Below are 56,363 nucleotides of genomic sequence, written 5' to 3' on the forward strand. Positions count from 1 at the left end.
CGCGGTGCGCTTCGCCCTCGTCGGGGTCGCCCTGATCCTGCTGGTCGCGTTCCGGCCGCAGGGCATCCTCGGCAGCCGGAAGGAGATGCTGCTCAGTGGCCGCTGACCCCGTCGTGCCCGCACCGGGCCGGCTCTCCGCGATCGACCCCCGGCCGGGGGTGCGCAAGCCCGATCCCCTGCTGGTCCTGGACCAGGTGACCCGCAAGTTCGGCGGCCTGGTCGCCGTGCGGGTCGAGCACCTGGAGGTGCAGCGCGGCGTCATCACGGCGCTCATCGGCCCCAACGGTGCGGGCAAGACCACGCTGTTCAACGTGGTGAGCGGCTTCGACCGGGCCGACGGCGGACGGTGGTCGTTCGACGGACAGCCGCTCACCGGCTCCCCGGCGCACCGGGTGGCGCGGCGCGGACTGGTCCGTACGTTCCAGCTCTCCCGGGCGCTCGCCCGGCTCACCGTGCTGGAGAACCTGCTGCTCGCCGCGCCCGGGCAACGCGGCGAGCGGGCGCTGCCCGCGCTGCTGCGGCCGCTGTGGCGCGGTCAGGAGCGGGAGATGGAGCGCAGGGCCGACGAACTGCTGGACCGGTTCCGGCTCGGGCCCCTGCGCGACGACCACGCCGGCACGCTCTCCGGGGGCCAGCGCAAACTGCTGGAACTGGCCCGTGCGCTGATGGCCCGCCCGGTCATGCTCCTGCTCGACGAGCCGATGGCCGGGGTGAACCCCGCGCTGACCCAGTCGCTGCTCGGACACATCACGCGGCTGCGCGACGAGGGGCTGACGGTGTGCTTCGTCGAACACGACATGGACGTGGTGATGGGGATCAGCGACTGGGTGGCCGTGATGGCCGACGGACGCCTGGTGGCCGAGGGCCCACCGCACACGATCGGCCGGAACCCCGCCGTCGTGGACGCCTACCTGGGCAAGCGGCACGACGAGCCCCAGGCCACCGAGGAGACGGGCCAGGGGGAGCAGAACGGGAAGGAGGACTAGCGATGTCCGCCGAGGAACAGGTACCGGTGCTGGCGGCCGACGACATCGTGGCCGGCTACGTCCCCGGTGTCGACGTGCTGCGCGGATGCAGCGTCGAGGTGCGGCCGGGCGAGGTGGTCGGCGTGATCGGCCCCAACGGCGCCGGCAAGTCGACGTTGGTGAAGGCCGTCTTCGGGCTGCTGCGGGTGCGCCGCGGGACCGTGCGGCTGCGCGGCGAGGACGTCACCGGCCGGCCCGCGCACGAACTGGTCCGGCGGGGCGTGGGCTACGTGCCGCAGCTCCAGAACGTGTTCCCCACCCTCACGGTCGAGGAGAACCTGCGGATGGGGATGTACCTGCGGCCCAAGGACCACGCGCGGCGGGTCGCGGCGGTCGAGGAACTCTTCCCCGTACTGGCCCAACGCCGCAGGCAGAAGGCCGGCGCGATGTCCGGCGGCGAGCGCCAGATGCTCGCGATGGCCCGCGCCCTGATGATGGAGCCGCGACTGCTGCTGCTCGACGAGCCGTCGGCCGGCCTGTCACCGCTCCACCAGGACCACGTCTTCGACCGCTGCCGCGTGATCAACAGCGCGGGCGTCGCCGTGCTCATGGTCGAGCAGAACGCCCGCAGGTGCCTGCAGTTCTGCGACCGCGGCTACGTCCTCGACCAGGGCCGCAACGCGTACACCGGCACGGGCACGGCCCTGCTCCACGACGAGAAGGTGATCGAGCTCTACCTCGGCACGCTCGCCCGCGTCCGCTGACTCCCGTCGTCGGCCCTCCGGTCCTCCCCCCGGTCACTCCTCGGCCTTGCTGGTCTCGGTCCGCAGGGTCTCCAGCTGTCCCTCGTCGTTGTAGCCGTACACCTCGATCGAGGCCTGACCGGGTTCGCCCTTGTCGGTGAAGTCGAGCGGACCGCTCACACCGTCGTAGTCGATGTCCCTGCCGTCGGCGAGCAGCTCCTTGCAGGCGGCGAACGAGTTGCACTTCTCGCCGTCCCTGGTGATCCCGTTCATCTCCTTCACGTACTCGCCCGGGTCGTCGGACTCCGCCTTCTCGGCGGCGAGCGCGATCGTCGTCGCGCAGTCGAACACCTGCGGTGCGAACTGCAGCTCCTTCAGGTCCGGCGCGAATTCCTTGAGGTCCTTCACGTACTGCTCGTTCGTCGCCGACGCCGGCGCGGTCCCCTTCATCCCGGAGAGCCTCTCCGGCTGGCCCGGGGCGACCAGCGAGGGCAGTTCCTCGCTGCGCAGTCCGTCGGCGCCGTAGACGCCGATCCGGTCGGGCCCGAGCCCGGACTCGATCATGCCCTGAAGGATCTGGGTGCCCTCCTCGAAGGCGATCACCACGGCGGCGTCCGGCCTGGAGTTCTCCATCTGCTGGACGACCTGGTCGAAGTTGGTCGCCTTCGGGTCGTAGGTCTCCGCGAGCGTCACCGTCGCCCCGCGCTCCTCCAGTGCCTTCTGGGTGGCCTCCATCAGGCCGCGCCCGTAGTCGTCCGCCCGTGCGACCAGGGCCACCCGGTCGTGGCCGTCGTCGCGGACGACGTCCGCCAGAACGGGCCCCTGCAACGCGTCGCTCGGGACGGTACGGAAGTAGAAGCCGTCGTCCTCGTAGTCGGTGAACGTGGGAGCGGTGTTCGACCCCGAACACTGCACGACGCCCGCTCCGGTCACCCGGTCGATGAACGCCAGCGACATGCCGGAAGCCGCGGCGCCGACGATCGCGTCCACGCCTGCCGCGAGGACCCGGTCCGCCGACTGCGCGGCGACGGCCTCCTGGCCCGCCTCGTCACTGGAGACCACGGCCGGCACGGGCTTGCCCAGGACTCCGCCGGCGTCGTTGATCTCCTGGATCGCGAACTTCAAGGACTCGATCTGGGGCGGGCCCAGGTAGGCCAGCTGTCCCGTCTCCGGCAGGACGTAGCCGAACTGGAGCTCGCCGTCGCCCGGCTCGGCCCGGGCCGTGCCCGTCGTACCGCAGACGGCCATCACGAGAGCGGCCGCGCTTGCGAAGATCGCGGACCGCCTTATCGACGCTTTCATCTCCGCCTCCGCTCGTTCACAGGCGGCGGTGGTCGACTGGCCGGCCCTCCGCCCGCCATCCGTACACGAGCCTAGAACTCATCGAGAGCCCGGAAAAGTATGAAACGTACGCTTTCTCGGCTTTTGTGTTTCCCGTTGTGATCACAACGCCCTGCGCTCCCTTCACAGGTCGCGCAGGGTGTCGTGATCACGACGGGAGGCGTTCCCTAGTCGCGTACGGCGACGCGTTCCGCCTCCTCGCGTTCCGCCTCCTTGGGAGCGGACGCGGCGACCACGACGGACGGCCGGTTCCGGCGGGATCGCAGGCCGGTGAGGGTGATCAGCAGGCCGGCGAGGGCGATGAGCGTCACGACCACCAGGCCGGGCCGGTAGCTGTCGAGCACGGCCTGCGGGGAGGGATTGCCGCCCTCGGGGGAATGCGCGGTCACCACCGCCGTCACCACCGCGAGGAAGATCGCGCCGCCCACCTGGACCGAGGTGTTGAGCAGTCCGGAGACCATGCCCTGCTCGTGCTCGTCGACGCCGTTGGTGGCCTGGACGTTGAGGGAGGGGAAGGTCAGCGCGAAGCCCGAGCCGACCAGCAGCATCGTCGGCAGGATCACCGCCGCGTAGACCGGGTCGAGGTCGATGCGCAGGAACAGCACGTAGCCGGCCACCATCAGCGCGAAGCCCAGCACGATCAGCCGGGCCGTGCCGAACCGGTCGATGACGGCACCCACCTTCGTCGCGGACAGCGCCACCAGCGCGCCGGCCGGCAGGAAGGCCAGGGCCGTGTGCAGCGCGGACCAGCCGAGCAGTTGCTGCATGTACAGCGTGACCAGGAACTGGAAGCCGATGTAGCTGCCGACGAACGTCAACGCGCCCAGCTGGGCCCGCACTTGCGGCCCCGAACGCAGCACGCCGAGCCGGACCAGCGGGCTCGGGCTGCGCCGCTCCACGGCCACGAAGGCCGCCAGCAGGACGGCCACGGCCGCGAAGGACAGGATCGTCCGGGCTGAGCCCCAGCCCACCTCGGGCGCCTCGACGACGGTGAAGACGAGCAGCAGCATCGAGGCGGTGCCGAGCACGGCGCCGGGGATGTCGTAACCGCCCTCGGCGCGCTCGCGCTCGCTGCGCGGCAGCAGCTTCAGACCCGCGATCAGGGCGATCAGGGCGATCGGGGCGGGCAGCAGCATGGTCAGGCGCCAACTGGCCTCCGTCAGCAGGCCGGAGAAGACCAGGCCCATCGAGTAGCCGGTGGCGCCGCAGGTGGTGTAGATGGCGAGGGCGCGGTTGCGCAGCGGGCCCTCGGGGAACGTCGTGGTGATGATCGACAGGCCGGCGGGGGCGGTGAAGGCCGCGCTCAGGCCCTTGACGAAGCGGCTGGCGATGAGCAGCGGCCCGGAGTCGACGAGGCCACCGAGCAGCGAGGCCAGCGCGAAGACGCCCAGGGCCACCAGGAAGACCTGGCGCCGGCCCAGCAGGTCGGCGGTGCGTCCGCCGAGGAGGAGCAGGCCGCCGTAGCCCAGGATGTAGCCGCTGACGATCCACTGCAGCGCGGAGGTCGACAGGCCGAGGTCGGCGCCGATGGACGGCAGCGCGACGCCGACCATGGAGACGTCGAGGGCGTCCAGGAACATCGCGGCGCAGAGCACCAGGAGGGTGCCCCAGAGTCGGGGAGTCCAACGCCCTTCGGACGTCGGGGTGGTGAGCGGAGAGGTCATGCCCGAGACACTACATGCGCATGCATGAGATGCAAGCGCATTTAATTCAGATGCAACAATCCCGGTTCTCTGTTACGGCGCGTCCTCATGGCGGCGAAGCAGGCCGAGCAGGCGCTCGTGGAACAGTGGCGGGACATTCTGGCGCTGCACGCGCGCACGCAGTGCGAACTCGACCGGGTCCTGCATGATCACGGCCTGTGCGCCAGCGACTTCGAGGTGCTCGACGTCCTGGCCGGGTGCCGGACCCCGAAGGGCACCCCGGCCTACCGGGTGCAGGAGATCTCCGAGCGGGTCCACCTGAGCCAGAGCGCGCTGTCGCGGCTGATCGCCCGGCTGGAGAAGGAGGGCCTCGTCGAGCGCTGCATGTGCCCCGAGGACCGGCGGGGCGTGCGGGTCTCCCTCACGGCGAAGGGGCGCGCGCTGCACGGCGAGGTACTGCCCGTGCAGCGCGCGGTGCTGGCGCGGATGCTGGCGGACGACTGAGCCCGGGCGGTCAGACTCCCGACGTCTCCCGCCACAGCTCGGCCAGCGCCCGGTCGCCCGTGACCGACGGCATGGGCCCCCGGTTCCACAGCGCCAGGTACACCCGCTCCGCCGGGCCGGAGAGTTCGCACTCGGCCGCCGCGGACGCGTCGCGCGTGGTGACGGGCGGCTCCGGGGACAGCCGTACGGTCCACACCGCGTCGGTGTCGTCCGTGCGGACCCGCAGCACGCGCGGTTCGTCCGTGCGGACCCGGCTCTTGGGGCGGGCGTGGAAGCCGCGCAGCAGTTCGTCGATGCCGTCGGTCGCGAAGTCGGGGGTGACGGCCGTGGTGCCGGCGCCGCGAGCGGACTCCGCGTCGACCCGGTGCACCGCCGTCTCGTGTGCCTGCCGCCGGGTCCAGAAGGCCAGCGGGGACGGCGCCGGCAGGAAGGACCAGCACTCCACGTCGGGCGCGGCGTCGGCCAGCGCGCGGACGAGGCGGCGGTGGCTGTCGCGGTACCAGGCCACGAGCTCCGCGCCGTCGACGTCCGGGGCTTCACCCAGGGGGCGCCGCTCGCTGTACCCCTCGGTCACGTACGAGGCGGCCCAGCGGTGCACCGCGCCCGTGTGCCGCAGCAGGTCGCGCACCTGCCACCCCGGGCACGTCGGCACCTTGGCGTCCGTCCCGGCCTCCTCGGCGGCCGCGGCGAGCAACCGGCCCTCCGTCTCCAGCGCTTGAAGCAACTCGGCGGTCTCCATGGCGCCGAGTCTGCCGTATGGAGGGCGCTCCAAGCGCCGGATTTTCGCGGCACGCTAGGGCAGCGGCGTCCCGCCCGTCGCGTTGACGATCTCGGCGGTGATGTACGACGCCTCCTGCGACGCGAGGAAGACGTACGCCGGGGCCATCTCGGCCGGCTGCGCGGGCCGTCCGATCGGCGCCTGCTTGCCGAACTCCTGCGTGTCCGGCATGGTTGCCGGGATCAGCGGCGTCCACACCGGGCCCGGTGCCACCGCGTTGACGCGGACGCCGCGGTCGATCACCATCTGGGCCAGCCCCTGCGTGAAGGTGACGATCGCGCCCTTCGTCGTCGCGTAGTCCAGCAGGTGCGGACTGGGCTTGTACGCCTGCACCGACGTGGAGTTGATGATGCTGCCGCCCTCCGGGATGTGCGGCAGGGCCATCTTGCACAGCCAGAACATGCCGTACAGGTTGGTGCGCATCACCCGGTCGAACTGCTCGGTGGAGATCGACTCGATGCCGTCGGGCTGCGACATCTGGTACGCCGCGTTGTTCACCAGGACGTCGATCCGGCCGAACTCGTCCACGGCGCGGTCGATGAGCGCCCGGCAGTTCTCCTCCTCCCGCACGTCGCAGGAGACGGGCACGGCACGGCGGCCGGACTCCTCGACCAGCCGGGCGGTCTCGGCGGCGTCGTCCTTCTCGTCGTCCAGATGGGTGAAGAGCACGTCGGCTCCCTCGCGGGCGAACGCCAGGGCCACCGCGCGGCCGATCCCGGAGTCCCCGCCGGTCACCACGGCCTTGCGGCCGTCCAGCCGGCCGCTGCCCCGGTAGGACTCCTCACCGTGGTCCGGGGGCGGGTCCATGGGCCCCGTCCAGCCCGGGTGCGGCTGGTCCTGGGAGGGAAACTCCGGTGTCGGGTGCTGCTCGCCGGGGTGCTGTTGTTCGGTCACGGGTCTGCCTCCTTGTCCATGGCTACGGCCCGGTGATCACAACGGGCGTGGCCCCGGGTACCCAGGAACACGGCAGTGCCGACCCGGCCCGCCGAGGTGGATCGCCGGACCGTGCCGGGCGGGCCCCGCGGCGGGGAGAAGCGAGGCTGTCCGCCGCCGCTCCTTCGGCTTGGGGAGGCGGGCCTGTCGGCCGCCGCCCCTAGGTTCTGTCTCTTTGGTCATCTGCGGGCCCAGATGAGGATGGCGGCGAGGTGGAGTGCCGCCTGGTAGGCGATGGCGAGCTTGTCGGTGCGCATGGCCAGGCCGCGCCACTGCTTCAGGCGGTTGATGCACCGCTCGACCGCGTTGCGCTGCTTGTAGGCATCGGCGTCGAAGGCCGGCGGGCGACCGCCGTATGGGCCCCGTCGTAGCCGGTTGCGGGCTTGGTCCACCGGCTGCGGGATGACCGCACGGATGTGCCGTTCGCGCAGGTGGAGCGGATCGCGCGGGAGGAGTAGGCCCGGTCCGCGATCACCATGTCCGGTCTGGTGCGGGGACGTCCGCGCCCGGTGCGAGGCACTCGCAGCGCGGCCATCACGGCAGTGAACGCCGGTGCATCGCCTGCCTGTCCGGCGGTGACCGTGATGGCCAGAGGCCGGGCGTGGAGGTCGCTGGCCAGGTGGACCTTGGTGCTCAGGCCGCCCCGGGAGCGTCCGAGGGCGTGGTCGGCAGGCTCGCCGGGGATGGACTCATCCTTTGCGGGCTCCGGCGGCGTGCTGGTGAGCCCGGCAGACGGTGGAATCCACCGAGGCGGTCCAGGCGATGTCGTCGTCGGCGTCCGCTGCGGCCAGGACGGCGGCGAAGATCTTCTCCCACGTTCCGTCGACGGCCCACCGCAGCAGGCGCTTGTGCGCGGTCTTGAACGAGCCGAGCTCTTCGGGCAGGTCGCGCCAGGGCGAGCAGGTGCGGTACTTCCACGCGATGGCCTCGATCGTGCGGCGGTGGTCGGCCCACCGGCGCCCACGGATCGGATCGGCCGGCATCAACGGCTCGATCCGGTCCCACATCGCATCACTGATCACCAACCGGACAGACACATCCGATCAACTGCTCAGCCCATCAAAGGGACACGCCTGCCCTCACGGGACTCCGTACCTGAGGGCAGCCGGTCGACCGCATCCGGCAGGGGCAGTGTCTCTGCAGCATGGGCGGGTGAGGAGACGGCGGCGGAAAAGACCACGAAGGCCGCGGCAAGGCCGCGCAGCACAGCTTTGGCCATGCGCCAGTGATAGCGGCACAACAAGGGGCGCTATCAGGGCTTAGCTGAATGCGCCGCCCGTGTGAGTGGAGTGGTCATACCAGCCGCAGCCGTCCTGCCCCGTCAGGTCGCTCGTGACTGGACGTATCGATGCCGAGCACCCTGCGGGCGGGTTGGGTTCCCCGCGTCACGAGCGGGTCGTCGGACGGGACGGCCTGGTCGACGCGGGCTGACAGCTTGGCCAGCACTCGCTTTCCTGCTGCCAAGCGAACATGCCCCTGTCAAGAAAGCGCTTTCAGCCTAACTGCTCGAACGATCTAGCGATTCTCCCTCACTCTCTGGTTGAGTACTCGCGGCAACGACGAAGCAACCCAAAGTGAAGGACTGCAACGTGCGTAAGAGACGCACCAGGAACATCGTCGCAGCGGTTATGGCCGGGGCGCTGATGGCGGCAGCCAGCCCTGCGATCGCTCACGCCCAGTCGTCGCAGCAGAGCGACCCGACGCCCCTGCCGATGTCGATCCTCAAGGCCTCCGCCTCTGCGGGGATTCAGAACTACAAGTCCAAGAAGGTACTGCAGCCGTCGGGAAGCAGTACGGCCAACGGGGCGAAGATCGTCCAGCAGCCCTGGGGTGCCAGCAGCGCCCAGTACTGGACCCCGGTCCCGGACGGCGATTACTACAGCTTCGAGAACTCCGGTTCGGGCAAGAACCTCGGCATCGACGGCGCCAGCACCTCGGCCGGTGCGGTGGCCATCCAGGCGAATGGGTCCGGCGACCTCAACCAGGACTGGTACCTCGCCACGGGCCCCTACCCCCCCGGCACCTTCTCCATGAAAAACCGCAAGAGCGGCCTGTGCCTGGGCATTTCCGGCGCCAGCACCGCCAACGGCGCACAGGCAGCCCAGTTCCCCTGCGACGGCAGCGCCAACCAGGGCTGGACCCTCGTCGGGGCATGACCGAACGGCTCTCGTAGAGATAGATGCACCCACCCGACCGTAGGTGAGGGGCACTGGCCCTCCAGTCGTGACGTAAGCCGTTGGCGGTGAGCAGGCAGCCTGGACATCGCAGGCGCCGTCACCGCCAACGGCGCAGCGGCCACCCAGTTCCCGTGCGACGGCTCGACCAACCAGGGCTGGCTGCTGCCCCACTGCCCCTGCTGGTTTAGCCCCCAGAGTGCTCGCTCCTCACGTCGGCCGGTCTATCGAGGGACAGCCGCCGCACATGGCAGGAGACTTACTCCCTCCCTCAAGTGCTGAAGCTGCTCAGCAAGCTAGATCGATTTGAGTACCTCCCGGTCATCCCAGCAACCCTCTGCCGCTGTCGGCCCTCGCTGAACAGGGAGCGGCCGCCACGACCGTTGGACTCAGGAACGCGAAGTCCGGGAAGTTCTTGCAGCCCACGGGCAACAGCACGGCGAACGTAGCCAGAGTCGTCCAGCAGCCGGGCGACGACCAGAAATTCTCGCAGTACTGGAGCATGATCCCGGACGGTTACTTCTTCAGCTTCGAGAACGGTCGCTCGCGCAAGAACCTGGGTATCGACGGCGCCAGCGCCTCGGCCGGCGCGGCAGCCATCATCGGGAAGTCCTCCGGGGACGTCAACCAGGACTGGCTGATCGTCCCGGTCTCTGGTGCTTCGGACGTGGCTGTACTGCGGAACCGCAAGAGTCATCTGTGCCTGGGGATTTCAGGCGCGAGTACCGCCAACGGCGCGCAGGCCGCCCAGTTCGTCTGTGATGGGTCGGCCAACCAGCGCTGACACCTCTACGTGCTGTGACCGATCGGCTTGCGCACCTGGCCAGGCGTGGTCCGACCCCCTCGGCCTAACGGCCCGACTGCACTGAAACCCAACACGAGGAGATATGTCATGCGCGCAACACGAGTCAGCGCCGCCGTCGCGGCCATGGTGGCGGGAGCGCTTCTGGCTGCTGCAAGCCCCGCGATCGCTGACACGCCGTCACCGCAGAACAGTGACCCGGCGCCGAAACGAGTGACCGCTACCCATAAGATCAAAAACATCAAGTCGGGGAAGTACCTGACGGCGGTGAGCTCCGCCAACGGTGCCAAGGTCGTCCAGAAGTCCAGCACCAGCAGCTATCTGCAGCTGTGGGAAACGGTCCTGACCGAGGGCGGCACCGTCTACGGCTGGGAGAACTGGCAGTCGAAGTTGAACCTCGGCATCGACCGCGCCAGTACCGCAGCCGGCGCGGCGGCCATCACGGCGACTCCGTCCGGCGACCTCAACCAGGACTGGAAGCTCAGTTGGATCTACGCCGACGGTAACGGCTACCAGATAAAGAACCGCAAGAGCGGCCTGTGCCTGGGCGTCTCAGGCGCCAGCACCGCCGACGGCGCGCAGGTAGCCCAGTTCCCCTGCGACGGATCCGCCAACCAGGGCTGGATAGACGACTTCAACTTCTGACGATCACGGTGGAGTATCGCCGCGTCACCTGAGCGCATGCGGTCTGCCCCTGAGTAAGTTGTACGACAGGTAACGTGCAATCAGGCGGTCCCGGGTCCTTTGGATCCGGGACCTCCCAAACTTGGACACCGCTTCCCACGTCATTGAGCTACACATGGCAGATCCGGTTGAACTACTTCCTTCGCAAACCGCAAGAGCGGCGTGTGCCTGGGCAGTCGGACGCCGGCATCCCAACGGCGCGCAGGCCGCCCAGGTCGCCTGCGACAGATCCGGCAACCAGGGCCGGGCAACCGTTTCGTAGCGACCATTCCTTCATGTGAAGAAGTCCCAGACCGTTTCACTCCGCGACCTCCCGTATTCCAGGCGGAACGCCGGGCGTCGGGGGAGCGCCTATCCGAGCACGTCTCGCCCCAGGGAACGGACTCGCGTCACGGCCGCCGAACGCGCCGTGCCACCTTTCGCCCCAACGCCTGCGCCGGCGCTTCGATGTACCGGTAGGTCAGTAAACACAAGGGCAGCAGCACAGCGTAGAAGGCCAACTCAAGCCAGGGCTTGTTCTCCTGCCAGCGGCCGATCGTTCCGTCGGTGACCGCCAGCAGGACCGGATGCACCAAGTAGACTGAGTAACTGATCGTCCCGAGCCACGTCAGCCAGCGCGGTATCTGGCGCCGACGACACGCCAGCCCGACGCCGAACGTGAGCACGGCCAGGAGAAACGACGCGATCCAGGCGCGCCGTGTGAAGTGGGACCCGTCGCCGTAACTGTATGCCGCCCCTACCGCGCAGGCGACCACGAAGATCGCGGTGCAGGCTGCATGCCTCCAAGTGCTCTGACCGCTCTCGGCTCGATACACAGCGGTGCCCAGGAACATGACGGCAAGAATCACCAGCCCCTCCCACATGGGAACCGTGCTGTTGAAGGCGACCAGCACGAGCCCCAGCACCCCACCCAGCACGCCACCCGACACCCGAAGCGCGGCTGATGTGCCGCTCGCACAGCAGATAGCCACCGCCATGGCGGTCGCGGCGACGGCCACCAACGGGCCGGTTCCGACCTCGTCGCTGAGAGCGGACACAGGCAGCGCACTCGCCACGGCCACGCTCACAGCCGCCAGCACCGCCAGGGTCCCGGCGACCGATGCCGACCGCTGATGACGCCTCAGCGAGAAGAGCGCCACCACTAGCAGGTAGAAGGCCATCTCGTACGAGAGCGTCCATAAGACAAGCAGGAGGTTGGGCGTTCCTAGCAACTCCTGGAGCAAGGTGGCATGGGCGGCGGCCACCGTGGCGAAGCTTTGCCCATCGAAGTCACGGATCTCGGCGAACCCCAACACGTTGGCAGCAAGCACCGCTATGACGACAGCAGCCCATAGTGGATAGATACGGAAAATCCGTCCAATCCAGAATGTCCGCACGCAACCCCGCCGCTCAAGCGAGGCGGGAATGATGTAGCCACTCACGAGAAAAAACACCATGATGCCGTACCGGCTGGTGTTGAACTCAGGCATCAACTCGCGCCGGAACTCGGCCATGAAGGCATAGGACGAGTGGTCAAACACCACGACGAGTGCCGCGATGCCGCGCAGCGCGTCCAACCAGCCCAGCCTCGATAAACGGGCAGACGGCACGGGAGAAGGTGATCGCGCCGATACAGAGGGTGAAGGTGCCAGCGCAGGATCGACACGATGGGGGGCTTCCATACCCTCCTTCACGTTCGGTGCATTGCCGGTGTTCAACTGTGATCCCATCACCCGTGACTCTCGATGAGCCCGAAGCACCAACAATGCTGTGGCAAGCCACCGCAGGGAACCTCAGTGGGGCATCCGGCCGTGCACCGCAGCTCACCGGCTCTTCCTAGCAACGCCGTTCGGCGGTCCGAAGCCGCCCAGCCGCCAGCTCAGCATAGCTGCGTCCCGGCTTGGGGCCCGGGTGGCCGAGGCCGGTGCCATAGAGCCGCGCATCAGCTGCTCGTCGTCGCTGTCCGTGTCGTCCAGCCTCGCAGCGACCACCTGCAATATGGGCTTGCCCAGGACTGCCTGGGCAAGCCCATGCGCTGCCAGGGATGGCCTTGACCGAGCGCCCTGGCCTTGCAGTGTCCGATTAGTGATCACCGATGCGATGTGGGACCGGATCGAGCCGCTGATGCCGACCGATCCGGTCCGCGTGCGGCGATGGGCCGACCACCGCCGCACGCTCGAGGCCATCGCGTGGAAGTACCGCACCAACTCACCCTGGCGAGACCTTCCCCACGAGCTCGGCTCGTTCCCGACCGCTCACAAACGGCTGATCAGATGGGCCGTCGACGGCACCTGGGAGATGATCCTCGCCGCCGTCCTGGCGGCAGCGGACGCCGATGACGACCTCGACTGGACGGTGTCGGTGGACTCCACGGTCGTCCGGGCCCACCAGCACGCTGCCTGAGCACGCAAAAAGGGGCGGCCCGCCCGGGAGAGCCAGCCGATCACGCGCTCGGACGCTCCCGCGGCGGGCTGAGCACCAAGGTCCACCTGGCCGCAGACGGCCGCGCACGGCCCCTCGCATTCACCGCCACCGCAGGCCAGGCCGGTGACGCACCCGCTTTCGAGACGGTGTTGTCTCGCATCCGCGTGCCCCGCACCGGCCCGGGCAGGCCCAGGACCCGGCCCCTGACCGTTCTGGCCGACCGCGCGTATTCCTCACGTGCCATCCGCAGCCACCTGCGGCGCCGGGGCATCCGTGCGGTCATCCCACAGCCGTCCGACCAGGTTGGCCACCGCCTGCGGCGAGGGCGACTGGGTGGCCGTCCGCCCGGCTTCGACAGCGAGGCATACAAACAGCGCAACACCGTCGAGCGGTGCATCAACCGCCTAAAGCAGTGGCGCGGCCTGGCCACACGAACCGACAAGCTCGCGATCGCCTACCAGGCCGCACTCCACCTCGCGGGCATCCTCATCTGGACCCGACGCTGACCAAAGAGACAGAACCTAGGCCCGGCAAGGCGGGCTTGTCCGCCGCCGCCCCCCTAGGCCCGGGGAGGCCGGCCTGTCCGCGACGGCACCCTCAGCCCGGGGGCGCCGGCGTGTCCGCGGCGGAGCCCTGGGGCCGCTTCTCCCGGTCCCCGGCCGCCCGCCGGGGCGCCGCCCCGACGAGCGCCCCCACGGCCGCCGCCACCGCCGCGAGGACCGCCACGCTGGTCAGTGCGGCCGGCAGGGTGAACCAGTCCGCCATGAAACCGATCGCGGGCGGGCCGAGGAGCATGCCGCCGTAGCCCAGCGTGGAGGCCGTGGCCACACCCCCGGGGCCGGCGAGCGCGCCCGCGCGTTCCACGGCGACGGGGAAGAGGTTGGCGAGCCCCAGGCCCGTCACCGCGTACCCCAGCAGGGCCGCCCACAGCGAGGGGGCGAGCGAGCCGAGCAGCATCCCGGCCGCCGCGGTGGTGCCGCCGACGACGACGGTCCGGGTCCGCCCGAGGCGCTCCAGGAGCGTCGTGCCGGTCAGCCGCCCCACCGTCATGGCGAGCGCGAAGCAGGAGTAGCCCGCGGCCGCGGCACCCGGCGAGGCGTCCAGGTCCTGTTCGAGGTGCAGGGCGCCCCAGTCGGCCAGCGCCCCCTCCCCGTACGCGGTGCACCCGGCGATCACGCCGAAGACGATCACCAGCCACCGGGTACGGCCGTCGAGCCGGCGAGGGACGCGCCGCTCGGTCCGCTCCCGCTCGGGCGGAGCCGGGGGCTCGTGCCGCAGCAGCGTGGGTCCGGCCGCGGCCGTCACCAGCAGCCCGACGACGGTCAGCAGCATCAGGTGGCGGGTGGGGGACAGGGCCCCCGCGACCAGCCCGCCCAGGCCCGCGCCGATCATGCCGCCCAGGCTGAACGCGGCGTGGAAGCTCGGCATGACCGGCCGCCGGAGTGCGGCCACCAGTTCGACGGCCGCGCTGTTGAAAGCGACGTTGATCCCGCCGTACGCGGCACCGAAGAGCAGCAGGACCAGGCCGAGCGCCAGGACCGAACGGGTGAGCGGAGGGAGGGCGACGCTGAGGGAGAGCAGGACGGCGCAGACGACGGTGATCCGGTGGTTGCCGTAGCGGCGGCACAGGCGTCCCGTGAGGGTCATGGTGATGACGGCTCCGGCGGAGACGCCCAGCAGGGCGAGGCCGAGGGCGCTGGCCGAGGCGTTCGTCTGTTCCTTGATGGCGGGGATCCGGACGACCCAGCCGGCGAAGACGAAACCGTCGAGGGCGAAGAAGACGGTGAGCGCGACACGGAGTCGGGTGAGGGAGTTGCCGTTGCCCGGCACGGCACTGTGCGTTCGGGTTTTGTTTATTCGCGGCACAAAGTCAGGCTAGGTGGGTGCGGGGGTGAGGACAAGGTGCGACGCTGGGACGAGAGCAATCCGCCGAGGGAACGCGGGAGGGCGCATGGGACGGGACGTGCCGGCCCTGGTGTTCACACGGGAGGACCGCCGTCGCTACCGGGAGAAGATGCACACCGACCTCGAGGTGCTGGCCCGGATGCTGCGCGAGTCGAGCTTCGAGAGCGAGCGCCCCCAGGTCGGGCTGGAGATCGAGCTCAACCTCGTGGACGACGAGGGGCTCCCCGCGATGCGCAACACCGACGTGCTCCAGGCGATCGCCGACCCCGCCTGGTCGAGCGAACTCGGCCGCTTCAACCTGGAGATCAACATCCCGCCCCGGCAGCTCACGGCCGGCGGCCCCGGCTCCTGGGAGCAGGCCATCCGCGACGCGCTCAACCACGCCGAGGACCGCGCCGCGGCCGTCGGCGCGCACCTGATCATGGTTGGCATCCTGCCGACCCTGGGGGAACCGGACGTCAGCGAGGCCGCCCTCTCCGGCGACCCGCGCTACCGGCTGCTCAACGAGCAGATCTTCGCGGCCCGCGGCGAGGACCTGCGGATCACGGTCGACGGCGTCGAGCGCCTGTCGACCTACGCCGACACCATCACCCCCGAGGCCGCCTGCACCAGCACCCAGTTCCACCTCCAGGTCGCCCCGAAGGACTTCCCGCACTACTGGAACGCGGCCCAGGCCATCGCGGGCGTGCAGATCGCGCTGGCCGCCAACTCGCCCTTCCTGTTCGGCAAGGAGCTGTGGCGCGAGACCCGCATCCCCCTGTTCGAGCAGGCCACGGACACCCGTCCCGAGGAGATCAAGGCCCAGGGGGTGCGCCCCCGGGTGTGGTTCGGGGAGCGCTGGATCACCAGCGTCTTCGACCTCTTCGAGGAGAACGTCCGCTACTTCCCGGCCCTGCTGCCGCTGTGCGAGGACGAGGACCCGCAGCGGACACTCGACGGCGGCGGAGTGCCGCAGCTGGGCGAACTGACCCTGCACAACGGCACGATCTACCGCTGGAACCGCCCCATCTACGCGGTCACCGACAGCGGCCCGCACCTGCGGATCGAGAACCGGGTCCTGCCCGCCGGCCCCACCGTGGCCGACATCATCGCCAACGGCGCCTTCTACTACGGCCTCACCCGCGCCCTGGTCGACGAGGACCGACCGGTGTGGACCCGGATGTCCTTCTCGGTCGCCGAGGAGAACCTGCACACCGCGGCCCGCGACGGCATCGACGCCCGGCTGTACTGGCCCGGCGTGGGCGAAGTGCCGGTGACGGAACTGGTGTTGCGGCGTCTGCTGCCCCTGGCCCACCGGGGCCTCGAGCTGGCCGGCATGGACGACCCGTGGCGCGAACCGCTGCTGGGCATCATCGAGCAGCGCTGCGTCACCGCCCGCAACGGCGCCGTGTGGCAGGCCGAGACGGTGCACCACCTGGAGAAGGCGGGCGTCTCCGACCGGCGGGAGGCGTTGCGGCAGATGACCAGGTCGTACATGGACTACATGCACATGAACGCCCCCGCGCACACCTGGCCGGTGGACTGACGCGCTCACGCGGGGCCGGCGTGAGCCGCTCACGCGGGGCTGGGCGTGGCCTGGCCCCTCCAGTCCGTCACCGGCGTCAGCGGCACGGGCGCGGGCACCTGTGCCGTTGTCGTCAGCTCGATCCGACGCCCCTCGGCCGAGGAGCGCAGGAGCGCCGTCATCGCGTCCAGCACGTGGAGGGCGACCTCGCCGTTCGCGCGTCGCCCGTCGGCGGCGAGGAAGTCCAGCAGGCCGACGCCGCGGGCGCCGTCCTCGTAGCCCGCCGACGCGGGGAGGGGGCGCCACCGCGTGTCGCCGAGCGCGTGCAGGCGGACCTCGCCGTCGAAGCGGTTCGGATCGGGGACCGCGAGGGTTCCCCGCTCGCCGTGCACCTCGATGGGGGCGGCCGTGGTCGCCACTCCGTCGAAGCTCGTCGTGAGGGTCGTCAACGTCCCGTCGGCGTGCTCCAGCACGCCCGAGACGTGGCTGTCCACCTCCACCGGTATGCGCTCGCCCGCGCGCGGGCCGGACCCGATGACCCGTTCCGTGCGCAGCCGCCCGGCCGCCCCGACCACGGCCCGCACCGGGCCCAACAGATGGATCAGGGACGACAGGTAGTACGGGCCCATGTCGAGCAGCGGGCCACCGCCGGCCGTGTAGTAGAAGTCCGGGTGCGGGTGCCAGCGTTCGTGGCCCGGGGTCACCATCACGGCCGAGGCGAACAGCGGGCGTCCGACGCTCCCCGCCGCCACGGCCGCCCGCGCCGTCTGCACCCCCGTGCCCAGCACGGTGTCCGGCGCGCATCCCACCCGGACACCCGCCCGCGCGGCGGCCGCCATGACCTCCCGGGCCTCCTCCAGGCCCGCCGCCAGCGGCTTCTCCCCGTAGACGTGCTTGCCGTGCCGGATCGCCCCGAGGGCGATCCGGGCGTGCGCCGCCGGGGTGGTGAGGTTCAGGACCGTGTCCACGTCCGGGCTGCGCAGCAACTCCTCGACGGGCAGCGCCTCGACGCCGGGCAGCTCGGCGGCGACCGCCGCCGACCGGGAGGCGTCGAGGTCCGCGACGGCGGTGACGCGCACGGCGGGATGGTCGGCCAGCGTGTCCAGGTACGCGCGGGAGATGACCCCGAGCCCTACGACGCCGATGCGGTGCGCGTCGCCCACAGCATGCCCCTCTCGATGACGGTGCGGACGGTGGGGTGTTCCAGCACGTCGACGCTGTGCCCCGGCGTCGTCACCACGATCCGCCCGGCACCCCAACGGCGGGTCCAGACCGCCGGTGAGGTCACCGGCCGGTGCCAGGGCTGCCAGGGCCGGGTGGGATGCGTGGTGGTGGCCAGGACGTCGATGAGGTCGTCGTGCAGCACCCAGTACTGCTCGGTGTCCAGCTCGAAGTCCTCCAGGCCGGCGGTGACGGGGTGTTCGCGTCCGGCCTCGGTGAAGGTGATGGTGTGTGGCAGGAAGTTGTCCGCCGCCTCGCCCCGCCGCTCGCAGGGATCCTTTCCGGGGTGGGTGGCGAACTGGCCGCCCACCAGGTGGAGATAGTCGGCACTGGCACGGAAGGAGTCGGCGATGCCCCCGTGCCAGCCGGTGAAGCCGGTGCCGGCCACGACCGCGGAGCTCAGGCCCGCCAGTTGCTCGCGGGTGATCTCCGACATCGTGACGCACTGCACGACGAGATCGGTGTCGGCCATCTCGGTGCTGTCGGCGTAGACGTCGGTCGACTCCTCGACCCGGACGACGTATCCGTTGTCCCGGAGGAAGGGCAGGAACAGCTCCGTGGCCTTGACCGGCTCGTGGCCTTCCCACCCTCCCCGGACAACCAGGGCTCTCTTCTGCGTCATCGTGATCTCACTATGCGCAGGGCGCCCGCGTTTCGAAAAGAGGGCCGGGCCTCACGAAAGTTTCGCGGACGCGGCCCGCGCGGAGACCATCCAGCAGGCCGCGGTGAAACGGACGTCGGCGCCCCGCACGAACGGGTCGAAGGCGGGGCGGACCGTCTCCACGATCCGCTTCCGGGTCTCCTCGTCGGCCTCGGGCAGGATCATGCCGACGGGACCCAGCCGGGTGAAGTAGCGCACCAGCTCCCGCTCGGGCAGGGTGCAGACCACGTCGATCGGCCGGATGTCGATCCCGGCCCAGCCGCTCTCCGCCAGGATGCGGCGCACCCGGTCCGGGTCGGCGAACGCGAACTGCCCGGGCTCGTCCGGCCGGCGGGCCGGAAGGTCCGGCAGGAACGGCGCGGCGGCGCGTTCGGCCGTCGTCATGAACGGGTTCTCCGCGGGGCCGCGCCACGCGACGAAGAACAGCCCGCCCTCGTCGCGGACGGCGCTCCGCAGATTCCCGAAGGCTCGCACCGGATCGCTGAAGAACATGACGCCGAACCGCGAGATGACGGCGTCGAAGGCACCGGGCTCGAACGTGTGCTCCTGCGCGTCGGCGCGGACGAAGGACGCCGGTGCCCCCGCCCGCTCGGCGAGCGCCCGGGCCGTGTCGACCATCGGGCCGGACAGGTCGACACCGACGCAGTGACCGACCCTGCGGGCGACGGCCCGGGTGATGCCGCCCGTACCGCAGCCGACATCGAGCACCCGGCCCGCCCGCTCGGCGGACACGGCGTCCACGAGCAGCTCCTCGAAGGGCCGGAACATCTCGTCCAGCACGTCCTGGAGATCCACCCAGGCGTGCCCGGCCGGCCCGTTCCACCGAGCGGCCTGTGCGTCGTCGGTTCCGCGCGAGGCGTCCATGTCGTCTCTCCTTCTGCTTGCCTTCGTCAGGTCGGGATGACAGCGTTCTACTTCAAGTCGACTTGAGGTCAAGGGAATGACAGACCTGGACATCGCGGAAGTGGCGCGGCGCGCCGGGGTGCGCGCCTCGACGCTGCGGTTCTACGAGGAGAAGGGCCTGATCGCCGCCACCGGCCGGAGGGGCCTGCGCCGTCAGTACGACCCCGGTGTGCTGGAGCGGCTGGCGCTGATCGCGCTGGGGCGGACGGCCGGGTTCTCGCTCGACGAGATCGCGCGGATGTTCGCGCCGGACGGACAGCCGCGGATCGACCGGCGGATGCTGTCGGACAAGGCCGACGAACTGGACCGCAGGATTCGGGAACTGGGTGTGCTGCGCGACTCGCTGCGGCACGCCGCCGCCTGCCCGGCGCCGAGCCATCTGGAATGCCCCACCTTCCGCCGCCTGCTGGACGAGGCGACAGCGCCGGGCAGGCGGGCCCCCGGTCGTTAGGGCGTGCCGGGCGGCACGGGGCAGGCGGGACTTTGCGGGCACCCCCCAGGGCCCCGGTCGCACCCTCGGCGATCTTTGGTCCAATCCTGGTCCTGGCTTTGCCCGATTCCCGTGGCCCGGTGCCTAGCCTCGGCTGCGAACTTCGGGAGGCCGCAGTGCTGAACACCGTGAAGGGGCAGGCGGCGGGTCTGACGAGAGACCAGCGCAATGCCTTCGTGGCCGCCTATCTCGGCTGGGCGATGGACGCCTTCGACTATTTCCTGGTCGTGCTCGTCTACAGCGAGATAGCCGACGACTTCCATGTCTCCCTGACCGACATGGCCTTCCTCACCACGGCGACCCTGGTGATGCGGCCCGTCGGCGCCCTGCTCTTCGGGATGTGGGCGGACCGCAAGGGCCGCCGCGTACCGCTCATGGTCGACGTCGTCTTCTACTCGATCGTCGGTTTCGCCTGCGCCTTCGCGCCCAACTACACGGTGCTGCTGGTGCTGCGCCTGCTGTACGGCATCGGCATGGGCGGCGAGTGGGGTTTGGGCGCGGCCCTGGCCATGGAGAAGATCCCCACCGAGAGGCGCGGCTTCTGGTCCGGCCTGCTGCAGAGCGGCTATTCGCTGGGGTACCTGCTGGCCGCCGTGGCGTTCTTCGTCATCGAGCCCGTCTTCGGCTGGCGCGGCCTGTTCGCCTTCAGTCTGCTGCCCGCCCTGGTCGCCCTGTGGGTGCGCAGCCGGGTGGAGGAGAGCGAGGTGTGGGAGCAGAGCGTCCGGCTCAACCGCACGCCCGCGCACCAGGTGTTCAGGAACCCGGCCGTGCTGCGGCGCTTCGTCTACCTGGTCGCGCTGATGACCGCCTTCAACTGGATGTCGCACGGCACCCAGGACATCTACCCGACCTTCGTGAAGAAGGGCCTGGACCTGTCGGCGAACACCTCGATCGCGATCGCCGTGGTCTACAACATCGGCGCCATCATCGGCGGGGTGCTGCTGGGGGCGTACTCCGAGCGGCTGGGGCGTCGCAGGACGATCATGATCGCGGCGGCCGGGGGTCTGGTCGTGGTGCCGTTCTTCGTCCTGTCCACCACGGTCGGCTGGCTGATGCTGTCGTCCTTCCTGATGCAGGTGTGCGTGCAGGGCGCCTGGGGTGTCATCCCGGCGCACCTGACGGAGATGAGCCCGGACGCCGTCCGGGGCTTCTACCCGGGCGTCACCTACCAGCTCGGCAATCTGATCGCCGCGCTCAACCTGCCGATCCAGGAGGCCCTCGCCGAGCGGCACGGCTATCCGTCGGCGATGGCGTGGACCATCGTGCCCACCCTGGCCGTGGTGATCCTGCTGAGCGCGCTGGGCAAGGAGGCCAAGGGGGTCCGCTTCGGGAGCGGCGGGGCCGGGGCGCCGAGCGGGACGGCCACCGCGCGGTCCTGACCGGCCGGGGTACGACCGGTTCCGACCGCAGGGGTGTCCGTACCGTTCGCCGTGGCCGGCCGGCGGACTGATCCTGGGCGCAGTGGCGTTCCGGCCGGCTGCCGTGGCTGGCCGGCGGTCCGGGCTTGGGCGCGGCGGTGTGCCGACTGGTTGCCGTGGTCGGTCGGCGTTCCGGGCTTGGGCGCGGCGGTGTGCCGACTGGTTGCCGTGGCTGGTCGGCGGTCCGGGCCTCGGTGCGGCGGCGTTCCTACCGTTCGCCGTTGCCGGCCGGTGACGGCTCCGGTGTCGTCGTCACGGTCCTCACCCCGCGCGCCCGCAGCTCCGCGAGGACGCTCTCGTCGGCCGCGTCGTCCGTCACCAGCGTCCAGCCCTCGCACAGCGCCGTCCAGGCGTGGAAGGGGCGGCGGCCCAGCTTGGCGGCGTGGGCGAGGACGTAGACGTGGTCGGCGCGGCGGGCCATCAGTTCCTTGAGGCGGGTCTGGCGCAGGTCGGCCTCGCAGATGCCGAGTTCGGGGGAGATGCCGTCCGTGCCGAGGAAGACCCGGTCGAACGTCATGCGTTCCAGGGCGGCTTCGGTGAGCGGGCCGACGAAGCCCTGGCTGAGCGGGCGCAGGGTGCCGCCGAGGCACTCGACGTGGACCGTCTCGACGTCGGACAGCGCCTGCAGGGCGGTGAGTCCGGTGGTCGCCACGGTGAGGTCCTCGGCCGTGCGCAGCTCGTGGGCGAGCGCGCCGACCGTGGAGCCGGCGTCCAGCAGCAGCGTCTCGCCGGGCCGCACCCGGGCCGCCGCCCAGCGGGCGATGGCCTGCTTGGCCTCGAAGGCCTCCCCGATCCGCTGCCGCAGCGAGGCCTCGGGGTGCGCGGCGAGGGCCATGGCCCCGCCGTAGGTGCGGGCCAGGCGGCCGTCGGTGGTGAGCTTCGCGAGATCGCGGCGGATGGTGGAGGCCGTCACGCCGAACAGCTGCGAGAGCTCCTCCACGCTCGCCAGGCCGGTGGTGGTGGCGAGGTGGACGATGCGGTCGCGCCGGGCCTGGGAGCCGATCGCAGACATCGGTCTTGGTGTCCTTAGGTGTCCTGAGCCAGAGGTCCTGGGCTGCAAACGAACCTGCCGTCGGCAGACGGTCAGCGGGCGGCCGGAGCGGTCGACATCTCGGCGGCCTGGCGCAGGGCCTCGACCATGCTACCGGGCTCGGCGCGGCCGGTTCCGGCGATGTCGAAGGCCGTGCCGTGGTCCACCGAGGTGCGGATCACCGGCAGTCCGACGGTGAGGTTGACCCCGGCCTCGATGCCGAGGACCTTGACGGGGCCGTGCCCCTGGTCGTGGTACATCGCCACGATCAGGTCGTAGTCGCCGCGCGAGGCGAGGTAGAACGCCGTGTCGGCGGGCAGCGGGCCGCGCGCGTCGATGCCGTCGGCGCGGACGGCCTCCAGCGCCGGCACGATCTTCGTCTCCTCCTCGCCGTGGCCGAACAGGCCGTTCTCGCCCGCGTGCGGGTTGATGCCGCAGACGCCGATCACCGGGCGGGCGGTCCCGGCGCGCACCATCGCCTCGTGGCCACGGCGCACCGTGCGCTCCACGAGGCCGGGCTCGATGCGGTTCACCGCGTCGATCAGGCCGATGTGGGTGGTGACGTGGATGACCTTCACCCTCGGCGTGGACAGCATCATCGACACCTCCTCGACGCCCGTGAGGTGGGCGAGGAGTTCGGTGTGCCCGGGGTAGAGGTGCCCGGCGGCGTGCAGGGCCTCCTTGTTGAGGGGCGCGGTGCAGATGCCGTCGACCTCGCCGCGCAGGGCGAGTTCCGCGGCGACGCGCACGTAGTGGTAGGCGGCGTCGCCCGCGACGGCGGACAGCTCGCCCCAGGGCAGGTCGGCGGGGAGCAGCCCGAGGTCGATCACGTGCACGTGGCCGGGCGCGGGCTCCGCCTGCCCGGGGTGCTCCACGGGCACGATCTCGCAGGCGGTGCCGAGGATGCCGGCCGCCTGGCGGAGCCGCTCGGCGTCGCCCACGACGACGGGGCGGCAGTGGCGCAGGGTGTCGGGGTGCAGCAGCGCCGGCACGATGACCTCCGGCCCGATGCCTGCGCCGTCGCCCATGGTCACCGCGATGACCGGGAGCGGCCGGCCGGCCTCGGAGGTCTGGTCGGCGGTGGCGGCGGAGGGGACTGCGTTCACGGGGCTACTCCTGTGGGGTCGGTCGGAACGTGACGTACGGGCGCGGGGCGCAGGGCCCGGACGATGCGCCGCAGGGAGTCGGCCTCGCCGTAGCTGCCGGGCCGGGTGACGACACAGCGGCCGTCGGGCGTGCGGGAGAGCACGGCGCCGTGGTGGATCTGGCCCACCGGACGCAGGTCGGTGACGCGCACGGCGTCCAGGACGCGGCGGGCGGTCTCGCCGCCGGTGAGGACCAGGTCGCAGCCCCGCGCCGCGTCGGCGACGGTGTCGGCGAGCGCGGCGACGAGCCGGCGCGCCAGGGCGGGGCTGGCCGCTCCGGTGATGCGGACGACGGTGACGGCGGCGAGCGGGGGTGCGAGTCGCCGCGGGGCGTGCAGGAGCTCGCGGGTGGTGAGGGAGACGTGGCGGGCCCCGTCCGCGAGGAGGTGCGCGACCTGTCCGCGGGCGGCGGGCTCCGCCGTGCCCACGACGATCAGCAGCGGCCGTACGACGTCACCGGGTGCGGGGGAGCGGGTGTCGGGCGGGCCGAGGAGGCGTCCCAGGGCGCCCGCGAGTCCGCCGGTGCCCAACAGGCGTATCCCGGGACCCAGTTCGAGCGCCGCCCGGGCGATCGCGTCGAGGTCGGCCTCGGTCTCCGCGTCGCACACCGGGTGCCGTCCCTGCGCGAAACGCGCATGCAGGGCTTCCCGCAGTGCGCCGGGTGCGCCGCGCACGGCCGTGAGCGGAACCGGCGCGGACGGCAGGTCCCCGAGGGCGGCGGCCACCGAGCGCGGGGCCGGCCGGGTCTCGGCGCGCCACGCGTCCGTCTCGTGCAGCGGGACGCCGCGCAGGCGCACGACACCGTCGCGCACGGTCCGCCCCGCCGGCGGCAGCGCCGTCGCGATCACCACGCCCCGGCAGTCCCGCGCGTACGCGGCCGCCTCGGCGGCGAGGTTCCCGCGCAGCAGCGAGTCGACCTTCTTGAACAGCAGCGCGTCGGGCGGGGCGGAGAGCGTGGCGTCCCGGACGGCGCGGGCCGCCTCGGCGGCGGGCCGTTGCCGCGAGTCGAGGTCGAGGACGAGCGACTCACCGGGCGCGGGCGGCGCCGGTGCCGGGACCGGCCCCAGCAGGATCCGGCCGGGCGAGCGCAGGGCGACCGCGGTCTCGGCGGCACCGGACAGGTCGTCGGCCAGGGCGAGCACGGGCCGGGCGGGGCCGCCGGGGCCGGCTGCGGCGAGGGACACGGGTACCTCCTCGGGCGGCCCGGTCGGGCTGCCTCGGGAACCGATGATGACACGGGCTGCGCGAAATGCGCGATACCCCTTGCGCGCTTCGCGCAAGCGTGCCACCTTTTCCGGCGCGACACCTGTTCGTTTCCCGCCGCCCGGGCCCCCGACCGGGCCGAGGCGAGAGCCGCGCGAACACCACGAGCCGGTCGCCCCCGGAACGCGAGAAGGTCGACGATGACCCCAAGCCCTCACCACGCACCCCCGGACCGCCTTTCCCCGCGAGAGCCCCTCCGCCGCCGCACCCTGCTCCGCCTCGGCGCGCTCGGCGGCACGGGCCTCGCCCTCGGTCCCCTGTCCGCCTGCGCCGGACCCACCGGAGCCCCCGGCCCCGGCACCCTCACCCTCGGCCTGAACCGCTCCCTGGTGAGCCTGGACAACAAGCTCAACCAGTTCGACGCGGCCGTCACCGTGCAGCGCGCGGTCCGCCAGGCCCTCACCCGCATCGGCCCCGGCATGCGGGTCCAGCTCGTCCTCGCCGACCGGTTCGCGATGACCGAGCCGACCGTCTGGAGCGTGCGGCTGCGCGCGGGCGTGCGCTACTCCGACGGCAGCCCCGTCACCGTCGAGGACGTCGCCACCGCCGTGGAGATGTACGGCAAGGTCAACGGCTCCTTCCTGCTCGGCCTCTTCCCGGAGCTGCCCACCGTCGAGAAGACCGGCGAGCGCACTTTCAGGCTCCACACCCGGCGCCCCGTGACCGTCCTCGACCGGCTGATGGCCAACATCCACATCACCCCGGCCACCGACAACCGACCCGAGGAACTCCAGAGCGGCGTCGGCTCCGGCCCGTACAAGGTGATCGAGGCGAACAGCGGCGCCGGCGAGTACACCCTCGCCCGCAACCCCCGCTACTGGGGCCGCCCGGCCCACGTCGACACCGTCCGGGTGCGCTTCGTGCCCGAGGAGGCCGGCCGGGTCATCGCCCTGCGCAGCGGCGAGCTGGACGTCGTCGACACCCTCACCCCCGACTCGGCCGAGCAGCTCACGGGCCTGCCGGGCGTCATCGTCCAGGAGACCTCGGGCGCCCGCATCAACCAGCTCTTCTACAACTTCCGCAAACCGCGCGGGCATCCCCTCGCCGACCCCCGGGTCCGCCGCGCCCTCACCTACGCCGTCGACGGCGACGCGCTGATCCGCGACGTCCTCACCGACTCCGCGGAGGAGGCGCAGGGCGTCGTCCCGCTCGCCCTGGAGGGCGCGATCCCCACCGGCGGCTACACCTACGACCCAGGCAGGGCGAAGGCCCAGCTCAAAGCGCTGGGCGCGGAAGGTCTGCGGATCCGCGTCATCTGGGAGTCGGGCGAGTTCGCCGCCGACAGCTCCGTCATGGAAGCCGTCGCCGACATGTTCCGCGACATCGGCGTACGCACCTCCCTGCTCCAGTTCGAACCGGGCGGCGACATCCTGAAGTGGCGGCAGGGCCGCGCCGGCGACTGGGACGTCATCGGCAACGGCTTCCCCGGCACCACCGGCCAGGCCCTCACCTCCCTCCAGGGCATGTACGGCGGCACCCCCGAACGGGAACGCACCCGCGACACCTACATGGGCTACGTCGTCCCCGACGTCCAGCGCCGCCTGGAGGACGCCGCCACCGAGACCGACGCCACCGCACGCGCCCGCAAGCTGGCCGACGTCCAGCACACCATCTGGAACACCTGGCCCAGCCTGTGGGCGTTCGCCCCCAAGACGATGCTCGCCCGCCGCGACCGCGTGCACGACCTGGGCCTGCTCAAGCTCAACTCCTACGACCTGTCCGCCGTACGGCTGGAGGCCTGAGCCGTGGCCACCTACCTCGCACGCCGCATCGGCCAGAGCCTGCTGGCCGTCTTCCTCACCCTCACCACGGTCTTCCTGCTGCTGCGCCTCGCCCCCGGCGACCCGGCCGCCGCCTACGCCGCCCCCAGCGCCACGGCCGCCGACCTGGCCCGCATCCGCGCCGAGTTCGGCCTCGACGAACCCCTGATCACCCAGTACGGGATCTTCCTGCGCGACCTGTGCACCGGGAACCTCGGCACCAGCTACTCCTTCCACGCCTCCGCGTTCCAGGTCGTCATGGACCGGCTCCCGTACACCATCACCCTCGCGGTCGCCGCCATCGCGGTCACCACCGTCGTCGCCGTGCCGCTCGGCGTGTGGATGGCCCGGCGCGCCGACACCAAGCGGGAGCTGGGCACGAACGTCCTGACGATCACGGGGCAGTCGATGCCCGACTTCTGGACCGGCATGATGCTGCTGACCGTCTTCGCCGTGCTCCTCCCGGTGCTGCCCGCCTCCGGATTCACCTCCTGGAGCGGCCTCGTCCTGCCCACCGTGACCGTGGCGGTCCTGCAACTCGCCCTCGTCTCACGGCTGGTGCGGCGCGAGATGACCACCGCGCTCGCCGCGCCCTACACCACCGTCGCCCGCTCCCGCGGCGTCTCCGAACGCGCCCTGACCTGGCGGTACGGCCTCCGCAACTCCGCCGTGCCCCTCGTCACCGCCCTCGGCACCCGGTTCGCGGCCCTGCTCAACGGTGTCGTGGTCGTCGAGGTCGTCTTCGGCTGGCCGGGCGTCGGCTCGCTCGTCGTGCGTGCCCTGGAGACCCGCGACTACCCGCTCATCCAGGCCACCGTCCTCGTCACGGCCACCCTCGCGATCCTCGTCCAGCTCCTCGTCGACCTCGCCTACCCGCTGTTCGATCCGCGCGTACGACTCGGAAAGGCGGCCTGACCCATGGCCAGTGTCACCTCCACCCCGGCCGCCCCCACCGAGCGGCCCAGCGCCGTCACCGCCCGCGACCTCGCCCGGGCCACCGCGACCCGGCAGCGGCGCGGCGCCCGCTTCAAGATCTGGGCCGGATCCGTGTGCACGGCCCTCGTGGTCCTGCCCGTCGCCCTGGCGGGTCTGCTGCCGCTGCCGGACGCCAACGCCCAGGACCTGTCCGAACGCAGGCTGCCGCCGCTCACCGACGGGCACCTGCTCGGCACCGACCAACTGGGCCGCGACCTGCTGTCCCGGATCCTGCACGGCGGCCAGGTGTCCCTCTCGGTCGGCGTCCTCGCGGTCCTGGTGTCCGGGCTGATCGGCATCGTCGCCGGATCGGCCGCCGGGTTCTTCGGCGGCTGGGTCGACGCGCTCGTCTCCCGCTTCCTGGAGGCCCAGCTCGCCCTGCCCCTGCTGATGATGCTGCTGCTCGTGGTCGCCCTCTTCGGGCCGTCGGTCACCGTCATCACCTGCGTGATCGCCGTCGCGCAGTGGCCGGAGGTGGCACGGCTGACCCGCTCCCTCGTCCTGGTCGAACGCGAGAAACCGTACGTCGCCGCCGCACGCGTCCTCGGTCTGCGCGGCTGGTCGGTCCTCACCCGGCACGTCATCCCCAACGTCGTGCGCCCGGTGAGCCTCGTCGTGCTGCTCCTGCTCGCCCAGGCCGTGCTGCTGGAGAGCGCGCTGAGCTTCCTCGGCGCCGGGCCGCAGCGGCCCTTCGCCACCTGGGGCCGGATCATCTCCGACGGCCAGGCCTACCTCACCACCTCGTGGTGGCTGGTCACCCTGCCCGGCCTGGTCATCGCCCTCCTCGTGGTCGGGGTCAACCTGCTGGGCGACGGGCTGCGCGACCGCACCCGCCGCCGGAAGGGAGCACGCGCATGACACCCCTGCTGGACGTCCGCGACCTCCAGATCGAACTCGTCACCGCGCACGGCGTCGTGCGGGCCGTCGACGGCGTCAGCTTCACCGTCGGCCGCGGCGAGACCGTGACCCTCATCGGCGAGTCCGGCTCCGGCAAGTCCACCACCGCGATGGGCGTGCTGCGCCTGCTGCCGGAGGGACTCGCCGTCCTGTCGGGCAGCGTCCGCATCGGCGGCCGGGACGTCCTCACCGACCCCGGCGCGGCCCGCGCGGTGCGCGGACGGACCGTGTCCCTCATCCCGCAGGACCCGATGACCGCCCTCAGCCCCGTCCACACCATCGGCCGGCAACTCGGCGACGCCATCCGCCTGCGCCACCCCGAACTCTCCCGCGCACAGGCCCGCGAACGGGGCGTCGACCTGCTCGGACAGGTGCGCATCAGCCGACCCGAGACCCGCTGGACCTCCTACCCCCACCAGTTCTCCGGCGGCATGCTGCAACGCATCCTCATCGCCATCGCGCTGGCCGGCGACCCCGAACTCCTCGTCGCCGACGAACCCACCTCCGCCCTGGACGCGACCGTGCAGGCCGACGTCCTCGACCTGCTGATGGAGCTTCAGGAACGCACCGGCATCGGCATGCTGATGATCACCCACGACCTCGGGGTGGCCCGGCTGGTCTCCGACCGCATCCACGTCATGAAGGACGGCCGCTTCGTCGAGTCGGGCCCGGCCGGGCAGATCGTCGAACGGCCGGCCGAGCCGTACACCCGTGACCTGCTCGCCGCCGTCCCCCGCCTGGGCGCCTGGGACGAGGACGGAACCGCCATCGAGGGAGCCATCCCATGACGCTGCTGGCCGTCGAGGACCTCGTCGTCGAATACCCCACCCGGAGCGGCCCCTTCCGCGCCGTCGACCGGGTCGGCTTCCGGCTCCGCAAGGGCGGCTCGCTCGCCGTCGTCGGCGAGTCCGGCTGCGGCAAGTCAACCCTCGCCCGCGCCCTGGTCCGGCTGCTCACCCCCAAGTCCGGCCGGATCGTCCTGGACGGCACGGACATCGCCACCCTGCCCGAGCGGAAACTCCGCCCCCTGCGGCGCCGCGTACAGATGGTCTTCCAGGACCCCTACGGCTCCCTCGACCCCCACCTGACCGCCCAGCAGATCGTCGCCGAACCCCTGCGCCTCGGCGGCGTCTCCGACCGCGCCGAACGAGCCCGCCGCGCCGCCGAACTGCTCGACCAGGTCGGCCTGCCCCCGTCCGCGCTGCAGCGCCGCCCGGCCGACTTCTCCGGCGGCCAGCGGCAGCGCATCGGCATCGCCCGCGCGCTCGCCTCCCGCCCCGACGTGCTGGTCTGCGACGAGGCGACCTCCGCGCTCGACATGTCCGTACAGGCGCAAGTGCTCGCCCTGCTCCGGGAGTTGCAGGAGGAGACCGGCATCGCCTACCTCGTCATCGCGCACAACCTGGGCGTGGTGCGCGAGATGAGCACGGACGTCGTGGTGATGCGGGCCGGCCGGGTGGTCGAGGCCGGGCCGACCGAGACCGTCCTCGCCGCCCCGGCCGACCCCTACACCCGCGCCCTGCGCCGGGCCGCCCTCGACCCGACCGCCATCCACGGCGTGAAACCCCGCCGCGTACCGGAAGGAAGCCCCTCGTGACCACCGGCATCACCCTGCCGAACAGCCCCGTCCCGCTCTCGCGGCTCGTGCTCGGCACCATGACCTTCGGCGACACCGTCGACCGCGCGGGAGCGGCCGCCATGCTGGACGCCGCGCTCGACGCCGGCCTCACCGGCGTCGACACCGCCAACGGCTACGCGGGCGGCGAGAGCGAGCGGCTGCTCGGAGAGCTGCTGCCGGGCCGCCGTGACCGGATCGTGCTGGCCACCAAGGCCGGCATCCCGCACCCCGACCAGGGCGAGCACGCGCCCCTGTCGCCCGCCGGACTGCGCGCCGCCCTGGAGGGCAGCCTCAAACGACTCGGCACCGACCACGTCGACCTCTTCTACCTCCACCAGCCCGACCGCGCGACGCCCCTCGCCGAAACCCTCGCCACCGTCTCCGAGTTCGCCACCGAGGGAAAGATCGGCGCCCTCGGCGTGTCCAACTACGCCGCCTGGCAGATCTCCGAACTCGTCCGCACCGCCGACGAGGTGGGCGCCCCGCGCCCGGTGATCGCCCAGCAGCTGCACAACCTCCTCGCCCGCCGCGTCGAGGAGGAGTACGTCGAATACGCGGCCGTCACCGGACTGCGCACCATGGTCTACAACCCACTCGGCGGCGGCCTCCTGACCGGCCGTCACCACTTCGGGCAGGAGCCCGGCTCCGGACGCTTCGGCGACTCGCGGCTCGCCCCCATGTACCGGCAGCGGTACTGGGACGAACGGCTCTTCACCGCCGTCGAGGAACTGGCCGCCGTGGCCGCGCGGGCGGGCCTCGCGCTCACCGACCTCGCCCTGCGCTGGCTGCTGGACCGCCCCTCCACCGACGCGCTGCTCCTCGGCGGCTCCCGGCCGGAGCACCTGCGCGCCAACATCGCCGCCGCCGCGGCCGGACCGCTCCCCGCCGACGTCACCGCGGCCTGCGACGAGGTCGGCGCCCGGCTGCGCGGCCCGATGCCCGCCTACAACCGCTGACCACGCCCCCACCCCAAGGAGCCCCGCCCCATGCCCGCCGCACCCGGCACCCCCGCCGCCTTCGCCGCCGCCCTGCGCGCCCGCGAACAGCTCGTCGGCTACTGGTCCGTCCTGGACTCCCCGGTCTCCACCGAACGCATCGCCCGCCTCGGCTACGACTATGTTGCCCTCGACGCCCAGCACGGCCTCCTGGAGTACGCGGGCGTCCTGCGCTCCCTCACTGCCATCGACACCAAGGGCTCGACGGCGGTCGGCCTGGTCCGCGTCGAGGCCAACGACCCGTCACCGATCGGCAAGGCACTGGACGCGGGCGCCGCCGGCGTGATCGTCCCGCTGATCGACACCGCGCGGGACGCCGCCGACGCGGTGGCGGCCGTACGCTACCCGCCGCTCGGCCGCCGCAGCTACGGCCCGATGCGCTCCGGGCTGCGCATCGGCCCCCACCCGGCCGACGCGCACGCCCAGACCGTCGTCCTCGCGATGATCGAGACCGCCGAGGGCCTGGCCGACGTCGAGGCCATCTGCGCCACCGACGGCCTCGACGGCGTCTACGTCGGCCCCTCCGACCTGCGCCTGGCGCTCGGCGGAGCCACCTCCACCGACCCGGCGCTCGCCGACGAGTTCGAGGCCGCCCTCGCGACCGTGCGGACGGCTGCCGCCAGGGCCGGGATCGCCGCCGGCATCCACACCGGGGACGGCGCGAGCGCCGCCAAGCGCCTCGCCGAGGGCTTCACCTTCGCCACCGTCGCCTGCGACCTCGTCCACCTGGAACAGGCCGCCGCAGGGCACCTGACCGCGGCGCGGGAGACGGGACAGGCCGGGGGAGGAGGCCGATGACGGCGACACGCGGGGCGGGAGAACCCGGTGACCACCGGGGCCGCCATCCCACCCCCGGGCAGGACGAGCCCCATGACCACCCGCCCGTCGACCGCGGTGTGCGAGGCATGACGAGCCACATGACCGCCAACCGTCCGGCAGGACCAGCCAGTTGACCTCCACCCGCCGAGCAGGAGCTTCCCCGATGACCACCGCCGACGGCGCGCTGCGCCCCCACCCCGGCCAGCCCGGCCGGGCCGAGACCCACCTGGCCGCGCCCGCCGCGCAGAACCACGCCGCCAACCTCACCGTCCTGCCCGGCGGCGACCTGGGCTGCGTCTGGTTCGGCGGCACCCAGGAAGGCGTCGCCGACATCTCCGTGTGGTTCTCCCGGCTCGCCCCAGGCTCCGACACCTGGTCCGAGCCCGTCCGCCTCTCCGCCGACGACACCCGCTCCGAACAGAACCCGCTGCTCTTCCCCGCCCCCTCGGGCGAGCTGTGGCTCCTGCACACCGCCCAGCGCGCCGGACACCAGGACACCGCCGAGGTCCGGCTGCGCGTCAGCCATGACGAGGGCGCCACCTGGGGCCCGTCCCGCGTGCTGTTCCCGGCCGGCGAGCAGGGCGGCGTGTTCGTCCGCCAGCCGATCGTCCAAGTGGCGGGAGGCGAACGCCTGCTGCTGCCCGTCTTCCGGTGCGTCGCCACCCCCGGCACGGCCTGGTCGGGCGACCGGGACACCAGCTCCGTCATGGTCAGCGACGACGGCGGCCACAGCTGGCGCGAACGCCCCGTCCCGGGCAGCACCGGCCTCGTCCACATGAACATCCGCCCCCTGCCCGGCGGTCGTCTCCTGGCCCTCTTCCGCAGCCGCCGCGCCGACGCCGTGCACAGCTGCGTGTCGCACGACGACGGCGAGACGTGGACCGAGCCCCGCCCCCTGGACCTGCCGAACAACAACTCCTCGATCCAGTACACCGTCCTGGCCGACGGCCGGCTCGCCCTGGTCTACAACCACAGCAGCGCGGCGGACGCCGTCGCCCGCAGGGTCTCCCTGTACGACGAGATCGACGACGACGGCGTGGCCGGGACGTCCTCCCCGGCCGCCGCCCCCACGGGCGACGCCTTCTGGGGCGCTCCCCGCGCCCCGCTCTCCCTGGCCCTCTCCCCGGACGACGGCCGCACCTGGCTCCAGAGGCACGACCTGGAGACGGGCGACGGCCACTGCCTCACCAACAACTCCCGCGACGGCCTCAACCGCGAGCTGTCCTACCCCTCCCTCGCCCAGACCCCGGACGGCACCCTCCACGTCGCCTACACCCACCACCGCCGCACCATCAAGCACGTCCGCCTGGACGGCAGTTGGCTGAAGGAGAGGTTCCCCGCCTGATCACCGAACGTCCGGCCCCGGCCACCTCCCGCGTTTTGGACGAGCCCTTCTCCTGCCCTGCACCAGCGCTGTACGGGCGTTAACCGGCCTCCCACGACAGTGGCATCACCCGCTCCACCAGGGTGAGCGGGGAGACCGAAAGGGGAACGGCGCCATGGGTACCGCCGGAACACCGCAGCGCAGGGCCATACTCACCGGTGGACTGGCCGCCGGCGCGGCTCTGCTCACCGCCTGCTCGTCGACGTCGGACAGCACACCCACCGGGCAGGCCGCGGCCGCGCCGAGCACCCCCGCGCCCTCACCCGCGGCGGCCGCGCGCCCGGACTCGCCCTGGGCAGCGTTCGCCCGGCTGATGGACGGCAACAAGCGCTGGGTGGACGGCAGGCTCCAGCACCCCGACCGGGACCCGAAGCGGCGCGAGTTCGTCGCCGAGGAGCAGGACCCGTACGGCGTGATCCTGTCCTGCATCGACTCCCGCGTCCCGCCGGAGCTCGTCTTCGACACGGGCCTCGGCGACCTGTTCGTGATGCGCACCGGCGGGCAGGTGGTGGGCCCGGTGGTCGTCGGCTCCGTGGAGTACGGGCCGATGACGTCCGGCACCCCGCTGATCGTGGTCCTCGGGCACCAGCGCTGCGGGGCGATCAAGGCGGCCTACGAGGCGATGCGGGACGGCACGACCCTGCCCGGCAACCTCCAGTCGATCTCCGACGCCCTGCGGCCCGCCTACCGGGAGACCGTCAGGAAGAAGCACGCCGACCCGGTCGACGCGATGGTCCGGATCCACATCGATCAGACCGCCGCCGGCCTGCGGACCAACAAGGACCTCGCCCCGCTCGTGAAGAAGGGCGACCTCGCCGTCGTCAGCGCCTACTACTCGCTCGACACCGGCCAGGTGGAAGTCCTCACCGGCGCGCCCTCCGCCTGACCGGGAGACCACGGGGACCGGGCGGGAAAAACGTTCCATGCCCGGCCACGTTATACTTGCGGCGCCCATGAAGGCCACGGTCGTGCCTGGTCGCACGGCTGCAACAGCGAGGGGGTGGACGCCGTTCCGGCACGCCCCGCCCGCATCCAGGACGTCGCCGCCGCCGCGGGCGTCTCGGTGTCCACGGTGTCGAACGTGCTCAACCGGCCCGAGCGCGTCAACGCCCGGACCGCCGAACGCGTCCGCGTCGCGGTCGCCGCGCTCGACTACGTCCCCCACCCCGGAGCCGCCGGCCTGCGCACCGGGCGTGCCTCCGCCATCGGGCTGGTGCTGCCCGACGTGACCAACTCCTTCTACGCGCGCATCGCACGGGGCGCGGCGGACGCCGCCTACGACCACGGCTACTCCCTCGTCCTCTGCCACAGCGGGGACGCCCCGGAGCGGGAGCAGGGCTACTTCAGCATGCTCGTCGAGCAACGGGCCGTCGGCGTGGTCGTCGTGCCGCTCAGCGCCGACCCGGGCCGGCTCGCCCGGCTGCGCGAGCGGGGCATCCCGCTCGTCCTCGCCGACCGTGCGATGCCCGACCGTGACGGCTGCTCGGCCTCCGTCGACGACATCGCCGGCGGCCGCATCGCCGTCCAGCACCTCCTCGACAGCGGGGCGCGCGACATCCTCGTCGTCAACGGCGAGCGCGGCATACGCCAGTGCGCCGACCGGTACCAGGGCGCCCGGCAGGCCGTGCGCAGCCGACGCGAGGCCCGGTTGGACCAGGTCGTCGCCGAGGAGATGACCGTCGCGTACGGCGCGGAGATCGCCCGCGGGCTGGAGGACCTGCCCGACGGGGTGTTCTGCACCAACGACTTCCTCGCGGCCGGCCTGTGCCGGGGCCTCACCGAGCGCGGCGTGCGCATCCCCGAGGACGTGCAGGTCGTCGGCTACGGCGACCTCGACATCGCGAGCTTCGGCGCGACCACCCTGACGACCGTCCGGCAGCCGGTCGAGGACCTCGGACGGGCGGCCGTGGAGATGCTGCTCGACGAGATCGAGGCCCGCGCGGACCACCTCCACGAAACCCGCGTCTTCGCCCCCGGCCTCGTCCTGCGCGACTCCACCCGCACGGGAGCTCCCGCGTCTTCGGCCTGATCACAACGACACGCCCTCCGGAATCCGTAGCGTCACGGGCCCCAACAGCCCCGAGATCAGCTGGGATTCGAAGGCCCAGGCGGTCGGCGTGGCCTCCGCGAGATACGGCGCCAGCGTGCCCCGGACCGTCACCTCCAGCCGGACGGCACGCCCGCCGGCCCCGCGCAGCGGGAAGCGGTACGGCGCGCAGAACGCCTCCCCGGCCGGTTCCCCGTCGACCGACACCTCCACGCTGCCCCGCACCCGCCCCAGATCCAGCACGGGATCGGGCCCCGGCGGCACCTGGAGCACCCGCGTGTACGTCACGCCCCCGCTCCAGCTCCCCAGCCCCAGGTCCCGCCAGTCACCCAGGGGCAGCGGCGCCGGCACGGTCCGCACGCGCACCGGCCCCTGCCACGCGGAGCCGCCCCGCAGGACCGCCGTCGGCTCGGTGACCACCTCGACGGACGCCGGCGCCGACAGTGGCTGATCCAGAGTCAGAATCCCGCCCTCCCACGGCGGTTCCGCGCCGTCCCCGACCCGCACGCGCGCGTGCAGCGCCAACGGCAGGTCGAGCGCGACCGTGCCCGCGGGGACGGTGAACCGGAAGCGCTGCCGCGAGGCGTGCACGTCGTCGGTGGAGCGCGACGGCCACACGGCGCCGCCGAGCACCGGCCGACCCGTGAGCCAGGCGGTGTCCGGCAGCGGATGCGGCCGCACCGCGGCGTGGCAGTGCCGCAGCTCGCCCCGCCTGCGGTCGTCCTCGACCGTCCGCCCCCGCCGTCCGCCCGACTCGACCTCCCAGCCGGCGCCGCTGACCAGGGCCGTCACCTCGGATCCCGAACACACCGCGAGGTCGACGAAGACCGCGTCCCGGGCGCCGGCACCGTCGGCGACGACCTCCAGCGTGTGCTCGCCCGCCCCGAGCACCGGTTCGTGGCGGAAGAACATCGGCACGGCGCCCCAGTCCGCCGCGTAGTACTCCACCTGCTCCTGCCGTGCCACGACCGCCCCGTCGATGAGCACGGTGACCGCCGAGGCGGCACCCACGACGAGCACCGCCCGCGCCTCGCCGCCCGGCACCCGGAGCCGGGCGCGATAGGTGACCCGGCCGTCCGGCCGTACGTCCTCGGGCGGGCGCATGAACCGCGGCCGGGGTCCGAGCCCGCCCGGCTCGGACAGGCAGTGGAAGCTGCCCAGGGGCGTGCCGGCGGTCGCCGAGATCGTCGAGGGCCGGTCCTGGGCGCCGGACAGCTCGTACTCCAGGACGTTGCGCCCCCGGCTCACCGTGACCCGGGCCGAGGCCACGTACCCGCTGCTCTCCGGGACCAGCAACTCACCGTTCCACCAGACCCGCTTGACGGCCTCGGCGCCGACGTGCAGCTCGGCGGGCCCGCGGTGGTCGGTCTCCACGAGGGCGCGGACCCGGGCCGCCGTCGCGCCGACCGGCACGGGGACACGGACGAACTCCTCGTTCACCAGCCCCTTGGTGCCCAGCAGTCCGCCCTGGTCCGGGATGCCGCGGCTCGCCGAGTACACCGCGACCTCCCAGCCCGCGTCCGGCGGCACGAGCGGCAGCTCCCCGGCCAGGATCCGTTCCACGCGCGGGCCGTCCAGCGGCTCGGGGGCCTGATCGACGGGCACCGGGGGCAGGACCCGCACGCGGTTGCCGTACGTCACCCGGATCCGCTCCCACGCCTCGCCCTCGGTCCACTCCATGGTCCAGATCTGCGGCTCGTCCACCGACGCCCCCTCGGGCAGCGCCAGATCGCCCCAGGTGTTGTCCAGGGTGGGGACCAGACGGCCCTGCCACCCGGTCGACACGTCGAGCACCCGGACGGCCGCCTCACCCACCGGAGAGGGCGACGGCGCCGGCCGGCCCTCCCGCCAGACGACCAGGACCGCGGGGGCGCCGTCCAGCGGCACCTCGACGATCGAGACCGTGCCGTCGTCGGCGACGGTGACGCGCACGGGACCGCGGGATCCGCTCGCCGGGTTCCACACCTCGGCCTCGGCGACCTCCGCCCGCACGGTGACGGACACGGTGTCGGCGGTGACGGCCGCACCGGGCCGGAGCGGATGCGCGCCGATCTCCGGGAAGGCCGCCGTCACCAGCGCCACCGCCTCGTTCCCCCTGCGCCGGACGAGCAGGGGAACGTCACCCGTCGCGTACCCGGCCGCGTCGGCCACCGCCAGCGCACCGGCCTCCGGGTCGCGCACCCGCTCCAGCCGGGGATGGGCCAGCAGGGCCGCCACCACGGAGTCGTCACCGGCCCGGCCCGCGACCGTCGCGGGTGGCCGCCCCACCACCACGACCCGCCCTCCCGCGTCGAGGAGTTCGGCCAGCCGGCGCGCCGTCTCCTCCTCCAGCACGCTCGTCGACGGCAGCAGCACCGCGGTGTACGCCAGGTCCCGGATCCGCAGGGCGCCGTCCGTGGCCTTGGCCCGCTGGACCGAGTCGTCGTCGACGACGTCGAAGGAGATGCCGTGCCGGTCCAGCGAACCGACGTGCGGGGCGAGCCAGTTGTTCGTGCCGCACAGGTCCAGGTAGTGGCGCTGCGTCTCGTCGGCGTCGGCGTGCTCCTCGCCCAGCCGGCCGTCGCCGAAGTGCCGGACGGGCGCGTCCAGCGGGATCAGCGCCTGCATCGTGGCGGTGGGGTACAGGACCGCCACGTCGGCCGCGTAACCGCCCCAGGACATGATCGAGCAGATCCGTGCCACGGCTCGCGAGAACGCCGGGTACTGCTTCCAGTAGGGCTGGCGCCAGTCGGTGGACGGCGGCGCCCACTCGAACCAGCCGCCCGCGGTGCCGAAGTAACTGGCGTGCGGGTTGTACAGGTTGGCGCCGCTGCGCAGGAACGGCAGCAGCCAGTGGTAGGTGTCCTCCAGGGTGCCGCCCCAGCCGGAGGAGTGGAACGCCTCGATCCAGACGCGCTCGTGGCCGTAGAGGTGGGCCATGGAGGAGTGCACCTTGGCGTCGCCGTGGTGGTCGCTGCCGGCGGCGCTGTACCAGCGGTGGGTCCGGAAGTAGTCGGTGTAGATCTGCGTCGACTGGGACGGGTATCCCGCGCGGGCGGGGTGGCTCTGGTCGCTGCCCAGCAGCAGCCCGCGGCTCCGGTGCCAGTCGGCGAGCGGCCGGAACAGGGCATCCTCGGTCAACTCCGCGCGGACCGCGTAGTAGTCGGCGCGGACCCTCCGCTCCGCCGGGCCGGCGTCCGTGCCGAACAGGGCCGGCAGGTGGTCGAGCAGGTCGTAGCCGCGACGGGCGCGGAACTCGGCGGCGAGGCGGTGGCTCCAGGCGTTGGTGGCGGGCAGTTCGTCCTGGAAGCTGCCCGCGATGACGGTGCCGAGGTACTCGGGCACGCGGCGGTCGTACTCGTGGTGGACGGCGTCCATCAACAGGCCCACAGCGCGCGCATCCAGGTAGTCGAACGCCGTGGGGACGGCGGTGACGAGCCGCACCCGCGTCCCGTCGGCGGCCTCGACGGCCCCGTCCCCGCCGAGCGCGAGCCGCCGCCCCTGGGGGGCGTACGCGGCGATCGGCGTCTCGGCGTCCCCGAGGGCGACCGTGCCCCGGGAGACGCGCGCGTCTCGGCAGCGCAGCGCCAGCCCGGCCGCGTCGGGATGACGCCGTGTCACCGTCCCCTGCACGTTGGCCCCGGAGAACCCGATCTGGTCGTAGAACCACAGGCGTGTGCCGAGCCCCGCGGCGATCTCGCAGGCGTCGGTGAAGCGGTCCCACCACTCCTCACCGAACCACGCGGGATCGTCGGCCCGGGCGCCGAACGTGGGCCCGGCCGGAGCCAGGTTGATCACGACGAGGTTGTGGACGCCGCCCTCCGCGAACGCCCGCAGCTGCCAGGCGAGTCGCTCACGGGTGACCTTCGCACCCGACCACCACCACAGGGGAGTGGGGCCGAAATCGCGGGGCGGATCCTCGAACAGCTGCCGGAGCGCGGGGGAGAGCACGGACACGGTCCTTCCCCTAAAACGTTTTTAGGCCACCTTCACCGTAGGGGAGCTGGACCGGTCACGCCATATCCCCGAACGGGGCGAGGGGAGACGGCGTCTTCCGACGCATGCGTGCGCGACACCTTGTTGCAACGTTTTTCTCGCCCTATATTCGCTGCGACCAGGCCCCCGGAACCGCGATGTCACCAGACGACGGAGTCGCATCATGGCCGGTACCCGCCCCATCCCCACACCGCTCTGGAAGGCCGCCGCCCTGTCGGGCATGGCCTCCTACCTCGACGCCGGGCTGATCGTCGCCATCTCCGTCAACCTGGCCATCTACCGCGACAGTTACGACATGGGCGTATGGATGGCCGGGGCGATCAGCGCGATCGTCACCGGCTGCATCGCCGTCGGGTCCCTCGTCGGCGGCCGGCTCGCCGACCTCTTCGGCCGCCGCCGCGTCTACAACTGGGACATCTTCTGCTTCGCGCTCGGCGCGATCGTCATCACGCTGGCCCCGGACGACATCACGCTGCTCATCGGCGTCCTCGTCGCGGGCCTCGCGGCCGGCGCCGACCTGCCGACGTCCCTGGCCGTGGTCTCGGACGCCGCGCCCTCCTGGGCCCGGGGCAGGCTCGTGGCCTTCACGCAGGTCATGTGGATGCTGGGCATCGCCGTCGCCATCTTCCTCGGCTTCGTGCTCTCCACCACCGGCATGACCGGCGCCCGGCTCATCACCGGGCAACTGGCCGTCGCCGCGCTCGTCACCTGGGCCCTGAGGTCCAGGCTGAAGCTGACCGACGAGTGGGACACGGGCGAGCACGAGCGGAACACGGGAGACGGCGAGCGGGACACCGCACAGCAGGAGGCGGACGCCGCCCCCCACAGCACCCCGCTGAAGAACATCTGGACCCGCGCCGCCCTGCTGCCGATGACCGCGACGTTCGTCTTCTACGTCACCTGGGGACTCGGCGCCAACACCTTCGGCCAGTTCGGCACCTATCTGCTCGTCACCGTCAGCGATGCCTCCCAGAGCCTGGCCACCGGCATCAACCTGGCGTTCATCCCCATCGGCGTGCTGCTCACCCTCGCCTTCGTGCGCGTCGCCGACACCCCGTGGCGCGACCGGCTGTTCCACGTGGCCGCGGTGGTGCAGATCCTCGCCTTCGTCATCGCGTCCCTGACCGCGGGCGCCCTCGTCGGGATGCTCGTCTTCTTCGTGCTCTACCAGCTCTCCAACCCCTTCGCGGGCGAGGCGAACTACAAGGTGTGGTCGCAGCTGACGCTGCCCGCCGACACCCGCGGCACCACCCAGGGCCTCACCTACGCCCTGTCGCGGGGCGTCTTCGCGGTCGCCGCGTTCTTCACCCCCGCCCTCGCCGACCACAGCCCGTCCGTCCTGCTCTGGACCATCACCGCCTGCATGACGGCGGCGGCCTTCGCGGGCGTGTTCATCATCCGCGTCCTGGTCCCCCGCTCCGCCGGCGCCGTGACGGACAGAGCGGACCTGCGCGTTTCCAGCACCTGAGCCGCCGGACCCACCCCGACAAGGAGCACCGACCATGGCAACGACCGCGGACCGCACGGCCGTACGGGCCGCCGCCCTGCACGACCTGCTCCCGCCGGTCACCCGGCGCCGCACCCGGATCGGACTGGTCGCGGGCGGACTCGGCACCTACTGGCCGCAGTTCCCCGGCCTCCTCCCGCAGCTCAAGGAGTCCGCCGCCTATGTCGCCGAGCGCTTCCGGGGGATGGACGCGGAGGTCACCGACGCCGGCTTCGTCTCCGACGCCCAGGAAGGAGCCCGCGCCGCCGAGGAACTGCGCCGCGCCGACTGCGACCTGATCGTGCTGTTCCTGACGACGTACCTCACCTCGTCCATGGTGCTGCCGATCGCCCGGCGCTCGCACACGCCGGTCCTGGTCATCGACCTCCAGCCGACCGAGCGGATGGACCACGCCTCCTTCGACACCGGGGCGTGGCTGGCCTACTGCGGGCAGTGCCCCGTCCCCGAGGTCGGCAACGTCTTCCGGCGCGCCGGCATCCCCTTCCGCTCGGTGTCGGGCTGGCTGCGGCAGGAGTCCGCCTGGCGGCGCATCGAGCAGTGGATCCGGGCCGCGCACATCCGCGCCGCCCTCCGGCACGCCCGGCACGGACTCATGGGACACGTCTACCCCGGCATGCTCGACGTGCAGACCGATCCCACCCTGCTGGCCACGACGTTCGGCTCGCACGTCGAGGTGCTGGAGTTCGACGACCTGCGGCACCGCGTGGAGCGCGTGACCGAGGCGGAGACCCGCGAGCGGATGGCGCTCGCCCGGCAGGTCTTCACCCTCGACGACAGCGTGGTGGAGGAGGACTTCGCCTGGGGCGCGACGGTGTCGGTCGCCCTCGACCGGCTGGTGGAGGACTTCGCGCTGGACAGCCTCGCCTACTACCACCGCGGTCTCGACGGCGAACTCCACGAGCGCCTCGGCGCCGGCATGATCCTCGGCGCCTCCCTGCTCACCGCCCGGGGCGTGCCCGCGGCCGGCGAATACGAACTGCGCACATCAGTCGCGCAGTTGGCCTCGCAGAGCGTCGGCGCGGGAGGCTCCTTCACCGAGATCCAGGCCCTGAACTTCGAGGACGGGGTCGTGGAGATGGGCCACGACGGACCCGCCCACCTCGCGGTCGGCGCACGCGACCCGCTCCTGCGCGGCCTCGGCGTCTACCACGGCAAACGCGGCTGGGGCGTGAGCGTCGAGTTCGACGTCCAGCACGGGCCCGTCACCCTGCTCGGCCTCGGCCAGGACGCCGACGGCAGCCTGTCGTTCGTCACCTCCGAGGGCACCGTCGTCCCCGGACCGCTGCTGGAGATCGGCAACACCACCAGCCGGGTCGACTTCGGCCGCGACCCCGGCGAATGGGTCGACGCGTGGAGCGCCACGGGCGTCGGCCACCACTGGTCCCTCGCGGTGGGCCACCACGCGGCCGACTTCCGGGCGGCGGCGAGCCTGCTGGGCATCGACCACCGGCACGTGTGACGGGGAATCGGGGGTGGGGACAGGTGTCCCGTCCGCACCCCCGGAAATGGGTGCGGGCACCGATGGTGCGGCAGCCGGGCCGCGTGTGAGAGTGACAACGGCCGGAGCTTCGCGTGTCGTGATCACCGCGACTCCGGGCTGACGCCGACAAGAACCACGATGTCCGGTACATCCCCAGAAGGAGGAGCCCATCCACCCTCGCACGCAGAAACGATCCGCCTCCCATGGAGAGCGGAAGGCGGTGACCCGTGGGACACGCTGACAGCCTTCTCGCCATGGGCGGCGCCTTCCTGGCCGCCGCGTTCCTCGCCCGCCTCGGCGGCAGGATCGGACTCCCGACGATCCCGCTGTTCATGCTCGCGGGCATCCTGCTCGGCCCGCACACCCCGGGCCTGGTCATCGTCCAGGACGCCCACGACTTCGAGATGCTCTCCGCGCTCGGGCTCGTGCTGCTGCTGTTCTACCTGGGCCTGGAGTTCCACCTCGACGACCTCAGGAGCGGCGGCCGGCGCCTGCTGACCGCGGGCGGGATCTATCTGCTGCTCAACGTCGGCGCCGGGCTGGCATTCGGCTTCGCCCTGGGGTGGGGCGTCCGGGAGGCGCTGGTGCTCGCCGGTGTCCTCGGCATCTCCTCGTCCGCCATCGTCACCAAGATCCTCATCGACCTCGGACGCATCGGCCGCCCCGAGACGCGCCTCATCCTGGGCGTCATCGTCGTGGAGGACATCTTCCTCGCGCTGTACCTCGCCGCGCTCCAGCCGGTCATCAGCGGCGCCCAGGGCGTCGGGGACACGGCCCTGCAGGCCGCCAAGGCCTTCGGCTTCCTCCTGCTGCTGGCCGCCGCCGCCCGCTACGGCACCAGGCTGGTCGGGCGGCTGATCGCGACCCGCGACAACGAACTGCTCGTCATCAGCTTCCTCGGCGCGGCCGTCCTCGTGGCCGGCGTCGCCGAGGTCCTCGGAGTCGCCGACGCCATCGGCGCGTTCATGGTCGGCCTGATCCTCGCCGGTACCCCCTCCGGGCCTCGCATCCGGGACCTGGTGCATCCGCTGCGCGACGCCTTCGCGGCGATCTTCTTCTTCGCCTTCGGCCTCTCCATCGACCCCGGCGACATCGTCTCCGTCGTCGGACCGGTCGCGGCGGCGGCCGCGCTGACCCTCGTCATGAACGTCGTCGCGGGGCTCCTCGTCGCCCGCGTGTACCGCTACGGCACCGAGCCCGCCGCCGACATCGCCACCACGCTCGTCGCCCGCGGGGAGTTCGCGCTGATCCTGGCCGCCATGGCCGCCACCGCCGGACTCGACGACCGCCTCGCCCCGTTCATCGCCGGGTACGTCCTCGTCCTCGCGGTCCTCGGCCCCATCGCCGCCGGACGCGCACATCTGCTCGCCCGCGCGCTCCGGGCCGGACAGGGACTCCTGCCGGGCCGCACGGCCCCGACGTACGCGGTGGAACCCCCGTCCGACAGCACGACGTCCGCCCCGCGTCCCACCGAGCCGGCCGAGCGCTGACGGGCTTCCGGCCGCCGAACACCGGTGGCAGACCGCCCGAGGCACCACACCTCGGCGCCCTCGCGCGGGCCGGGGCGCGGCCGGGTCCGGGGCACGACCCGGGGCCGGAACCGGCGCCGACGCGCGGCGCACCCACCGCATACCCCGGGCACCGGCTCCCTCCGGCGCGTCACCGATGCCGCGGTCGTCGCCGCGGACGCCCGGCCCCACGCCCGTCACGTCAGTCCGCGGAGCGCCCTCGGCGTGCCGGGCGTGAGCGCGGCCGGTGACAGGACGGCACCGCCCACCGCACCCTCGGCCCCGCCCTCGTCCAGCGTGGGGCGGGGCCCGGCGGCGCCGTCCTCCGTGACGCCACCCACCCTTGGACCGAACACCCGTCTCGCGATCCCGCGTTCGTGGGGTGCGCTGACCGGGAAGGATGAGGGCCGGGCCCGATGGCGGAAGCCGCTGGAGGAGGGAGAAGCTGAAGCCCTGGTGAGACCGGCAGCGCCGCGTCTCGGCGGGCTGTCCACCTCCGCACCCTCACTGGGCCCTCCACCCCACGACTTGCCCTGTCCTCGGCCGTGCCCTGCCCGCGAGCGCCGCAGGGTTCGGGAAGGAGAAGCCGTGCCCCGGTCCGAAGACGAACGCCTGGTCGACCTCGCCGCGCGACTCGAGCGGGAGGACCCCAGATTCGCCCGAGCCCTGCGGACCGGCCGCCCCGCCCGGCCCCGGGAGTACCGGCGTACCGGCGCCTGGTGGGGGCTGGCCCTCGGCGTGACCGTCCTGGGCTGCGGCATCGTCCTGGCCCAGGGGCTGCTCATCGCGGGCGGGCTGGTCCTCGTCGGCATGGCGGCACAGCTCGTGGACCCGGACCCGACCCGCGCGGGGCACCGGGGGCCCGGGCCGCGGTGACGCCCGCGGGCGCCGGGCCGCTACACACCGGCCCACTACCCGCCGGCCCACTTCCGCAGCAGCGCCTCGCGCTCCTCGCGCGGCGGAGTGCCCTCGGCCGCGTGGTCGCGGCCCCACGCCAGGAGGTCCCCGACCTCGGCAGCCCCGTCCGCGAGCCGTTCCAGGAGGGCGGTGGACAGCTCGTACTCGGACGGCTGATAGAACCCTCCGGCCACCGCCGCCTGCACGGTGACCTCGACGGTCTCCTCGGCCGTCACCACCTCCAGGAGGAAGGCGGGCGGCAGCTCGCCGTACCCGGTGACCGCGACGAGCACGGCGTCGAACGCCATCGACGCCATCCGGCGCGCACCCGACCGCACGGGTACGCCGTCGGTCCGGATCCGGACCACCTCGTCCCAGGCCCAGAACCTGCCCCGACCTGCTCCCAGCGTCTCCACACCGGCCTCGGTCAGCCGTACCCCGGAGGCGGCTCCCACCGGCTCGGCCCCCACGTACACCGAGTCCTCGCCGATCCAGAACAGGCCGACCATGGCCATGAGCGCCTCCCCGCGATGGTCCGGGTTGGAGCGGTTCCGACCCGAGTGTCGTCGTAGGAGACGGCACCGACGGGCAGGAGGTTGCGGACCGTGCGGCCCGACAGGGGGAGCGGGGTGCCGCCGTCAGGGTGTGGCCGTAACCCGAGTGAACGTCCTGGATGGTGGGACGGACCGGCATGACTGACGGTGTTCACGTCGAGGCCGGGTCTCGTGAGCTGGCGAGGCGTCAGCTGCCCGGCTCGCGACGGAAGGATTCACCGATGCGCTCTGCCCGCATGCTGCTCGCGACGGCCACGGCCACGGCCGCCCTCGCGATCACCGCACCCGCCGCCTACGCCGAGGCGATGGGTGACCGGGACCACGACACCACTTCCTACAGCAAGGAGCACCACAAGGACGGCAAACACCACAAGCCGCACGGCGGAGTACACACCGGTGGCGGAGCCCTGGCCGCCGTGACCGCGGACCACGACTCGGACGGTTCCAAGCACGACAAGGACGCGTTCGGCGACAAGCACGGCAAGGGTGACGAACACGGCAAGGGTGACGAACACGGCAAGCACGAAGACCACGGCAAGCACGAAGACCACGGCAAGCACGAAGACCACGGCAAGGACTTCGACCACGGCAAGCACCACAAGCCGCACGGCGGAGTACACACCGGTGGCGGAGCCCTGGCCGTGGTGAACGCGGACGACGACTGGGACAACCCGAAGCACGACCAGGACGTCCTCAAGGACGGCGAGCGCGGCGACGACCCCTGGAACGACAAGCACGACGAGGACGGCTTCAGCGACAAGCACGACGAGAACGGCAAGCACGAGGACCACGGCAAGCACGACGAGCACGACAAGGGCTCCTGGCACGGCAAGCACGACAAGCACCACAAGCCGCGCGGCGGGATGCACACCGGCGGTGGCGGGCTGGCCGCGTCGCCGGGCGTGACCGCCGGCGGCCTGGCGATGCTGGCGGTGGCCGGCACCGGCCTGTACGCGCTGCGGCGCCAGAAGGCCTCGCGGGGCACCGCATGACGGGTGCCTGACCTCATGACCGCTGTGGCCGCCGCACGTGTCTCCCGCGTCGCGGCGGTCCGGCTCGTCCGCCCGCGTGCCGTGTCCGCGTCCGTATCCGTGCTCGTGTCCGTTCCCGCTGCCGTGCCCGAGTGAGGTGGTCTTCGATGGCAGTCAGCCCTCCTTCCCCCGACGCACCAGATCCCGCCCCGCCGAGGCGGCGGCTGCGCACCGCCGTGTGGGTGGTGTGGGCCGTGGCCGCCCTGGCCCTGACCGTGGGCCTGTTCACCGGCCGCGGTGGGTCGTCCGACTCCGGCGGCCCGCCGCACGCCCCGCCCGCCGTCGCGCCCGCCGCCTCGGCCGCGCCCGCCGTCCCCGAGGCGCCGCCCACGTCCGCGGCTCCCCAGAGATCCGCCGGGACCGAGGCCGGCGGCCTGCCGCGGTCCCGGCCGGTCCGCCTGCTCATCCCCAAGATCGCGGTCGACGCGCCCTTCACGGATCTCGCCATCGGCCGTTCGGGTCAGCTCGACCCCCCTCCCGACGACGACATCAACCTCGTCGGCTGGTATGCCGAGGGCCACTCGCCCGGCGAGGCCGGAACCGCGATCATCGCCGGACACGTCGACACCAAGACCTCCCCGGCCGTGTTCGCCCGGCTCAGCGAGCTGAGGAAGGGCGACCGGTTCCACGTGGCGCGCGCCGACGGAAGCAGGGCGACCTTCGTGGTCGACGACTCCGAGTCCTTCGACAAGGACCACTTCCCCAGCGAGCGCGTCTACGGCGACACCCCCGACGCCCAGGTCCGCCTCATCACGTGCTCGGGAGCCTACGACCGCCAGGCCCGGGACTACACCGAGAACCTGGTGGTCTTCGCCCACCTCGCCTGATTCCCGGTCTGTGGCCTGACTTGGTGTTTTACAGTGACTGCCACCGTTCAAGTGACGGCCACCAGTTCAGGCGACTGTGGGACCTGTGAGGTATTCGCGAACCATGACGACCGAAACGTTTGAGTTCCAGGTAGAGGCCCGTCAGCTGCTCCAGCTGATGATCCACTCGGTCTACTCGAACAAGGATGTCTTCCTGCGCGAGCTCGTCTCCAACGCCTCCGACGCGCTCGACAAGCTGCGTCTGGAGAAGCTGCGGGATGACTCGCTCGACGCCGACGTCTCGGACCTGCACATCGAGATCGACGTCGACAAGGAGGCCCGTACCCTCACGGTGCGGGACAACGGCATCGGGATGTCGTACGACGAGGTCGGGCAGCTCATCGGCACCATCGCCAAGTCGGGTACGGCCACCCTCCTGAAGGAGCTGAAGGAGGCCCAGGACGCGGCCGGGGCCGAGGGGCTCATCGGCCAGTTCGGCGTCGGCTTCTACTCCGCGTTCATGGTGGCGGACGAGGTCACGCTGGTCACCCGGCGCGCCGGCGAGAGCCAGGGCACCCGCTGGAGCTCCCGCGGCGAGGCCACGTACACCCTGGAGACCGTCGACGACGCCCCGCAGGGCACCTCGGTGACGCTCCACCTCAAGCCCGCCGACCCGGAGAACCAGCTCCACGACTACACCTCGCCGTGGACGATCCGGGAGATCGTCAAGCGGTACTCGGACTTCATCACCTGGCCGATCCGGATGGTCCCGGAGGCCGCCGAGGGCGACAGCGCACCCGAGCCCGAGACGCTGAACTCGATGAAGGCCCTGTGGGCGCGCTCGCGCGAGGAGGTGTCCGACGACGAGTACCACGAGCTGTACAAGCACATCAGCCACGACTGGCGCGAGCCGCTGGAGACGATCCGGCTGCAGGCGGAGGGCACCTTCGAGTACCAGGCGCTGCTCTTCGTCCCCTCGCACGCACCGCACGACCTGTTCACGCGGGACTTCCGGCGCGGCGTGCAGCTGTACGTGAAGCGGGTCTTCATCATGGACGACTGCGAGGCGCTGCTGCCGCCGTACCTCCGCTTCGTCAAGGGCGTCGTCGACGCGCAGGACCTCTCGCTCAACGTCTCCCGCGAGATCCTGCAGCAGGACCGGCACATCCGGATGATGCAGCGCCGCCTGACGAAGAAGGTGCTGTCCACGGTCAAGGAGTTCATGACCAAGGACGCCGACCGCTACACCACGTTCTGGCGGGAGTTCGGCACGGTCCTGAAGGAGGGCCTGGTCACCGACTCGGAGAACCGTGACGCCATCCTCGCCGTCGCCTCGTTCGCGACCACCCGCTCCGACGACGAGCCGACCACGCTCGCGCGGTACGTGGAGCGGATGAAGGACGGCCAGGAGGACATCTACTACCTCACCGGCGAGTCCCGGCAGAGCATCGAGAACTCCCCGCACATGGAGGCGTTCCGCGCCAAGGGCATCGAGGTCCTGCTGCTCACCGACGCGGTCGACGAGGTGTGGGTCGACGCAGTCGGCGAGTACGAGGGCAGGAAGCTGCGGTCCGTCGCCAAGGGCGAGATCGACCTGGACGCCAAGGGGGAGGAGAAGGCCGACGAGGAGCGGGAGAAGCAGGCCGAGGAGTTCGCCGGCCTGCTCGGCTGGATGCGGGAGCGGCTGGACGAGGACATCAAGGAGGTGCGCCTCTCCACGCGCCTCACCGTCTCCCCGGCCTGTGTCGTCTCCGACGCGCACGACCTGACCCCGGCCCTGGAGAACATGTACCGGGCCATGGGCCAGGAGGTGCCGCGCACCAAGCGGATCCTGGAGCTCAATCCCGGCCACCCGCTGGTGAAGGGCCTGAACCAGGCCTTCCAGGAGCGCGAGGACCGCACGGAACTCGAGGAGTCCGCGGAACTGCTCCACACGCTGGCGGTGCTCGCCGAGGGCGGCCAGCCGAAGGACCCGGCGAAGTTCGTCAAGCTGGTGGCGGACCGCCTGGAGCGCACGCTGTAACCGGGGGACGGATCAGCGGGGGTCCGGGGCGTCCGACGCCCGGGCGGCGGGCGGGGTCGTGCCGGAGCCCGGCGGGACGATCTCGCCCTGGACCACCCGCGGCGCGGGGGCCGTACCCGCCTCCTCCTCCCGCGCGGCGCGGGCCTCGGCCTTGAGGATGCGCGCCGACTTGCCGGCCGAGCGGGCCAGCTCGGGCAGCTTCTTGGCCGCGAGGACGGCTATGACGACGATGAGGATGATCGCGAGTTCGCTCAGTCCGAACATGGTGTCCTGTCCTTTCCCGCCCGGGCCGGGCACGGCGCGAGCGTATCGGGCGGGGAGCACGGCGTGAGCGCCGCCTCGGGGCGCGGGGCCAGGTGCCGGCGCAGGTGGGGCAGCACGCCGTGGTCGAGCAGCGCCTGCCGCCAGGCCTGCCGGGCGTGCTCCACCTGGTCGGCGGCCGGTGGGACGGCGGGTCTGCCCAGGGCCGTACGCAGCACCGCGGCGAGGGCGACGAGGCCGGTCACGGCCGCCACGAGCGCCAGGGTCCAGCCGGCCGCGACGAGCGAGCCGGGCAACGGGCCCGGCGCGCCGGCCACCTGGAGCAGGCCGCCGAGCAGGAGAAGCGCCCCGGCGGAGACGGCCGCCACGAGCGGGGTGAGCACCGCGAGGGCCGGCAGCAGGCTGCCCGTGCCGAGCGGAGGCGGCGTCTCCCGCCGGGCCGCCCGCCGTACGGCGAGATAGGTCCGGTACGGCTCGTCGGCCGCCGCCGTGATGGCGTCGGCGTGGGCGAGCGCGTGGGCACGCAGGTGCGCGGCGGCCCGGCCGGTCGGGTCGGGGCGCAGGGCGTCGCGGATCTCCGCGCTGCCCATCGCGAGGTGCAGCACGGCCTCGAAGTCGGCGCGGTCCTCCGGGCGGAGGCGGGACGGTAGGGCCACATGGTCTCCCGGGTCGGTTGCTGATGCCGCCGCCGGGCCCGGCCACGTGCTGGCGGGCCCGGCGGCGCGGTCGGTCCGTGTCAGACGTTCACGCCGAAGTCGGACGCGATCCCGGCCAGCCCGGAGGCGTATCCCTGGCCGACGGCCCGGAACTTCCACTCGGCGCCGTGCCGGTACAGCTCGCCGAAGACCATCGCGGTCTCCGTGGAAGCGTCCTCCGACAGGTCGTAGCGGGCGATCTCCTGGCCGCCCGCCTGGTTGACGACCCGGATGAAGGCGTTGCGGACCTGCCCGAAGCTCTGGCCGCGGTTGTCGGCGTCGTGGATGGAGACCGGGAACACGATCCTGTCGATCCCGGCGGGGACGGCGGCGAGGTCCACCTTGACGCTCTCGTCGTCGCCCTCGCCCTCGCCGGTGAGGTTGTCGCCGGTGTGCTCCACCGAGCCGTCCGGGCTCCTCAGGTTGTTGTAGAAGACGAAGTGCTCGTCCGAGGGGACCTTGCCGGAGGCGTCGAGGAGGAGGGCGGAGGCATCGAGGTCGTAGTCGGTGCCGGTGGTGGTGCGCACGTCCCAGCCCAGGCCGACCAGGACGGCGGTGAGGCCCGGCGCCTCCTTGCTGAGCGAGACGTTGCCGCCCTTGGACAGGGAAACTCCCACGAGGTACTCCTTCTTGACGTGTGCGGTCCCGTAAAATCTACAGCACTGTAGAAGAACGGGGGGTGGTCCCGCGGATCTATACGATGTCCGCACGGGCAACGAAGGGCGGCGGAAGGGAGGCAGGGCGGTGACGGATCCCCGGCAGCGTCCCCGGCGGGGACAGGGCGAGCTGGAGGCGCTGGTGCTGTCGGCACTGCGGGAGGCGGACGGTCCGGCGACGGCCGGCTGGGTGCAGGAACGTCTTGGCGGCGACCTCGCCTACACGACGGTGATCACGATCCTGACCCGGCTGCTGGGCAAGGGCGCGGTCACCCGGGAACGGGTCGGCCGGTCCTTCGCCTGGACGCCCGCCTCGGACCAGGCGGGCCTGGCCGCCCGGAAGATGCGCAAGGTGCTGGACGCCGAGAACGACCGCGGGGCCGTGCTGGCCAGCTTCGTCACCGGCCTCGACCCGGACGACGAGCGGCTGCTGCGTGACCTGCTGGATCAGGCCCACGGCGAGGGGGAAGACTGAAGCCTCATGGGGGTGTTCGTCTTTCTTCCGCTGGTCCTGCCGCTCACGGCGTGGCCGGTCGCGCGCCTGGCCGAGCAGCATCTGCATCCGCGCACCGCGACCCGGCTGCTCACCGCGCTGGCCGCGGTGCTGGCGCTGTGCAGCACCGTGTGCCTGGCGCTGGTGATGGTGGTGGGCACCGCCCAACTGCCCGGCAACCCGCTGCCGGACGGCTGGTCGGACCCCGAGGTACGGGCGGCGGTGCCCTACGACGAGGTCGTCGGCAAGGCCGCGATTCCCGCGCTGTGCGCGGTGGTAGCCGCCTGCGCCCGGACGCTGTGGCGGCACGCCCGGGTACGCCGCCAGGCCCACCGCGCACTGGCCGGCCTGCCGGACACCGAGGTCGCCGTCCTGCCCGACGCCGTCCCCTACGCGTACGCCCTGCCCGGCGGCCGACGGGGCGGCCCCCGCGCGGGTGCGCGCCCCGGGGGCGGACGGGTCGGCGCGGGCGGGTCTGTGGGACGCGGCAGTGATCGGAGCGGCTTGGATGCGGGTGCGCGCTCTGGTGGTGGCGGGGTCGGCGCGGGCGGGTCTGTGGGACGCGGTGGTGATGGGATCGGCCGGTACGCGTCTCCGCGCCCCGGTGACGGACGGGCCGACGCGGGCGGGTCTGTGCGACGCGGTGATGAGCGGGGCGGCCCGGATGTGGCTGCGCGCTCTGGGGGTGGACGGACCGGCGCGGGCGGGTTTGGGCGCCCCGGCGGTCACCGGACGGGCCCGCACGCGCATCGGCGGCCCGGCGGTGGGCAGGGCGGTGGTGCTCGGCGCGGCAGTGCCGGCCGACGTGCCCGGGGCTCGCGTGGGGGCCGTGTCGTGGTGACCACGGCCCTGCTGGACCGCCTCGGGGCCGCCGAGCGGCGGGCCCTGTTCGCCCACGAGCGGGCGCACCTCGCGGCCCGGCACGACCGCTTCCTGCTCGCCGTGCAACTCGCCGCCCGCGCCAACCCGTTCCTGCGGCCGCTGCGCACCGCCGTGGCGTACACGGCCGAGCGGTGGGCCGACGAGGAGGCGGCCCGGGCGATCGGCAGCCGCCGCACGGTGGCGCGCGCCATCGGCACGGCCGCCCTCGTCTCCCGGGGCACCCCGGTGCCCACGCTCGCGGGACTCGCCGCACCGGGTCCGGTGCCCCGCCGCGTGGCGGCGCTCCTCGGTCCGGCACCCGCCGTGCGCACCTGGCCCCCGGCGTTCACCTCGGTCGGCCTGGCGGCCTGGGGCGCGGCCGCGGGCACGGCCGTGTCGGCGATGTCCTCCGCGAACTCGGCCGTGACGATGGTCCTCATCCTGCACGCGGCCACGCCCCTGTGAGGGCCACGCCCCGACGGCGTCAGCCCTCCTCTTCCTCGTCCCCCTCGAAGAAGTCCCCGACCTCGTCGACGACTTCGCCGGCGACCATGCCGCCGACGACCCCGACCGCGAGGCCGGCCGCGCCCGCCGCGACGGCCGTGCCCATGCCGGGGCCGGAGCGGTGGCCGTCGTGGTGGTGCCCGTCGGGCCCGTGGCCGCCCGGGGCGAAGGCGGCGGGGGAGCCGTGGCCCGAGGGGGCGCCGTAGCCCGTGGGGGAGCCGTACGACGCCCGGTGCTCAACCAGTTGCCGCAGCCAGCCGTCGACGATCGACGGCCAGTCCTGCTGCCCGACCCCCTCGTGGGAGACGGTGAAGCGGGTGAGCGCGTCATGGCCGGGCGACAGGAAGCCGCCCCGCTTGTCCGCCTCCAGCACCACCTCCATGCCCCCCGGACCGGCCAGGAACGTCAACTCGACCTCGTTGAGCTGCTGCGCGTAAGCGGGCGAGGGGACGAGCTCGATCTCCTGGTAGAAGGGCAGCCGCTGGCCCGTGCCGCCGATGCGCCCGTACTCCAGGTCGGCCGACCTGAAACCGAAACCGAGCCCGCCGAGGGCTTCGAGCACGGCCTCCTGCGCGGGCAGGGGCGCGACGGTCAGCTGATCCAGGTCGCCCTTGTCCTTCGCGCCCGCCACCGACAGCTCGGTGCGCACCCCGAGGACCACACCCAGGCTCTGGCCGTGCAACTCGGTGACCGGCGTCTCCCACGGCAGGGTCACGCTGAACGGCACGCTGCGCCGCTCGCCCTCCGCGAGCCGGAAGCCGCCGCCGACGGTGAAGCGGTCGAAGGCCACGACGCCCTCGCTCTCACCGCCCTCGTGCTCGGCCTCGACCCGGGCCACCAGCTCCAGGGTGATGTGCTCGATGTCGAAGTCGGCCTTGCCGCCGACCAGGTGGACCTGGCCGGTGAGCGTGCCGCCGGGGCGGACGGGGGCCGGGTCGAGAACCGTGTCGACCGTGGGGCCGCCCACACCGAGCGCGCCGAGCAGTCGTTTGAACACCATGGTGGCGTCCACTCCTTCACGTGCGTGTACTGGCTTCTACAAGCATGTAGAAGCATAGGGGGTGTGAGTGACGGGACGTCATGCGGGGCCCTGGTGTGGCGGGATCGGCCGGAACACGACAGTGCCGCAGCCCGCCTCCTCGGCGGACTGCGGCACTGTCACGCGCCGAGCCTGCGGTCAGCAGTTGCGGACCGGGTCGGTCTCGCTGTAGATCGCGGTGTCCTTCATGTAGCCGAGTTTCCCGTTGTCGGCCACGGTCAGCAGCCAGCGGGTCGGGTGCGGCCCGCCGACCCAGGCCTGGCCGTCCAGCTTGCAGTAGAACCAGCTGGGGTTGGAGTACATGTATCCGACCACCTTGGTGGGGTCGGGGTAGATGTGGTTGTTGCCGATGTACCCGTACACCGGTGCGCCGGACACGTTGTGGCACCAGGAGCGGATGCCGTCCCCGTCCGCCCAGCAGTTGTCGGCGGCGGAGGCGCCGGGCGCCATCGCGACGCCCAGGCCGGTCGCCAGGACCGTGGCCGCCAGGACCGAGCCGAGCTTCGTACGCATGGAACTCCCCGTTGTCGTGGCCCGGACCGGGCCGTGGTCAGGGCCGCCTGGTCGTGCGGCGGCCATGACAACAGACGGTGCGTGGTGGGGTCCCGGTTGCGGAGGATGGCATTCGATCCTCCGCAACCGTCACCGCGGAGATCCGTCCAACACGGGGATCAGCCCACCACCCGGCCCAGCTCGATCCGGTCGATGTTCGGCGCCCAGGCGCTCGCGTTGCCGAACGTCACCGTGTTGGTGCCCTCCTTCAGGTCGACCGGGACGCCGACGGTCCAGTAGTCGTCCCAGCTCCAGGTGTTCTTGAAGGTGACCGGCACCGGCGCGCCGGACCCGACCGTGACGTCGGCGGTACGGGACATGATGTCCGTGTTGTAGGCGTGGCCGTTGTCCCGCCGGTCGTTGTGCGCGTAGTGGACGACCAGGAGGTAGCGGCCGGCGCGGGGCGCGTCGACCGTGAACCCGGCGGTGCTGGAAGGGCTGTTGCCGAGCCGGCCGATGTACGAGCCGGCGGACGCGTGCGGGGAGTCGACGAGCTTGGCCCCGCCGGCGAGCGTCGCCGCGGCGCCCTCGTAGGAGAGGGTGCCGGCGGTCGAACCCTCGCCGGAGACGTCGAGGGAGCGGACGGCGGCGTGGCCCGACGTCATCGCGATCCGGTTGTTGCCCGCGACCAGGTAGAGCCGCAGCGGACGGCCGGGAGCCGCTGTGACCGTCTCGCCGTGCAGAGCGAGCTTCACCGCCGCCGTCGACCGGGACGTCACCGTGTAGTAGCCGTCGCGCGGGGCGTAGACGTCGAACACCGCCTTGTCGCCCGAGCGCAGGACCAGGGCACCCGTGCCCACCCCGGCGGACGACGCGTAGTCGTACGACGGCCGGCCGCTGATGTCGGCCAGGGTCGCCTCGTACGACGCGGACGGGACGCCGGTGCGGGAGGTCAGGTCGATCCGGTCGAGGGTGACCTCGGCGTCGCCCTTGGACAGCGTCAACTGGTGTGTCCCGGCCTTCAGTTGCAGGGTGACGTCCTTCTTGGCGCGGTAGGTCCAGTTCTCGGTGGAGGGGTAGGCGACCGTCACCGGGTCGCCTCCGTCGACCGACAGCTTCTGGGTGGCCGGGCCGCCCGACTGGTTGCCGTACAGGATCGCCAGGTCGTACGTGCCGTCCTTGGGCACCGTCACCGAGAAGGTCACCTTGCTGCCGGGCTGGTTGAGGGAGCCGACGTCCTTGGTGCCGGAGGCCGCGTAGCCGTTGGCGTTCTGCACGGTGCCCTGCGTGTAGACCTTGCCGTCGGTGATGGCCGCGTCCTCGGCCTCGTACGACGCTGACCACGGGACGGAGGCCGCGGACGGGGTGCCGGAGCCGCCGGGGGTGAGGACGATCCGGTAGGCCGACATCTTGTGCATCCCGCGCAGCGGGACCGTCACCGAACCGTCGTCCGCCACCTTCACCTTGGTGCGCGCGAGGACCCGCGGCGCCGCGTGTTGCCCCTCGTAGCCGGACCAGGCGGCCTCGGCGACGGTCGCGGTCACCGTGCCGCCGAACACCGACCGGGGGACGTTGCGCACGACCACCTCCGAGTCACCGGCGGAGCCGCCGAGCAGCACCTGTGCCTGGCGGCGGGAGGTGTCGAGGGAGGCGAGCCCCTGGAGCGTGTCGATGGTGTTCGGCTGCGGCGGTGTCACCTTCACGGTGTTCCCGGTCAGGCCCGCGTACCAGCGGAACAGCCACCAGCCGCCGTTGGGGATGTTGGAGCGCACCACATGGCCGCTGAGGTTGCCGGCGGCGTCCCAGTAGGCCATGTTCGCGTACACCTTGTTGCGCTCGAACATGGACACCCACTGCACGAGTTGCCCGGGCACGGACAGGTCGCGGCGGTTGGCGTACTCGTCGATGTTGATCTTCAGCGGGGCGATGCCCGCCTCGCGCTCCAGCCTGCGGTAGTCGTCGTAGTGGGCCTGGAAGTCGCGCAGCGAACCGGAGCCCAGTTCGTGCCAGGTCATGATCTGGGGCAGCACGTTCTCCCGCTTGGCGAAGGCGAGGAAGTCCTTCAGCAGGCGGGTGTGGTAGGCGGCTTCGTTGGGGCCGGCGATCCGCGCGTCCGGGTCGATGGCGCGGATGCGGTGGTACACCGTCTTCCAGTCCTTGAAGAACCGGTCGCGGTTCTTCTCGTACTGGGCCTGGTCCGCCACGTCGAGCTTGTACCAGATCTGGTCGGGCTCGTTGAACGGGATGTAGACGAACCGGTCGCTGTGCGGGTCGGCCGATATCTCCTTGACGATCTTCTCGACCTTGGGGAGGTAGTCGTCGATGCCGAGGTCCTCGTAGGGCCACTTGGCGTAGATGTCCTGCATCATCACGTTGATCTCGCCGCCGCCGTTGCGGAAGAACGACTTCGAGACCGTGAGCGCGTCCCCGTTGGGGTGCTGGGCGCCGCCCTCGGGCTTCTGCGAGACGCTGGTGATCTTCAGGGGCTCCATCGCGGCGTCGCTGGGCACGCCGTCGTCGCTGAGGCCGTACAGCGAGCCGTTGGCGCCCAGCATCACCGGGCCCTCGGAGGCGTC

50 protein-coding genes and 3 pseudogenes (2 of these 53 running past the window's edge) are annotated in these 56,363 nt (G+C 72.2%); 31 read left to right on the top strand and 22 right to left on the bottom strand.

From position 1 onward, the window contains the following. The 3 genes in view from ACSUPV_RS36830 to ACSUPV_RS36840 are tightly spaced (at most 2 nt apart) and all read left to right on the top strand, a layout consistent with a single transcriptional unit that may run on beyond the window. On the top strand, positions 1-106 hold the 3' portion of the coding sequence (locus ACSUPV_RS36830) for a branched-chain amino acid ABC transporter permease (protein WP_436949432.1). The gene continues 887 nt to the left of window position 1, outside the view; 106 of the gene's 993 nt are visible here — the last part of the coding sequence; the start codon falls outside the window, past its left edge; its stop codon occupies positions 104-106. Further along, a complete protein-coding gene (locus tag ACSUPV_RS36835; protein WP_078650826.1) occupies positions 96-986 on the top strand; it encodes an ABC transporter ATP-binding protein in 891 nt (296 codons plus the stop codon). The genes ACSUPV_RS36830 and ACSUPV_RS36835 overlap by 11 nt, the downstream gene beginning before the upstream one ends. A gap of 2 nt (positions 987-988) precedes the next feature. Further along, positions 989-1,729: an ABC transporter ATP-binding protein gene (locus tag ACSUPV_RS36840; protein ID WP_031120593.1), complete on the top strand. Its 741-nt coding sequence runs from the start codon at positions 989-991 to the stop codon at positions 1,727-1,729. A gap of 33 nt (positions 1,730-1,762) precedes the next feature. Here the strand turns inward: ACSUPV_RS36840 and ACSUPV_RS36845 are convergent, their stop codons facing one another. Continuing rightward, a complete protein-coding gene (locus ACSUPV_RS36845; protein WP_037762160.1) occupies positions 1,763-3,010 on the bottom strand; it encodes an ABC transporter substrate-binding protein in 1,248 nt (415 codons plus the stop codon). 206 nt (positions 3,011-3,216) lie between these two features. Further along, on the bottom strand, positions 3,217-4,713 hold the full coding sequence (locus ACSUPV_RS36850) for an MFS transporter (RefSeq protein WP_037762161.1): 1,497 nt from the start codon (positions 4,711-4,713) through the stop codon (positions 3,217-3,219). A gap of 87 nt (positions 4,714-4,800) precedes the next feature. On the opposite strand from ACSUPV_RS36850, the gene ACSUPV_RS36855 reads away from it, so the two are divergent. Continuing rightward, the gene (locus tag ACSUPV_RS36855) at positions 4,801-5,196 is read left to right on the top strand and encodes a MarR family winged helix-turn-helix transcriptional regulator (RefSeq protein WP_031120596.1); all 396 of its coding nucleotides are present in this window, start codon (positions 4,801-4,803) and stop codon (positions 5,194-5,196) included. Positions 5,197-5,206: 10 nt separating this feature from the next. On the opposite strand, the gene ACSUPV_RS36860 is transcribed toward ACSUPV_RS36855, so the two are convergent. The 3 genes and pseudogenes from ACSUPV_RS36860 to ACSUPV_RS36870 form a co-directional block, all read right to left on the bottom strand. After that, a complete protein-coding gene (locus ACSUPV_RS36860) occupies positions 5,207-5,935 on the bottom strand; it encodes a maleylpyruvate isomerase family mycothiol-dependent enzyme (RefSeq protein WP_031120597.1) in 729 nt (242 codons plus the stop codon). A gap of 54 nt (positions 5,936-5,989) precedes the next feature. Beyond that, the gene (locus ACSUPV_RS36865) at positions 5,990-6,868 is read right to left on the bottom strand and encodes an SDR family oxidoreductase (RefSeq protein WP_031120598.1); all 879 of its coding nucleotides are present in this window, start codon (positions 6,866-6,868) and stop codon (positions 5,990-5,992) included. Between the two features lie 218 nt (positions 6,869-7,086). Then, a pseudogene (locus ACSUPV_RS36870) lies at positions 7,087-7,944 on the bottom strand (IS5 family transposase). 552 nt (positions 7,945-8,496) lie between these two features. Between ACSUPV_RS36870 and ACSUPV_RS36875 the strand changes: the two are divergent. From ACSUPV_RS36875 to ACSUPV_RS36885, 3 genes are all read left to right on the top strand, one after another. Next, positions 8,497-9,063: an RICIN domain-containing protein gene (locus ACSUPV_RS36875; protein ID WP_436949433.1), complete on the top strand. Its 567-nt coding sequence runs from the start codon at positions 8,497-8,499 to the stop codon at positions 9,061-9,063. Between the two features lie 361 nt (positions 9,064-9,424). After that, positions 9,425-9,865: an RICIN domain-containing protein gene (locus tag ACSUPV_RS36880; RefSeq protein WP_436949976.1), complete on the top strand. Its 441-nt coding sequence runs from the start codon at positions 9,425-9,427 to the stop codon at positions 9,863-9,865. A 108-nt stretch (positions 9,866-9,973) separates the two neighbouring features. Then, entirely contained in the window at positions 9,974-10,528 is a 555-nt protein-coding gene (locus tag ACSUPV_RS36885) for an RICIN domain-containing protein (RefSeq protein ID WP_382611879.1), read from the top strand. A gap of 428 nt (positions 10,529-10,956) precedes the next feature. Here ACSUPV_RS36885 and ACSUPV_RS36890 read toward each other — a convergent pair whose 3' ends face one another. Next, positions 10,957-12,132, bottom strand: a complete 1,176-nt coding sequence (locus ACSUPV_RS36890) for an acyltransferase family protein (RefSeq protein WP_382611919.1) — start codon at positions 12,130-12,132, stop codon at positions 10,957-10,959. Between the two features lie 514 nt (positions 12,133-12,646). On the opposite strand from ACSUPV_RS36890, the gene ACSUPV_RS36895 reads away from it, so the two are divergent. Beyond that, a protein-coding gene (locus tag ACSUPV_RS36895; RefSeq protein WP_436949977.1) for an IS5 family transposase occupies positions 12,647-13,476 on the top strand; the annotation gives its coding sequence in 2 pieces (ribosomal slippage) (positions 12,647-12,946 and positions 12,949-13,476; 828 coding nt in all). Positions 13,477-13,567: 91 nt separating this feature from the next. On the opposite strand, the gene ACSUPV_RS36900 is transcribed toward ACSUPV_RS36895, so the two are convergent. Beyond that, the gene (locus ACSUPV_RS36900) at positions 13,568-14,800 is read right to left on the bottom strand and encodes an MFS transporter (protein ID WP_436949434.1); all 1,233 of its coding nucleotides are present in this window, start codon (positions 14,798-14,800) and stop codon (positions 13,568-13,570) included. A gap of 121 nt (positions 14,801-14,921) precedes the next feature. Between ACSUPV_RS36900 and ACSUPV_RS36905 the strand changes: the two genes are divergently transcribed. Beyond that, on the top strand, positions 14,922-16,400 hold the full coding sequence (locus tag ACSUPV_RS36905) for a glutamate--cysteine ligase (protein ID WP_436949435.1): 1,479 nt from the start codon (positions 14,922-14,924) through the stop codon (positions 16,398-16,400). 29 nt (positions 16,401-16,429) lie between these two features. On the opposite strand, the gene ACSUPV_RS36910 is transcribed toward ACSUPV_RS36905, so the two are convergent. The 3 genes from ACSUPV_RS36910 to ACSUPV_RS36920 are packed head-to-tail and all read right to left on the bottom strand — an operon-like array spanning position 16,430 to position 19,125. Next, a complete protein-coding gene (locus tag ACSUPV_RS36910) occupies positions 16,430-17,542 on the bottom strand; it encodes a Gfo/Idh/MocA family protein (RefSeq protein ID WP_436949436.1) in 1,113 nt (370 codons plus the stop codon). Continuing rightward, the gene (locus ACSUPV_RS36915) at positions 17,512-18,222 is read right to left on the bottom strand and encodes a ThuA domain-containing protein (protein WP_031120603.1); all 711 of its coding nucleotides are present in this window, start codon (positions 18,220-18,222) and stop codon (positions 17,512-17,514) included. Before ACSUPV_RS36915 ends, ACSUPV_RS36910 begins: the two co-directional genes overlap by 31 nt. Positions 18,223-18,273: 51 nt before the next feature. After that, positions 18,274-19,125, bottom strand: a complete 852-nt coding sequence (locus ACSUPV_RS36920; RefSeq protein ID WP_382611871.1) for a class I SAM-dependent methyltransferase — start codon at positions 19,123-19,125, stop codon at positions 18,274-18,276. Positions 19,126-19,201: 76 nt separating this feature from the next. Between ACSUPV_RS36920 and ACSUPV_RS36925 the strand changes: the two genes are divergently transcribed. Then, positions 19,202-19,615, top strand: coding sequence for a helix-turn-helix domain-containing protein (locus tag ACSUPV_RS36925; protein ID WP_037762167.1), 414 nt, complete (start codon positions 19,202-19,204; stop codon positions 19,613-19,615). A 155-nt stretch (positions 19,616-19,770) separates the two neighbouring features. Next, entirely contained in the window at positions 19,771-21,033 is a 1,263-nt protein-coding gene (locus tag ACSUPV_RS36930) for an MFS transporter (RefSeq protein ID WP_037762169.1), read from the top strand. Positions 21,034-21,280: 247 nt separating this feature from the next. On the opposite strand, the gene ACSUPV_RS36935 is transcribed toward ACSUPV_RS36930, so the two are convergent. The 3 genes from ACSUPV_RS36935 to ACSUPV_RS36945 all read right to left on the bottom strand — a co-directional run bounded on the left by ACSUPV_RS36935 (position 21,281) and on the right by ACSUPV_RS36945 (position 24,431). Then, on the bottom strand, positions 21,281-22,084 hold the full coding sequence (locus ACSUPV_RS36935; RefSeq protein ID WP_031120607.1) for a DeoR/GlpR family DNA-binding transcription regulator: 804 nt from the start codon (positions 22,082-22,084) through the stop codon (positions 21,281-21,283). Between the two features lie 71 nt (positions 22,085-22,155). After that, on the bottom strand, positions 22,156-23,208 hold the full coding sequence (gene pdxA / locus ACSUPV_RS36940) for a 4-hydroxythreonine-4-phosphate dehydrogenase PdxA (RefSeq protein ID WP_436949437.1): 1,053 nt from the start codon (positions 23,206-23,208) through the stop codon (positions 22,156-22,158). Then, positions 23,205-24,431 (bottom strand): four-carbon acid sugar kinase family protein, encoded by a 1,227-nt coding sequence (locus ACSUPV_RS36945; protein WP_436949438.1) that lies wholly within the window; start codon positions 24,429-24,431, stop codon positions 23,205-23,207. The genes pdxA and ACSUPV_RS36945 overlap by 4 nt, the downstream gene beginning before the upstream one ends. A gap of 219 nt (positions 24,432-24,650) precedes the next feature. On the opposite strand from ACSUPV_RS36945, the gene ACSUPV_RS36950 reads away from it, so the two are divergent. The 10 genes from ACSUPV_RS36950 (at position 24,651) to ACSUPV_RS36995 (ending at position 34,987) form a co-directional block, all read left to right on the top strand. Continuing rightward, positions 24,651-26,252, top strand: a complete 1,602-nt coding sequence (locus tag ACSUPV_RS36950; RefSeq protein WP_436949439.1) for an ABC transporter substrate-binding protein — start codon at positions 24,651-24,653, stop codon at positions 26,250-26,252. A gap of 3 nt (positions 26,253-26,255) precedes the next feature. Beyond that, positions 26,256-27,185 carry an ABC transporter permease gene (locus ACSUPV_RS36955; RefSeq protein WP_031120612.1) on the top strand — a complete coding sequence of 310 codons (930 nt, stop codon included), beginning with the start codon at positions 26,256-26,258 and terminating at the stop codon, positions 27,183-27,185. A gap of 3 nt (positions 27,186-27,188) precedes the next feature. Further along, positions 27,189-28,103, top strand: coding sequence for an ABC transporter permease (locus tag ACSUPV_RS36960; RefSeq protein ID WP_031120613.1), 915 nt, complete (start codon positions 27,189-27,191; stop codon positions 28,101-28,103). Continuing rightward, positions 28,100-28,930: an ABC transporter ATP-binding protein gene (locus ACSUPV_RS36965; RefSeq protein WP_051648758.1), complete on the top strand. Its 831-nt coding sequence runs from the start codon at positions 28,100-28,102 to the stop codon at positions 28,928-28,930. Before ACSUPV_RS36960 ends, ACSUPV_RS36965 begins: the two co-directional genes overlap by 4 nt. Next, a complete protein-coding gene (locus tag ACSUPV_RS36970; RefSeq protein WP_436949440.1) occupies positions 28,927-29,739 on the top strand; it encodes an ATP-binding cassette domain-containing protein in 813 nt (270 codons plus the stop codon). The genes ACSUPV_RS36965 and ACSUPV_RS36970 overlap by 4 nt, the downstream gene beginning before the upstream one ends. Beyond that, complete coding sequence (locus ACSUPV_RS36975) at positions 29,736-30,716, top strand: aldo/keto reductase (RefSeq protein WP_031120616.1); 981 nt, start codon at positions 29,736-29,738, stop codon at positions 30,714-30,716. Before ACSUPV_RS36970 ends, ACSUPV_RS36975 begins: the two co-directional genes overlap by 4 nt. A gap of 30 nt (positions 30,717-30,746) precedes the next feature. Further along, positions 30,747-31,553 carry an HpcH/HpaI aldolase family protein gene (locus ACSUPV_RS36980; RefSeq protein WP_382611853.1) on the top strand — a complete coding sequence of 269 codons (807 nt, stop codon included), beginning with the start codon at positions 30,747-30,749 and terminating at the stop codon, positions 31,551-31,553. Between the two features lie 184 nt (positions 31,554-31,737). After that, positions 31,738-32,919, top strand: a complete 1,182-nt coding sequence (locus ACSUPV_RS36985; RefSeq protein WP_037762174.1) for an exo-alpha-sialidase — start codon at positions 31,738-31,740, stop codon at positions 32,917-32,919. Between the two features lie 154 nt (positions 32,920-33,073). Next, positions 33,074-33,844, top strand: a complete 771-nt coding sequence (locus ACSUPV_RS36990; RefSeq protein ID WP_436949441.1) for a carbonic anhydrase — start codon at positions 33,074-33,076, stop codon at positions 33,842-33,844. Positions 33,845-33,958: 114 nt separating this feature from the next. After that, positions 33,959-34,987, top strand: a complete 1,029-nt coding sequence (locus ACSUPV_RS36995; protein ID WP_031120621.1) for a LacI family DNA-binding transcriptional regulator — start codon at positions 33,959-33,961, stop codon at positions 34,985-34,987. On the opposite strand, the gene ACSUPV_RS37000 is transcribed toward ACSUPV_RS36995, so the two are convergent. Next, the gene (locus ACSUPV_RS37000; RefSeq protein ID WP_436949978.1) at positions 34,988-38,935 is read right to left on the bottom strand and encodes a glycosyl hydrolase; all 3,948 of its coding nucleotides are present in this window, start codon (positions 38,933-38,935) and stop codon (positions 34,988-34,990) included. A 208-nt stretch (positions 38,936-39,143) separates the two neighbouring features. Between ACSUPV_RS37000 and ACSUPV_RS37005 the strand changes: the two genes are divergently transcribed. The 3 genes from ACSUPV_RS37005 (at position 39,144) to ACSUPV_RS37015 (ending at position 43,457) form a co-directional block, all read left to right on the top strand. Continuing rightward, positions 39,144-40,448 carry an MFS transporter gene (locus ACSUPV_RS37005; RefSeq protein WP_436949442.1) on the top strand — a complete coding sequence of 435 codons (1,305 nt, stop codon included), beginning with the start codon at positions 39,144-39,146 and terminating at the stop codon, positions 40,446-40,448. A 34-nt stretch (positions 40,449-40,482) separates the two neighbouring features. After that, positions 40,483-41,946: an arabinose isomerase gene (locus ACSUPV_RS37010; protein WP_382611841.1), complete on the top strand. Its 1,464-nt coding sequence runs from the start codon at positions 40,483-40,485 to the stop codon at positions 41,944-41,946. Positions 41,947-42,194: 248 nt separating this feature from the next. Further along, positions 42,195-43,457 carry a cation:proton antiporter gene (locus tag ACSUPV_RS37015; protein WP_436949443.1) on the top strand — a complete coding sequence of 421 codons (1,263 nt, stop codon included), beginning with the start codon at positions 42,195-42,197 and terminating at the stop codon, positions 43,455-43,457. A 215-nt stretch (positions 43,458-43,672) separates the two neighbouring features. Here ACSUPV_RS37015 and ACSUPV_RS37020 read toward each other — a convergent pair whose 3' ends face one another. Next, positions 43,673-43,816, bottom strand: a complete 144-nt coding sequence (locus ACSUPV_RS37020) for a hypothetical protein (RefSeq protein WP_359794523.1) — start codon at positions 43,814-43,816, stop codon at positions 43,673-43,675. A gap of 247 nt (positions 43,817-44,063) precedes the next feature. On the opposite strand from ACSUPV_RS37020, the gene ACSUPV_RS37025 reads away from it, so the two are divergent. Further along, positions 44,064-44,351, top strand: coding sequence for a DUF3040 domain-containing protein (locus ACSUPV_RS37025; RefSeq protein WP_436949444.1), 288 nt, complete (start codon positions 44,064-44,066; stop codon positions 44,349-44,351). Positions 44,352-44,386: 35 nt separating this feature from the next. Here ACSUPV_RS37025 and ACSUPV_RS37030 read toward each other — a convergent pair whose 3' ends face one another. Further along, the gene (locus tag ACSUPV_RS37030; RefSeq protein WP_037762181.1) at positions 44,387-44,887 is read right to left on the bottom strand and encodes a hypothetical protein; all 501 of its coding nucleotides are present in this window, start codon (positions 44,885-44,887) and stop codon (positions 44,387-44,389) included. Positions 44,888-45,147: 260 nt separating this feature from the next. Between ACSUPV_RS37030 and ACSUPV_RS37035 the strand changes: the two genes are divergently transcribed. The 3 genes from ACSUPV_RS37035 to htpG all read left to right on the top strand — a co-directional run bounded on the left by ACSUPV_RS37035 (position 45,148) and on the right by htpG (position 48,786). Continuing rightward, complete coding sequence (locus ACSUPV_RS37035) at positions 45,148-45,918, top strand: hypothetical protein (protein ID WP_436949445.1); 771 nt, start codon at positions 45,148-45,150, stop codon at positions 45,916-45,918. Between the two features lie 146 nt (positions 45,919-46,064). Then, positions 46,065-46,784, top strand: a complete 720-nt coding sequence (locus ACSUPV_RS37040; protein WP_436949446.1) for a class F sortase — start codon at positions 46,065-46,067, stop codon at positions 46,782-46,784. Positions 46,785-46,887: 103 nt separating this feature from the next. Continuing rightward, positions 46,888-48,786 (top strand): molecular chaperone HtpG, encoded by a 1,899-nt coding sequence (htpG, locus tag ACSUPV_RS37045; protein ID WP_436949447.1) that lies wholly within the window; start codon positions 46,888-46,890, stop codon positions 48,784-48,786. 12 nt (positions 48,787-48,798) lie between these two features. Here htpG and ACSUPV_RS37050 read toward each other — a convergent pair whose 3' ends face one another. From ACSUPV_RS37050 to ACSUPV_RS37060, 3 genes are all read right to left on the bottom strand, one after another. Further along, on the bottom strand, positions 48,799-49,050 hold the full coding sequence (locus ACSUPV_RS37050) for a twin-arginine translocase TatA/TatE family subunit (protein ID WP_031120632.1): 252 nt from the start codon (positions 49,048-49,050) through the stop codon (positions 48,799-48,801). After that, positions 49,038-49,703 (bottom strand): hypothetical protein, encoded by a 666-nt coding sequence (locus tag ACSUPV_RS37055; protein ID WP_037762186.1) that lies wholly within the window; start codon positions 49,701-49,703, stop codon positions 49,038-49,040. Before ACSUPV_RS37055 ends, ACSUPV_RS37050 begins: the two co-directional genes overlap by 13 nt. Positions 49,704-49,783: 80 nt before the next feature. Beyond that, positions 49,784-50,359, bottom strand: a complete 576-nt coding sequence (locus ACSUPV_RS37060) for a TerD family protein (protein WP_031120635.1) — start codon at positions 50,357-50,359, stop codon at positions 49,784-49,786. 127 nt (positions 50,360-50,486) lie between these two features. On the opposite strand from ACSUPV_RS37060, the gene ACSUPV_RS37065 reads away from it, so the two are divergent. From ACSUPV_RS37065 to ACSUPV_RS37075, 3 genes and pseudogenes are all read left to right on the top strand, one after another. Continuing rightward, positions 50,487-50,873: a BlaI/MecI/CopY family transcriptional regulator gene (locus tag ACSUPV_RS37065; RefSeq protein ID WP_031120636.1), complete on the top strand. Its 387-nt coding sequence runs from the start codon at positions 50,487-50,489 to the stop codon at positions 50,871-50,873. Positions 50,874-50,879: 6 nt separating this feature from the next. Beyond that, positions 50,880-51,311: pseudogene (locus ACSUPV_RS37070) on the top strand (M56 family peptidase); the annotation flags it as partial. A gap of 393 nt (positions 51,312-51,704) precedes the next feature. Beyond that, positions 51,705-52,217 (top strand): annotated as a pseudogene (locus tag ACSUPV_RS37075) (M56 family metallopeptidase); the annotation flags it as partial. Positions 52,218-52,236: 19 nt separating this feature from the next. Here ACSUPV_RS37075 and ACSUPV_RS37080 read toward each other — a convergent pair. The 3 genes from ACSUPV_RS37080 to ACSUPV_RS37090 all read right to left on the bottom strand — a co-directional run. Continuing rightward, complete coding sequence (locus tag ACSUPV_RS37080; RefSeq protein ID WP_037762188.1) at positions 52,237-53,256, bottom strand: sporulation protein; 1,020 nt, start codon at positions 53,254-53,256, stop codon at positions 52,237-52,239. A 177-nt stretch (positions 53,257-53,433) separates the two neighbouring features. After that, positions 53,434-53,808 (bottom strand): hypothetical protein, encoded by a 375-nt coding sequence (locus ACSUPV_RS37085; protein ID WP_031120641.1) that lies wholly within the window; start codon positions 53,806-53,808, stop codon positions 53,434-53,436. Positions 53,809-53,966: 158 nt separating this feature from the next. Then, positions 53,967-56,363, bottom strand: the 3' portion of a protein-coding gene (locus tag ACSUPV_RS37090) for a CBM35 domain-containing protein (RefSeq protein WP_436949448.1). 69 nt of this gene lie beyond the right edge of the window; only the last 2,397 of its 2,466 coding nucleotides appear in the window; its start codon lies beyond the right edge, outside the window; the stop codon is at positions 53,967-53,969.

The organism is Streptomyces sp. SudanB52_2052 (assembly GCF_964272415.1).
Classification (GTDB): Bacteria; Actinomycetota; Actinomycetes; order Streptomycetales; family Streptomycetaceae; genus Streptomyces; species Streptomyces olindensis.

Excerpts from the sequence above, each read along its gene's own strand:
- ACSUPV_RS36950 (WP_436949439.1), top strand. The coding sequence starts at position 24,651 with ATGACCCCAAGCCCTCACCACGCACCCCCGGACCGCCTTTCCCCGCGA.
- ACSUPV_RS36985 (WP_037762174.1), top strand. The coding sequence starts at position 31,738 with ATGACCACCGCCGACGGCGCGCTGCGCCCCCACCCCGGCCAGCCCGGC.
- htpG (WP_436949447.1), top strand. The coding sequence starts at position 46,888 with ATGACGACCGAAACGTTTGAGTTCCAGGTAGAGGCCCGTCAGCTGCTC.
- ACSUPV_RS36980 (WP_382611853.1), top strand. The coding sequence starts at position 30,747 with ATGCCCGCCGCACCCGGCACCCCCGCCGCCTTCGCCGCCGCCCTGCGC.
- ACSUPV_RS37050 (WP_031120632.1), bottom strand. The coding sequence starts at position 49,050 with ATGTTCGGACTGAGCGAACTCGCGATCATCCTCATCGTCGTCATAGCC.
- ACSUPV_RS36920 (WP_382611871.1), bottom strand. The coding sequence starts at position 19,125 with ATGGACGCCTCGCGCGGAACCGACGACGCACAGGCCGCTCGGTGGAAC.
- ACSUPV_RS37080 (WP_037762188.1), bottom strand. The coding sequence starts at position 53,256 with ATGGTGTTCAAACGACTGCTCGGCGCGCTCGGTGTGGGCGGCCCCACG.
- ACSUPV_RS36915 (WP_031120603.1), bottom strand. The coding sequence starts at position 18,222 with ATGACGCAGAAGAGAGCCCTGGTTGTCCGGGGAGGGTGGGAAGGCCAC.
- ACSUPV_RS36845 (WP_037762160.1), bottom strand. The coding sequence starts at position 3,010 with ATGAAAGCGTCGATAAGGCGGTCCGCGATCTTCGCAAGCGCGGCCGCT.
- ACSUPV_RS37005 (WP_436949442.1), top strand. The coding sequence starts at position 39,144 with ATGGCCGGTACCCGCCCCATCCCCACACCGCTCTGGAAGGCCGCCGCC.
- ACSUPV_RS36990 (WP_436949441.1), top strand. The coding sequence starts at position 33,074 with ATGGGTACCGCCGGAACACCGCAGCGCAGGGCCATACTCACCGGTGGA.
- ACSUPV_RS36850 (WP_037762161.1), bottom strand. The coding sequence starts at position 4,713 with ATGACCTCTCCGCTCACCACCCCGACGTCCGAAGGGCGTTGGACTCCC.
- ACSUPV_RS36885 (WP_382611879.1), top strand. The coding sequence starts at position 9,974 with ATGCGCGCAACACGAGTCAGCGCCGCCGTCGCGGCCATGGTGGCGGGA.
- ACSUPV_RS36970 (WP_436949440.1), top strand. The coding sequence starts at position 28,927 with ATGACGCTGCTGGCCGTCGAGGACCTCGTCGTCGAATACCCCACCCGG.
- ACSUPV_RS37010 (WP_382611841.1), top strand. The coding sequence starts at position 40,483 with ATGGCAACGACCGCGGACCGCACGGCCGTACGGGCCGCCGCCCTGCAC.
- ACSUPV_RS36935 (WP_031120607.1), bottom strand. The coding sequence starts at position 22,084 with ATGTCTGCGATCGGCTCCCAGGCCCGGCGCGACCGCATCGTCCACCTC.
- ACSUPV_RS36840 (WP_031120593.1), top strand. The coding sequence starts at position 989 with ATGTCCGCCGAGGAACAGGTACCGGTGCTGGCGGCCGACGACATCGTG.
- ACSUPV_RS37085 (WP_031120641.1), bottom strand. The coding sequence starts at position 53,808 with ATGCGTACGAAGCTCGGCTCGGTCCTGGCGGCCACGGTCCTGGCGACC.
- ACSUPV_RS36855 (WP_031120596.1), top strand. The coding sequence starts at position 4,801 with ATGGCGGCGAAGCAGGCCGAGCAGGCGCTCGTGGAACAGTGGCGGGAC.
- ACSUPV_RS37030 (WP_037762181.1), bottom strand. The coding sequence starts at position 44,887 with ATGGCCATGGTCGGCCTGTTCTGGATCGGCGAGGACTCGGTGTACGTG.
- ACSUPV_RS36925 (WP_037762167.1), top strand. The coding sequence starts at position 19,202 with ATGACAGACCTGGACATCGCGGAAGTGGCGCGGCGCGCCGGGGTGCGC.
- ACSUPV_RS37035 (WP_436949445.1), top strand. The coding sequence starts at position 45,148 with ATGCGCTCTGCCCGCATGCTGCTCGCGACGGCCACGGCCACGGCCGCC.
- ACSUPV_RS36905 (WP_436949435.1), top strand. The coding sequence starts at position 14,922 with ATGGGACGGGACGTGCCGGCCCTGGTGTTCACACGGGAGGACCGCCGT.
- ACSUPV_RS36860 (WP_031120597.1), bottom strand. The coding sequence starts at position 5,935 with ATGGAGACCGCCGAGTTGCTTCAAGCGCTGGAGACGGAGGGCCGGTTG.
- ACSUPV_RS37040 (WP_436949446.1), top strand. The coding sequence starts at position 46,065 with ATGGCAGTCAGCCCTCCTTCCCCCGACGCACCAGATCCCGCCCCGCCG.
- ACSUPV_RS36965 (WP_051648758.1), top strand. The coding sequence starts at position 28,100 with ATGACACCCCTGCTGGACGTCCGCGACCTCCAGATCGAACTCGTCACC.
- ACSUPV_RS36960 (WP_031120613.1), top strand. The coding sequence starts at position 27,189 with ATGGCCAGTGTCACCTCCACCCCGGCCGCCCCCACCGAGCGGCCCAGC.